The organism is Persicirhabdus sediminis (assembly GCF_016595495.1).
Lineage (GTDB): Bacteria > Verrucomicrobiota > Verrucomicrobiia > Verrucomicrobiales > Akkermansiaceae > Persicirhabdus > Persicirhabdus sediminis.
The window spans coordinates 1-57,671 of sequence record NZ_JAENIM010000037.1; the positions used below are offsets into that span (position 1 = coordinate 1).

The 57,671-nt window shown below is 49.7% G+C and carries 44 protein-coding genes (1 of these 44 running past the window's edge); 22 read left to right on the top strand and 22 right to left on the bottom strand.

Features of this window, described 5'->3' with window-relative positions; translation table 11 throughout:
* Window positions 1-828: 828 nt before the first annotated feature.
* A complete protein-coding gene (locus tag JIN82_RS07125; protein WP_200310947.1) occupies window positions 829-2,250 on the bottom strand; it encodes an AsmA family protein in 1,422 nt (473 codons plus the stop codon).
* A 74-nt stretch (window positions 2,251-2,324) separates the two neighbouring features.
* On the opposite strand from JIN82_RS07125, the gene JIN82_RS07130 reads away from it, so the two are divergent.
* Window positions 2,325-2,678 carry a hypothetical protein gene (locus JIN82_RS07130; RefSeq protein WP_200310948.1) on the top strand — a complete coding sequence of 118 codons (354 nt, stop codon included), beginning with the start codon at window positions 2,325-2,327 and terminating at the stop codon, window positions 2,676-2,678.
* Between the two features lie 79 nt (window positions 2,679-2,757).
* Here the strand turns inward: JIN82_RS07130 and JIN82_RS07135 are convergent, their stop codons facing one another.
* Window positions 2,758-3,141 carry a hypothetical protein gene (locus JIN82_RS07135; protein ID WP_234041846.1) on the bottom strand — a complete coding sequence of 128 codons (384 nt, stop codon included), beginning with the start codon at window positions 3,139-3,141 and terminating at the stop codon, window positions 2,758-2,760.
* Window positions 3,142-3,274: 133 nt separating this feature from the next.
* On the opposite strand from JIN82_RS07135, the gene mutS reads away from it, so the two are divergent.
* From mutS to JIN82_RS07150, 3 genes are all read left to right on the top strand, one after another.
* Window positions 3,275-5,773: a DNA mismatch repair protein MutS gene (gene mutS / locus JIN82_RS07140; RefSeq protein WP_234041847.1), complete on the top strand. Its 2,499-nt coding sequence runs from the start codon at window positions 3,275-3,277 to the stop codon at window positions 5,771-5,773.
* Window positions 5,774-5,975: 202 nt separating this feature from the next.
* Window positions 5,976-6,218, top strand: a complete 243-nt coding sequence (locus JIN82_RS07145) for a type II toxin-antitoxin system Phd/YefM family antitoxin (protein ID WP_200310950.1) — start codon at window positions 5,976-5,978, stop codon at window positions 6,216-6,218.
* Window positions 6,215-6,478: a Txe/YoeB family addiction module toxin gene (locus tag JIN82_RS07150; protein ID WP_200310951.1), complete on the top strand. Its 264-nt coding sequence runs from the start codon at window positions 6,215-6,217 to the stop codon at window positions 6,476-6,478. Before JIN82_RS07145 ends, JIN82_RS07150 begins: the two co-directional genes overlap by 4 nt.
* A gap of 103 nt (window positions 6,479-6,581) precedes the next feature.
* Here JIN82_RS07150 and JIN82_RS07155 read toward each other — a convergent pair whose 3' ends face one another.
* The 6 genes from JIN82_RS07155 to JIN82_RS07180 all read right to left on the bottom strand — a co-directional run bounded on the left by JIN82_RS07155 (window position 6,582) and on the right by JIN82_RS07180 (window position 17,273).
* Window positions 6,582-7,541: a TolB family protein gene (locus tag JIN82_RS07155; RefSeq protein ID WP_200310952.1), complete on the bottom strand. Its 960-nt coding sequence runs from the start codon at window positions 7,539-7,541 to the stop codon at window positions 6,582-6,584.
* Between the two features lie 59 nt (window positions 7,542-7,600).
* Window positions 7,601-8,461, bottom strand: coding sequence for a CbiX/SirB N-terminal domain-containing protein (locus tag JIN82_RS07160; RefSeq protein WP_200310953.1), 861 nt, complete (start codon window positions 8,459-8,461; stop codon window positions 7,601-7,603).
* Between the two features lie 1,006 nt (window positions 8,462-9,467).
* Window positions 9,468-11,159, bottom strand: a complete 1,692-nt coding sequence (locus JIN82_RS07165; RefSeq protein WP_200310954.1) for a 30S ribosomal protein S1 — start codon at window positions 11,157-11,159, stop codon at window positions 9,468-9,470.
* Between the two features lie 421 nt (window positions 11,160-11,580).
* A complete protein-coding gene (locus JIN82_RS07170; RefSeq protein ID WP_200310955.1) occupies window positions 11,581-13,137 on the bottom strand; it encodes a family 20 glycosylhydrolase in 1,557 nt (518 codons plus the stop codon).
* A gap of 233 nt (window positions 13,138-13,370) precedes the next feature.
* A complete protein-coding gene (locus JIN82_RS07175; RefSeq protein WP_200310956.1) occupies window positions 13,371-15,275 on the bottom strand; it encodes a sulfatase-like hydrolase/transferase in 1,905 nt (634 codons plus the stop codon).
* 477 nt (window positions 15,276-15,752) lie between these two features.
* Window positions 15,753-17,273 carry a sulfatase family protein gene (locus JIN82_RS07180; RefSeq protein WP_200310957.1) on the bottom strand — a complete coding sequence of 507 codons (1,521 nt, stop codon included), beginning with the start codon at window positions 17,271-17,273 and terminating at the stop codon, window positions 15,753-15,755.
* 286 nt (window positions 17,274-17,559) lie between these two features.
* On the opposite strand from JIN82_RS07180, the gene JIN82_RS07185 reads away from it, so the two are divergent.
* Complete coding sequence (locus JIN82_RS07185) at window positions 17,560-18,984, top strand: sulfatase-like hydrolase/transferase (protein WP_200310958.1); 1,425 nt, start codon at window positions 17,560-17,562, stop codon at window positions 18,982-18,984.
* 122 nt (window positions 18,985-19,106) lie between these two features.
* Here the strand turns inward: JIN82_RS07185 and JIN82_RS07190 are convergent, their stop codons facing one another.
* From JIN82_RS07190 to JIN82_RS07225, 8 genes are all read right to left on the bottom strand, one after another.
* Window positions 19,107-20,687 (bottom strand): family 20 glycosylhydrolase, encoded by a 1,581-nt coding sequence (locus JIN82_RS07190; protein WP_234041849.1) that lies wholly within the window; start codon window positions 20,685-20,687, stop codon window positions 19,107-19,109.
* A gap of 100 nt (window positions 20,688-20,787) precedes the next feature.
* Window positions 20,788-25,701 carry a M56 family metallopeptidase gene (locus JIN82_RS07195; RefSeq protein WP_200310960.1) on the bottom strand — a complete coding sequence of 1,638 codons (4,914 nt, stop codon included), beginning with the start codon at window positions 25,699-25,701 and terminating at the stop codon, window positions 20,788-20,790.
* A 2-nt stretch (window positions 25,702-25,703) separates the two neighbouring features.
* On the bottom strand, window positions 25,704-26,081 hold the full coding sequence (locus JIN82_RS07200; protein WP_200310961.1) for a BlaI/MecI/CopY family transcriptional regulator: 378 nt from the start codon (window positions 26,079-26,081) through the stop codon (window positions 25,704-25,706).
* A 69-nt stretch (window positions 26,082-26,150) separates the two neighbouring features.
* Complete coding sequence (locus tag JIN82_RS07205) at window positions 26,151-28,502, bottom strand: sulfatase-like hydrolase/transferase (RefSeq protein WP_200310962.1); 2,352 nt, start codon at window positions 28,500-28,502, stop codon at window positions 26,151-26,153.
* Window positions 28,503-28,589: 87 nt separating this feature from the next.
* A complete protein-coding gene (gene def, locus JIN82_RS07210; RefSeq protein WP_200310963.1) occupies window positions 28,590-29,153 on the bottom strand; it encodes a peptide deformylase in 564 nt (187 codons plus the stop codon).
* A 25-nt stretch (window positions 29,154-29,178) separates the two neighbouring features.
* Entirely contained in the window at window positions 29,179-29,604 is a 426-nt protein-coding gene (locus JIN82_RS07215) for an ExbD/TolR family protein (RefSeq protein ID WP_200310964.1), read from the bottom strand.
* A 14-nt stretch (window positions 29,605-29,618) separates the two neighbouring features.
* On the bottom strand, window positions 29,619-30,338 hold the full coding sequence (locus JIN82_RS07220; protein WP_200310965.1) for a MotA/TolQ/ExbB proton channel family protein: 720 nt from the start codon (window positions 30,336-30,338) through the stop codon (window positions 29,619-29,621).
* Window positions 30,339-30,350: 12 nt separating this feature from the next.
* Entirely contained in the window at window positions 30,351-31,538 is a 1,188-nt protein-coding gene (locus tag JIN82_RS07225) for a hypothetical protein (RefSeq protein ID WP_200310966.1), read from the bottom strand.
* Window positions 31,539-31,751: 213 nt separating this feature from the next.
* Here JIN82_RS07225 and JIN82_RS07230 point away from each other — a divergent pair, with 213 nt between their 5' ends.
* From JIN82_RS07230 to JIN82_RS17480, 5 genes are all read left to right on the top strand, one after another.
* Window positions 31,752-33,752 (top strand): purple acid phosphatase family protein, encoded by a 2,001-nt coding sequence (locus JIN82_RS07230; protein WP_200310967.1) that lies wholly within the window; start codon window positions 31,752-31,754, stop codon window positions 33,750-33,752.
* A 24-nt stretch (window positions 33,753-33,776) separates the two neighbouring features.
* Window positions 33,777-34,694 (top strand): RluA family pseudouridine synthase, encoded by a 918-nt coding sequence (locus tag JIN82_RS07235; protein ID WP_200310968.1) that lies wholly within the window; start codon window positions 33,777-33,779, stop codon window positions 34,692-34,694.
* A gap of 391 nt (window positions 34,695-35,085) precedes the next feature.
* On the top strand, window positions 35,086-35,718 hold the full coding sequence (locus JIN82_RS07240; protein ID WP_200311014.1) for a discoidin domain-containing protein: 633 nt from the start codon (window positions 35,086-35,088) through the stop codon (window positions 35,716-35,718).
* Between the two features lie 105 nt (window positions 35,719-35,823).
* Complete coding sequence (locus JIN82_RS07245) at window positions 35,824-36,081, top strand: hypothetical protein (RefSeq protein WP_200310969.1); 258 nt, start codon at window positions 35,824-35,826, stop codon at window positions 36,079-36,081.
* 41 nt (window positions 36,082-36,122) lie between these two features.
* Complete coding sequence (locus JIN82_RS17480; protein ID WP_200310970.1) at window positions 36,123-37,235, top strand: MGDG synthase family glycosyltransferase; 1,113 nt, start codon at window positions 36,123-36,125, stop codon at window positions 37,233-37,235.
* Between the two features lie 2 nt (window positions 37,236-37,237).
* On the opposite strand, the gene JIN82_RS07255 is transcribed toward JIN82_RS17480, so the two are convergent.
* A complete protein-coding gene (locus JIN82_RS07255) occupies window positions 37,238-38,047 on the bottom strand; it encodes a hypothetical protein (RefSeq protein WP_200310971.1) in 810 nt (269 codons plus the stop codon).
* 259 nt (window positions 38,048-38,306) lie between these two features.
* On the opposite strand from JIN82_RS07255, the gene JIN82_RS07260 reads away from it, so the two are divergent.
* From JIN82_RS07260 to JIN82_RS07280, 5 genes are all read left to right on the top strand, one after another.
* On the top strand, window positions 38,307-39,089 hold the full coding sequence (locus JIN82_RS07260; RefSeq protein ID WP_234041850.1) for a PEP-CTERM sorting domain-containing protein: 783 nt from the start codon (window positions 38,307-38,309) through the stop codon (window positions 39,087-39,089).
* A gap of 160 nt (window positions 39,090-39,249) precedes the next feature.
* Window positions 39,250-40,179, top strand: a complete 930-nt coding sequence (trxB, locus tag JIN82_RS07265) for a thioredoxin-disulfide reductase (RefSeq protein WP_200310973.1) — start codon at window positions 39,250-39,252, stop codon at window positions 40,177-40,179.
* A 281-nt stretch (window positions 40,180-40,460) separates the two neighbouring features.
* A complete protein-coding gene (locus JIN82_RS07270; RefSeq protein WP_200310974.1) occupies window positions 40,461-41,216 on the top strand; it encodes a YdjY domain-containing protein in 756 nt (251 codons plus the stop codon).
* A gap of 12 nt (window positions 41,217-41,228) precedes the next feature.
* Window positions 41,229-42,389, top strand: a complete 1,161-nt coding sequence (locus JIN82_RS07275; protein ID WP_200310975.1) for a prenyltransferase/squalene oxidase repeat-containing protein — start codon at window positions 41,229-41,231, stop codon at window positions 42,387-42,389.
* A gap of 65 nt (window positions 42,390-42,454) precedes the next feature.
* A complete protein-coding gene (locus JIN82_RS07280; protein WP_200310976.1) occupies window positions 42,455-43,252 on the top strand; it encodes a histidinol-phosphatase in 798 nt (265 codons plus the stop codon).
* 244 nt (window positions 43,253-43,496) lie between these two features.
* Here JIN82_RS07280 and rpmB read toward each other — a convergent pair whose 3' ends face one another.
* The 4 genes from rpmB to JIN82_RS07300 form a co-directional block, all read right to left on the bottom strand.
* Window positions 43,497-43,760 carry a 50S ribosomal protein L28 gene (gene rpmB / locus JIN82_RS07285; RefSeq protein WP_200310977.1) on the bottom strand — a complete coding sequence of 88 codons (264 nt, stop codon included), beginning with the start codon at window positions 43,758-43,760 and terminating at the stop codon, window positions 43,497-43,499.
* A 53-nt stretch (window positions 43,761-43,813) separates the two neighbouring features.
* A complete protein-coding gene (locus tag JIN82_RS07290) occupies window positions 43,814-44,239 on the bottom strand; it encodes a VanZ family protein (RefSeq protein ID WP_200310978.1) in 426 nt (141 codons plus the stop codon).
* A gap of 62 nt (window positions 44,240-44,301) precedes the next feature.
* A complete protein-coding gene (gene trxA / locus JIN82_RS07295) occupies window positions 44,302-44,622 on the bottom strand; it encodes a thioredoxin (protein WP_200310979.1) in 321 nt (106 codons plus the stop codon).
* A gap of 93 nt (window positions 44,623-44,715) precedes the next feature.
* Entirely contained in the window at window positions 44,716-45,519 is an 804-nt protein-coding gene (locus JIN82_RS07300; RefSeq protein WP_200310980.1) for a hypothetical protein, read from the bottom strand.
* 378 nt (window positions 45,520-45,897) lie between these two features.
* On the opposite strand from JIN82_RS07300, the gene JIN82_RS07305 reads away from it, so the two are divergent.
* The 6 genes from JIN82_RS07305 to JIN82_RS07330 all read left to right on the top strand — a co-directional run bounded on the left by JIN82_RS07305 (window position 45,898) and on the right by JIN82_RS07330 (window position 55,576).
* On the top strand, window positions 45,898-48,411 hold the full coding sequence (locus JIN82_RS07305) for an Amuc_1098 family type IV pilus outer membrane protein (protein ID WP_200310981.1): 2,514 nt from the start codon (window positions 45,898-45,900) through the stop codon (window positions 48,409-48,411).
* Between the two features lie 50 nt (window positions 48,412-48,461).
* Window positions 48,462-49,982 carry a hypothetical protein gene (locus JIN82_RS07310; protein WP_200310982.1) on the top strand — a complete coding sequence of 507 codons (1,521 nt, stop codon included), beginning with the start codon at window positions 48,462-48,464 and terminating at the stop codon, window positions 49,980-49,982.
* 85 nt (window positions 49,983-50,067) lie between these two features.
* On the top strand, window positions 50,068-51,144 hold the full coding sequence (locus tag JIN82_RS07315; RefSeq protein ID WP_200310983.1) for a M42 family metallopeptidase: 1,077 nt from the start codon (window positions 50,068-50,070) through the stop codon (window positions 51,142-51,144).
* Window positions 51,145-51,222: 78 nt separating this feature from the next.
* On the top strand, window positions 51,223-53,157 hold the full coding sequence (locus tag JIN82_RS07320; protein WP_200310984.1) for a hypothetical protein: 1,935 nt from the start codon (window positions 51,223-51,225) through the stop codon (window positions 53,155-53,157).
* 84 nt (window positions 53,158-53,241) lie between these two features.
* Window positions 53,242-54,186 carry an AAA family ATPase gene (locus JIN82_RS07325; protein WP_200310985.1) on the top strand — a complete coding sequence of 315 codons (945 nt, stop codon included), beginning with the start codon at window positions 53,242-53,244 and terminating at the stop codon, window positions 54,184-54,186.
* 4 nt (window positions 54,187-54,190) lie between these two features.
* On the top strand, window positions 54,191-55,576 hold the full coding sequence (locus JIN82_RS07330; protein WP_200310986.1) for a DUF58 domain-containing protein: 1,386 nt from the start codon (window positions 54,191-54,193) through the stop codon (window positions 55,574-55,576).
* Window positions 55,577-55,699: 123 nt separating this feature from the next.
* Here the strand turns inward: JIN82_RS07330 and JIN82_RS07335 are convergent, their stop codons facing one another.
* Entirely contained in the window at window positions 55,700-56,401 is a 702-nt protein-coding gene (locus JIN82_RS07335) for a TorF family putative porin (RefSeq protein WP_200310987.1), read from the bottom strand.
* 993 nt (window positions 56,402-57,394) lie between these two features.
* On the opposite strand from JIN82_RS07335, the gene JIN82_RS07340 reads away from it, so the two are divergent.
* On the top strand, window positions 57,395-57,671 hold the start of the coding sequence (locus JIN82_RS07340; RefSeq protein WP_234041852.1) for an ammonium transporter. 1,238 nt of this gene lie beyond the right edge of the window; the window shows 277 of its 1,515 coding nt (coding positions 1-277); its start codon is at window positions 57,395-57,397; its stop codon lies beyond the right edge, outside the window.

Consider the following 57,671-nt stretch of genomic DNA (forward strand, 5'->3'; position numbering starts at 1 on the left):
ATAAAACTACACCGAAAGTGACAAAAAATTCACCCACCACCCGCAAAGCCCACAAAATCAACCCTTAGCGATTTCCACAAAAATCCACCACCTCACCAATCCACCCGCATCACAGCTGGCCAAAATACAATTTTGCCAAATCAACATGCACCACATCCCCAGCAAAATCGCCTAACCGCCAGCCAATTCAGCAAAAAATCCAGCCTGAAACCCGCCACACCACAAGCATCCCGCCTCACTCAATGTGAATAAGTGGTGAATAACCCTAGCTGGCTGATCATCAGCTGAAATCAACTGCGCACAAAATCTCTCCTCCAGCAAATTTCAGCCAGCTGAGGAACTACAGGCAAAAGATCTGTTTCGCTCTTTCAGAGCTTATTTCTTTGGGGCACCTTCTCCTTGGGTTGCGTTGCCCCTTCGGGGCTGCCTTACCCAAGGCTAGGCTATTTCACGCCTTCGGCGTAGGCATGCTATATTTCGCGAGTTAGGTGTAGATCAAATCTGCCAGCCAGCATTGAAACCAGCCAGCATTGAAACCAGCCAGCATTGAAACCAGCCAGCATTGAAACCAGCTAGCAATGAAACCAGCTAGCAATGAAACCAGCTAGCAATGAAACCAGCTAGCAATGAAACCAGCTAGCAATGAAACCAGCTAGCAATGAAACCAGCTAGCAATGAAACCAGCTAGAATCAAACCCAGCTAGAATCAAACCCAGCTAGAATCAAACCCAGCTAGAATGAAACCCAGCTAGCAATTGAACCAGCTAGATGATAATTACGCCAGCTGGCTGAGCCTTCATGGCTTAGTTCTGATCTATCAATGACCTTCTAGCGCCCGAGTAATCCTTCGAGCAACTTACCGCCTTTTTTCTTCAGCTGATCTTTGACGGCATCTTCCACGGCGCCTTGAATATCCGGCTTCTTATTCAGCAGATCGACATCTGGCTTGGAGAGGTCACCTTTAGAATGCAGCTGAGCGACCAAGCGCTCACCACGGTACCAGTTATCAGTAATCTCCTTGATCACCTTCTCTTTGCCATCATTGGGAACGTATTCAGCTAGCTTAGTTGCTTCTTTGAGCGTTTTCTGGCTGAGCCTTTCCGCGGCTAAAATTTCCAGCATTGCGTCGTGGTTATAATTTCCCGTTTGCAGCCAAGCATTTCCCAGCAGAGCCACTTCCCAATCACCATACCAGATAGAGATCGGTTTTTTAATCGTCACCTTGCCTAGATGATAGGCCACGGAGAGTGATTTACTTCTACCAAATGACGCGCGCTCAGGAAGTGAGCCAAATGAAACGCCCCAGTCCTTGAGGAAATCCAGCTTTGCCCACGCCTGATTAACCACTGGCACATCGGCATTGATGAAGGATTCGTCCGCAATTGCGAAGTCAATATCCACCTTGGGTTCCAGCGCGCCGGTTTTTGGGTTAAATAATGCTACCACACCTGGGCCGTCGAGGCCGATGTGGGTATAATGAATGCCTTTGACGGAATACATGTCCACCATGCCCGCCATGCTGAGTTTTGCTTCATTAGAGGTGATCAAATCCGCCGGGTCAATTTTCAGGTCATGCAATCGCAGGTTGAGCTCACTGACATTCACTTTGAGGTCAGACTTTTCGTAAATGATCTCCAACTGCGCATCCTTGAGGCTCATGGAATTCAGCGCGGCGATAAATCTCTCGTGTTGTTGAGCATCAAAAACTTCATCATCAGCCACACTAACTGTGGGCTCAGCTGGTTTTTCAGCCACTTTTTCAGCCGCCGGCGTCTGATCAGCTAACTGGCTGGAATCGTCAGCGGTGGGAGATTTCAACAATGGCTCGAGCGAATGACCGCCATTTTCATAAATCGTCATCTTCGCTTTCAGGCCAACGATATCAAATTGATGCACCTCCAGCCGGCGTTGGAAAATTTCAGCCAAACCAAGCGCCACTTTCACCCGCGCCATTTCCAGCTCTGGGTTTGTCACGGGTTCTCTATCATCATGCGCTATCGCATGCAGTTCCGCTGGACCTCGTTTGGCAATTTTCAAGCCACGCAAATCCATTGACGGTGGGGCGATTGAGAAATCGATGCTAGCGATCTCCACACGAGCATTCAGGTTTTTCTCCAGCTGGGCGACAATTTCATTTCTGCTAAATAACGAACTGATAAACCAATTTCCCGCGACCACGATAGCCACTACGGTTATCAGAAAAATAATGCCAATACGTAAAATCCACTTTGATTTTCCAGACTTCCTCATACATAGAACTAAGCACGTCGCAGAGCTCAGGACAACTCCATGTTTGCGATCTAGCAATTTCGTCACCTCAGCCCATGAAATTAACCGTACTTACCGCCATTTCCCTCATCATCCTCGGCATCGTTAGCACTGCGAGCTGGAAGACTCTCGGGCTGGAAGAACCCGACCAAACCATGCTGATGTCCATCTTCTTTGGCGGCGCACTCATCATCTCGCTGTTATTCAAGAAGATGTCCGAATCCATCGGCGAGCTCGGCACCGCCGTCGTCTCAGGCCTCGGCATCGTCTCCATGTTCATGACATTGTGGGACAACCACGACTTCAGCCATCCTACGCCAAAACTCGTCACCACCATGGGAGCCATCTGCTGTTTGCACTTCTTTGCGATGGTCAAGCGCATCCGCAGCGCACCGCGTGGTCACGATTGATTTTTCAGTAAAAAAAATAACCCGCAGCTAGATCTCTCCAGCTGCGGGTTAGATAAAAAATATCTATCTAGTCAGAAGATTAATCTTCTTCATATTTGGTGTGACCATCTTTTTTCAGCGCCTTGATCTTATCCATGGCAGCTTTGATAGCGGCGTCGTCCGCCTTGATCACAGCAATCTCCAGCTCACAAAGAGCCGCGTAGCTCTCAGCCATCAGCTTGCGGTAATCCGCCAGCGCTAAGTCGAGCTCTTGGCCAGAGGTGCCAGCACTCTTAAACATCACAGGCACTTCGCTGATACCAGCTAGAATCGCCGCTTGTGCATTTCTCACCGCCTGTACTTTTTCCTCTTCAGTCTTCACTGTGCGCAGGCTCTTCAGAGCTCTGCTTGCGTCATCCATTTGTTGACCAAGCTTGGTATCATCGGCTTGAGCTACGGAAACAGACGCTCCCACTAGTACCATTGCTAATAGGGCTGAAAATTTTTTTGCTTTAATAATCATAGCGGCTCTACAAATAAAGCGCTCGCATGGCTTGTCAATCACCGTGAATCAACACTTGAAAGATTCCCAGCTCAATGGCTAAGTTTGCCGCCACATGGCCGCCAAAAAAGGAGAAAAGAAACTCACCCCGATGATGTCGCAATATCTGACGATGCGACGCTCACTGCCCGATGATGTTTTGCTGCTATTTAGCCTCGGTGATTTCTACGAAATGTTTTTCGAAGACGCCCAGCGCGCTGCTGAAATTCTCAACTGCGCGCTCACCAAACGCCATGAAACGCCCATGTGTGGGTTCCCCCATCACGCGGCTGAAGGATACATCGCCAAACTCATCAAAGCGGGCAAACGTGTCGCACTCGGCGAGCAAACATCCATCCCGCAGGCGGGTAAGTTAGTAGAACGTGAAATCACTCAGATCATCTCAGCTGGAACCGTGAGCGACCTCAACCTGCTAGATGATAACAAACACAACTACATCGCCTCGTGTTACATCATCAAAGAACAATACGGACTCGCCTGCGCTGACCATACCACCGGCGAATTCACTCTAGCGGAATTCAACTCGCTAGACGCGCTGAAAGACGAACTCAACCGCCTCTCACCTACCGAGCTCATCATCGCTGACGATCAGGTCGACGAGCTCAGCTCGCTAGCTCAAGCACTGCCATACGATGCCTTCGCCTACATTCCAGATCAGGCGCGTCACACGCTGCTAGAGCATTTCAAAGTTCAATCATTGATCGGCTTTGGCTGTGAGGAAATGACCGCAGCCTGCTCAGCAGCTGGCGCCACCTTGCACTACCTGAGCTATCAGATGCGCCGGTCCTGTGACCATTTGCGAAAAATCAGCGTGCGCAATACCACCGAGCACGTATTGATAGACACCTCGTCGCAGCGCAACCTCGACTTGGTAGAAAGCCGCTCTGGCCGCAAACATACATTACTAGGCGCGCTGGATAGAACATCCACACCAATGGGCGCACGCAAACTGCGCGACTGGATTCTCCACCCACTGTGTGATCTTGAGCCTCTAACTCAGCGGCAAGATCTCATTGCCTGTTTCCTCGATCAGCCATTCTTGTTAGCCAAATGCCGCGACGCCCTCAAAGGCATCCGCGACATCGAGCGCACCAGCTCACGCTTATCACAAAACCACGGCAACGCGCGCGACCTGCAAGCGCTGACATGCTCGTTAGAAAAAATCCCCGAGCTGAAAGAAGACCTTAAAGCCGTCATCCACGCCGCACCTAACCAGCTGGCCGACCAGCTAGCGGAAAAAATCCACACCTTCCCCGAGCTCACCGAGCTGATGAACCGCGCGCTGGCTGACGAACCACCATCGACACTCAAAGACGGCGGCATGATTCGCGACGGCTACCTCGCCGAGCTCGACGAACTGCGCAATGCCTCGCGCGATGGCAAAAAATGGATCGCCAGCCTACAAGAAAGCGAGCGCAAGCGCACAGGAATCGATTCTCTAAAAATCAAATATAACAACGTGTTTGGTTACTTCCTCGAGGTCACCAAAGCCAATGCCGGCAAAGTGCCCGATGACTATCAGCGCAAGCAAACAATGGCTAACGCTGAACGCTTCATCACTCCAGAGCTGAAGGAAATGGAAGGCAAAATCCTCGGCGCCGACGAGAGATCGCGCCAGCTGGAATTTGATGCCTTTGTCGACCTGCGCCTGCAAGTTTGCGAGCACATCGACGAGCTGCAAGAAACCGCTAACGGGCTAGCTACACTCGACGTCTTACTTGGCCTCAGCGAAACCGCCCAGCTCTATCAGCACACTCGCCCAGTGCTCGACGAATCCTTCCAGCTGAAAATCACCGAAGGGCGCCATCCAGTGCTAGAGCAGACACTGGTGGAAGAAAAGTTTGTACCTAACTGCACCAACATCGATCCAAAATCCAGCCAGCTAATTTTACTCACCGGCCCTAACATGGCAGGTAAATCTACCTACATTCGTCAGGTCGCGCTGATCACACTGATGGCGCAGATTGGTGCTTACGTTCCAGCTGAAAGCGCCCACATCGGCCTCGTTGATAGAATTTTCTGCCGAGTTGGCGCCTCAGACGATCTCGCTCTCGGCCAGTCCACCTTCATGGTAGAGATGAACGAAACCTCGCTCATCATCAACAATGCCACCGAGAAAAGTTTGGTCATTCTCGATGAAATTGGTCGCGGCACCGCAACCTTCGATGGTCTATCTATCGCTTGGTCAGTCGCCGAACACCTGCACGACGACATTAAAGCGCGCACACTTTTTGCCACCCACTACCACGAGCTCACCGATCTAGCGAGAACGCGACCAGCTGTAGCTAACTACAACGTGGCCGTTAGGGAGTGGAATGACGACATCATCTTCCTGCGCAAAATCGTCGAAGGCACAGCTGATAAGTCGTACGGTATTCAGGTCGCCCGCCTAGCAGGACTACCTAGCAGCATTATTGATCGAGCCAAAGACATCCTCAGTCACCTCGAAGGCAATGCGGTAAAACCTGAGACAAATAACAAAACAAAGGCAAAGAGCAGCCCTAAGCGGACAATGCCTAAGGCCAACCCAGCCCAGCTGGACATGTTTGACTAAGCGGCCACATTTGAGATTCCCCATAGCTGGCTAGATACCAGCATTCATAGAATAATTAGAATCAAAGCTAGCTGGATCACTCCAGCTAGCTTTCTCGTACTTACAAGCTAACGAAGAACTTTAAGCCCGATACTTTCGAGCCTGCTCGCAGGGCGCTAAAAAACAATTTGCCAAAGCGAACGTTATAGCGCACGTTTCGACTATGAAAACGATCACCGCAACCTCTGCACGCTCAGATCTATACCGGCTGATTGATGCCGCACAGAGCACGCATGAACCTGTGCAAATTACAGGCAAGCGAAACAATGCGGTCTTAGTCTCTGAAGACGACTGGCGGGCAATTCAAGAAACTCTCTATTTGCTCGGCGTTCCAGGCATGAGAGAATCCATAGTCGAAGGCATGGCCGAAAATATTGATGATTGCGCCGAGGAGATAGACCTGTGAACTATCAACTCATCTATACGCGTCAGGCCCAGAAGGACGCCAAGAAACTCAAAGGCACCAATCTAGCAAAAAAAGCTAAGGAACTTCTACAGCTGATTGCAGAGGATCCATTAGCCTCACCGCCTCCCTACGAAGCCTTGGTCGGAGATCTCAGAGGCGCCTATTCTAGACGCATCAACATTCAACACCGCTTGGTTTATTCCATCGATGAAGAGCACACTGTGATTAAAGTGCTGCGACTCTGGACTCATTACGAATAAACATGAAGTGGCTAGGGCCGGCTGAAAATAGAGCTTTGATTGGAACTAGCCTGCTAGGGTCCTACTCAAGCTAACTAGCTAGACTTTGGTCTCACTCGGCATTTTATTGGTCTGGTTTTTTACGGTATTTCACAAAAGCAAATGCGCTGCCGTCGGCTTTCCAACATGGTGAGTTCATGGTGCCATTGCCGCCGAATAATTCTAACTCAACACTTGGCTGCCCTCCAGCTAATGGCATGCTGTGAATCTGCACAGGCAAGTTAGGCGGGTGACCTTCGGTACCAGCTGGATAGCTCAGGTAGATGAATTTTTCCCCCGCTGGCTGTGGGTGCGGGAACCAATTGACTCGTGAATCCTGGGTGAGCCGCTCAACTTCGCCGCCAGCTGTGGCGATGCGATAGATCTGCGCGTTGCCCGTCTGGTCGGAGTTAAAATACACCCATTTACCGTCAGCTGAGAAATTGGGTCCATCTTCGTGACCGTCGCTAGCGTAGAGAAGTTTTTCACTTCCTCCAGCTGAGTCCATCAGCCAGATATCACCTTTTTTCTTCTCCGGATCAACGCCACAAAAAACCAAAGTTTTACCGTCTGGTGAAATACCATGCAACCAAGCTGAGGACGAAAGCCCAGTGCGCAGAGAAAGAGTGATTTGCTCGGGCGTACCACCAGCAAATGGCAGTCGATAGATATGGGGAAACTTGCTGTAATAAATCCACTGCCCGTCTGGTGAGATGAGGTGGTCGTTGCTGATGTTAGTATGTGAACCAGCTGGAATTTCTGCTGGCTCAGCACTGCCGTCCGCTGGGATTTTGTACAGCTTGCCAGCTGAGTTATAAACCAGCCACTTGCCGTCAGGCGACCAGTTAGGCGCTTGTATCACTTCAGCTGATTGGTACACCACACGGTGGGAAAATTCACCAGCCAGCTGGCCGATACAGAGTTCGCTAACCATTTCCTGTGGTTCTGAGTTGTTCATTTGCTTATTTTGTTCCGCCGCCACAACGGCTATGGTGGCCACGCTGAGCACAGCAGCTAGCACAGGTTTCCAAATATTCGCCTTCATGCTAGAAGCTAAACACCTGTTTCCGCGCTGTGGCAAGCATTGCTTTTCCAGCCAGCTGATTACCAGCGGACCAGCTCGGCTAACAAGACATCCAACATTTCTGGCTGAGTACCCACCGCGGAAGCCAGATAGACGGTCTGATCATCCAGCTGGTGTTTTCTACCAATTACTGGCTGGCTGATATCAATGCCCATGTCTTCGGGGATATCCCAGCCGCCGTGTTGGCCGTTAGCTATGAGAAATGCGACGACAACCAGCTGGCTGGCGGTGATGCTCTGGCGCCAGTCTTTGACAAATACTGGCTCTTCTAGATAGACGTCTTCTACCTGCTGGAACAAGCCCAGCTGGCGGATTTCATCGCGGTGCCATTTCAGTGTGGCTGTTGAGGTTTTGCTTTTCGTTGAGCCGTGACCAACTAACAACATCGCAGTTTCAGCCAGCTGGCTATTTCCAGCTAGATCGAATTTTTGCAGTAATGCGCTGGCGGTTTGCACAAGCAGTTCCTGCATCCTCGGGTTGACGCCAAGCGGCTGGCAGAGGTGGATGGTTTTGCCCGCTAGATAGTTGGTGCCTTGTTCGAGTCCGAGCATCTGAGGGATGACACGCTTGGTGAAATAGCCTTCCGCTAGAAAGACCGGCACCACGAAGATTTCATCCGCTGTGCATCTAGCTAACGCGCCCTCGACGCTGGGTTGTTCTTTGAGAAAACCTAACTCGACTTGAGCAAACAGGCCCAGAGCGCGCAGCCTTACCGCCAGCTGGCGGCAGCTGAGTGATGAATCTGGGTGTTTGGAGGAACCGTGCCCCAGGATCAATACGCTGGCCTGGGCAAAGCGCTGGCGCTGCTGCAGGCATTGACTCCATACGGGATCTGCTGTGGCTAGGGGTGATGTGGGCTGGGCTGATGAGTGAGCGCTCATTGTCTAGCTGTTTACCATTCCTCTGCGGGAATGCAAATGTGATGTGGTAAAGATCCGTCTAGCGAGATGATGTGAGCTACATGATAGATGGCTTCATTAGAATTTGGGGAGGCTATGTTTGTTGGGCTGTTGCGCTCTTTCAGAGCTTCCCCTTACATCTACATCAGGTCCTATGGTTGCGTTAGGCCTACGGCCTTGCCTTACCATAGGCTAGGCTGTTTTTCGCCTTCGGCGATTTTCTTTGGCTCTGCTTGGTGAGATTGTTGCGCTCTTTCAGAGCTTCAGCTTACATCGTCATCAGGTCCTATGGTTGCGTTAGGCCTACGGCCTTGCCTTACCATAGGCTAGGCTGTTTTTCGCCTTCGGCGATTTTCTTTGGCTCTGCTTGGTGAGATTGTTGCGCTCTTTCAGAGCTTCACCATACATCGTCATCAGGTCCTATGGTTGCGTTAGGCCTGCGGCATTGCCTTACCATAGGCTAGGCTGTTGCACGCCTTCGGCGATTTTCTTTGGCTCTGCTCGGTGGGATTCCAGCTGGATGGTCTACGCCTCCAGCTAGATGGTTCCATTTCCAGCTAGATGATCCTTTTCCAGCTAGATGATTCCTTTTCCAGCTAGATGATTCCTTTTCCAGCTAGATGATTCCATTTCCAGCTAGATGATTCCATTTCCAGCTAGATGATTCCATTTCCAGCTAGATGATCCTTTTCCAGCTAGATGATCCTTTTCCAGCTAGATGATCCTTTTCCAGCTAGATGATTCCTTTTCCAGCTAGATGATTCCATTTCCAGCTAGATGATTCCATTTCCAGCTAGATGATCCATTTCCAGCTAGATGATTCCTTTTCCAGCTGGCTGATTCCATTTCCAGCTAGTTGCTTAGTTCTTGAGCTGAGCTGCTTTTCTGACGAGTTGACGGGTTATTTTTCGATAAAAAAAAAGGCCGCTGGAATATCCAGCGACCTTTGAGAATTTTATTACCTGATGTTGGTCAGGCGGCGAGACGATTAGTCTTCTGATGGGCTCCACTCTTCGGTAGAACCAGCAGCCAGGTTGAATGCCTGCTCGAGTCCAACGAGGTCTCCGCTTGGGCGAAGTGTCTCGAAGCTTTGTGACTCTTTCTTGAGTTCGTCTTCTGAGTAAGCAACTGCCTTGATTGAAAGGCCGATACGACGCTCAACGCGGTCAACTTTGATGACGCGAGCTTCGATTTCATCACCCACTTTGATGACGTCTTTGACGCGCTCAACGTGACCTTCACTGAGTTGTGAGATGTGGATGAGACCGTCGATGTCGTCTTCGAGGTTAACGAATGCACCAAAGCTTGCGATCTTAGCAACTGATCCCTTAACGAGATCACCAACCTTGAACTTAGCTTCGATTTCGCTCCATGGATCAGACTCAAGCTGCTTGACGCCGAGAGATACACGCTGGTTCTCTTTGTCGATGCTGAGCACGATAGCTTCCACTTCGTCGCCCTTCTTGATGACTTCACTTGGGTGGTTGATCTTACGTGTCCAAGACAGGTCGGATACGTGGATCATGCCGTCGATGCCTTCTTCCATAGCGATGAATGCACCGTATGCAGTGAGGTTACGAACTTCACCCTTAACGACTGTGCCGATTGGGTAACGCTCTTCGAGAACACTCCATGGGTTCTCCTCAAGCTGACGCACGCCGAGAGAGATCTTCTGCTCTTCGATGCTGATGCCGAGAACAACTGCTTCGATTTCTTGGTCGAGCTCAAGCACGTCGCTAGGACGAGTGATACGCTTAACCCAAGAGAGTTCAGAAACGTGAACGAGGCCTTCAACGCCTTTTTCGATTTCGATGAATGCACCGTAAGGGAGGAGCTTAGTCACGCTACCCTTAACTTGGGTACCGATTGGGAACTTAGCTTCGATGTCTGCCCATGGGTTATCAGTCATCTGCTTGAGACCGAGTGAAACACGCTCCTTCTCACGATCAACATCAAGGATGAGAACGTCGATTGGCTGGCCAATGTGAAGAAGTGCTGATGGGTGGCTGATGCGACCCCAGCTCATGTCAGTTACGTGAAGCAGTCCGTCCATGCCCTGAAGATCGATGAATGCACCGAAGTCAGTGATGTTCTTAACGAAGCCTTGAACCTTGTCTCCAACCTTAACAGTCTGGAGGAAGTTCTGGCGCTGCTCAGCGCGCTCAGCTTCGATAACTTCACGGCGAGAAAGAACGATGTTCTTGCGCTCGTCGTTAACTTTAACAATCTTAAATTCAAATACTTTACCGAGATACTCGTTAAGGTCTTTAGGTGGGATGATGTCCACTTGTGAGCCTGGAAGGAATGCTTCCACGCCAACGTTAACCATGAGGCCGCCTTTAACAACGCTCTTGATCTTACCTTTAACAAGGCCACCATCGTGGTATACACCAACGATTTTTTCCCAGTTCTTGCGATGAGCTGCCTTCTCTTTAGAGAGAACAACCATGCCTTCATCGTTTTCGAGTTTCATGAGAAGTACTTCTACTTCGTCACCGATCTCGATTTCGTCATCTTCAAACTCAGAGAAAGGAATAGCTCCTTCTGATTTGTAGCCAATGTCGACTAATACGACCTGTGGCTTTTTGATGTCAATGATAGTGCCGTTAACTACTGCACCTTCTTCAAATTCACGGAATTTAGAATCAATTAAATCCGAGAGTTCTGTTGTTGTACTCATTATATTTAGGTTAAGGTTAGGTTCCTTGGTTTACTTTCCTCCTGCATTTGCCCCAGGATGTCCGACGGGTAACGGGGCGCCTACAACACCCGCCGGGAAGAAAGATTTTGGGACGCGCAAACTAGCTCAATCGCCCTACATAGCAAGGAGAATGTGGCCAAATCTGTAGATTTTTTCCAGCTGGCTGAAAAATGCCACGCGCCGCAGCAAAAATGCGCCTCACCCGCTGTTATTCAGCTAGTTAAACACATCCGCAATACAAACAAGCGATGATATCACCACAATCCGCAGCCAGTAATCTCCAGCTGGGTGATTTCTCATCCTCAGCGTGTCATTTTTCAATCATCAGCTAGCTCACTAGTTGAGCGAGTTTGCCTAGCTGGCGCGGTCCGTAGCACCATCACCAGCTAGAAAATTCCAGCTAGCGCCAAATTTGCGCTCTCTGCTGCTTAGTCACTTCCTCAAACTTCTTAAACCCGTCGTGGCTAGGTCCACCCCAAACACGATCAGCCATGACCGCCAACGGCATCTGGTAGAACTTATTAAACCAGTCGTCTTCATTTTCCTCAGCACCATCAGCCCACAGGCACATCTTGTAGCCTAAGACCTGCTCGTGTTTCAGCGGCTTCCAGTTATCATAGAGCCATTCGTAGCGCACGTATCCGTAGTCGCCCGGCTTGCCCTCACCTTTACCAGGGGTCACATAAAGACCTTCTTTTCCTGACTCTGGCGTCAAGATCACCTGATAGCCGGCATCTAAAATCGCCTTCTGACGTGGACGATTCCATACATTGATCACAATATCATCAGCTGGATGAATGCTCGTCTCGTTGCGTTTGGTTTTGTTCGGGCTGAAATTCCACCAGTTCCATATTTGTGTCGTTTTGCCGTGAGACTTAACCAGCTCATTCACCTCATTGATCCAATCCACAAAAATATCTCCCGGATGGCTAAAGCCCATCTCCATCGCCGCAGCTACCATTTCAGGCGCTGCATTCTTCTGCTCGTCGTACTGCCATTCATCACCACCGATGTGAAAATATTGACTGTCAAATAGCGGAATCCACTCGTTGAGCAGATTATTGATCCACTCACGGTTTTTCCTTTTGGATACGTCAATCACCCAGGCCTGATTCTTTTCGTTAGCTTCATCGCCCTGCCACTTCGCCTGACGCATACTCGCTGATTTAAAACCTAACTCAGGCGCGTAATTCGTAATCCAAGTAGCGTGCGCTGGCAGATCAATCTCTGGCACAATCTCAATGTGATACTTAGCCGCATAGTCCTGCAGGTGGCGGATGTCTTTTTTTGAATAAGCCTGCTCACTTGCCAGCCCTGGGTAAACCTCACTCTTCAGACGGAATCCATTCCACTCCGTGAAATGCAAGTGCAAGACATTCATCTTCAAGCGCGCCATCTGACGCATCAACTTCTCCAAATACTCGATCTCAAAATACCGGCGACCGCAGTCGACCATCATGGCCCGCTGCTTCACCTTTGGCTGGTCTACCACCATGCCTTTAGCCACTGCATCACCAGTGCCAGCTAGCTGGCTCAATGTCTGCAGTCCATAAAAGATACCTGTGTTTGTTGAAGCCGATAGCTTGATCTGATCACCCACTTCCAGCTGGTAGGCTTGTTCACCTAGCTTCTTGTTAGCGCCATCCAGCTCTATCACCAAATGCGCCGCCTGCTTATCCGTTAGCTTGATATCAGCCTTACTAATCTCAGCCCACTCAGATTTGAACACCGCAAATTCATTAGCCAATAGCTCAAGGTCGCTAGCCTCCACAAAAACACCTAGCTGAGTAGGCCACGCCAACTCACCACCAGTCAGAGACCACGGCTGCGTGGCTGGCACCGTCACCGGGCTCTGCTCTGCCCGCATCTCCGCACCTGAGAAACTAACCCAAACACCCACAGCTGCAGCCATTAGGCCAGAGCTATAACAACGACTCGTCTTCTTCAAATCATTCATTGATGCCTAAACTACGTAATCTCAACTATTTCTCTAGCACAAAGAAATAACAATATCATTACACCATTTGAGACTCTATGAAGAAAACCCAGCTTGCGGAGCCAGTCTTTTAGTTAGTTTGAAATCAAAACCACGCCAGTCAGCAGCTGGCTATAAACGGCTGCCAGCTACTTTATCAGCTACTTTGCTTGGCTAAAAAATGCCCAGCACCTCTGATCTCAAACTTCTATCAACTACTTATATTTATCACGTTCAGCTTCCCAGTCGTATAGCTTGAAGCCCATTTCATCTAGAGCTGGGTTTAGTGATATCATGTGGCGGAAATGCTTCAGATCTAGATTTTCTAGTCGTTCCTGATAATCCGCAAAGAGCTTCTTATCCATGGCCTCCACAGCACAGCGAGCGCGGAAAAATATAGATCTATCAACTGTCTCCATGGCATCGATGATATGATTAATGCCAAGCTCTTTTTCACCTAGGTGAGTTAGAGCCTCCGCAGCCACAATGCCAACATCAAGGCATGGATCATCCAGTGATTTCATCAATGCTCCCTTGGCTGGCTGAGCATTCGCGCCCAATGCTAGACAGCCATGAGCGGCCCAGAATCTCACAGACTCGTTGTCATCTGAAAGTCTCTTGATCAGCTCAGGTAATTGGCTCGCATTCTTAGTGTCTACCATTTCAGCGGTTTCAATGATTCTATCAATGGGGAATCCCTCTTCTCGTACATAATGGAATGGGGTTATCACCTTGCCATAAATAGACTCAGGTACAAACGCAGGGTCTTTGACATCACGAACACGCTTGTTATTAACATCGCGCAGCTTGACTAACACATCCTTGTATTTTGCATCATTCGCCAAATTATTCACCTCCCAAGGATCATTGACGACATCGTACAACCCCTCACGATCTTTTGCTTCGTAGAGAGCGCGTTGGATCGCATTGCCCTCGCCAGCCTGATAGAGCGACTTCGTTTCCATCACACTTGGAAAACACCTCTTCTGATAGTCGCAAAATAGCGACAAAGGACGATGAGGCATATAGTTGCGGATGTAATGGAAATTCTCCCAGCGCACCGCTCGTGTCGTATCATAAAGCGAATCCATCCTCTCGCGAGCAAAGTACAAATACTCGGACTCCTCAGTATCTTGTTCACCTAAAAATGGTTTCCCCTCCATGTACTCAGGCACCTGCACACCTGCTAGACTGAGTACCGTTGGCGCAAAATCAGAAAAACCAACTAATCTATCAACGACCTCGCCCGGCTGAGCTGGCGCTAGATGTTTGAACTTCTCAGGAAAATAAATCAACAGCGGTACACGCGTGCCAGTTTCATATAGATACCTTTTACTGCGTGGCAAAGTCCCGCCATGATCGCCAAAATAAAAGACGATGGTATCATCAGCTAGACCTTCACGCTCCAGCTGTCTGAGCACGCGCCCCACTTCGGTATCCATCTCATTGATAGAAAAATAATACTTCGCCCATTCCTTTCGCACAGAGTCTGTATCCATCTGATAGGGAGGCACCAGCATCCTCGCCTTATCCTCTTCTGATGGCTCATGATCTTTCAGTCGAAGCTGAGCTGACTCATGGCTCGTTAGGATATTCAGGTGACAGAAAAATGGTTTATCTGCCGGTCGATTTCCAACGATGCTTATCTTTGATGGCTTATCATGTTTCCAGAATCTATCATTAATTCTCTCATCAAAAAAAGTATCCAGCATTTCGAACCCTTTGCTGTAGTTATAGTCGTACTTGTCTCTAAAAACATTGTAATAACCAGCTCTGCGCAGCAGCAGTAAATAGGCTTCGAACTCATCAGGAATAGGGAAATTACTGCGCATATTCAGCGTGCCCATGCGCTGAGCTGTATTGCCCATGAGTAGGGTAAATCGTGCCGGAGCACACACAGGAGCATTTGCATATGCCCACTCGTAACGCACACCTTCAGCCGCGAGTTTATCTAGCTGCGGCGTATCAGCAAGTGTATCGCCATAACAAGCTAATGTTGGGCTATTGTCCTCACTGCTGAGCCATAAAATATTAGGTAAAGGACTGCTTGCGGCACTTAGCGCCGATGCATGTGCTAGCCCGACTGCGACTAAGCCGAGTATATGTTTTTTTTCCACCATCTGGTTTAATAATCGTATCTGTTTTTGCTGGTTCTATCAATGATGACCTAACTCATCTCTGAGTGGACAAAAAAACTACCGACCAGCCAAAGTGTATGACCTATCACCATAGAGATCGTACAGAGCTAAGCGATGAATATTTCAATAATTAGCTAGATTCAGCTAAATACACACAGAGAGAATTGAAACTCACGCCCCGAGAACAACCGCAAGCAACTGACAAACAGACAGTTAAATAATAAACCACCAACTAAACACAATACCTCAAACCATCAAACAACTATGACTCAGCTGACTAGGAAAACGATAATCAACCCCTAGACAGATCACAAAAAACGACTAACTAACTTCAACACCCAGCCCTAACACTGCGTAGATTGGTGATCGCGTAGCCAGCCAGCTACACGACCACCTCGAGCATTCGAGCTAGAGAAAACTCCAGCTCGTCATGCCGACGATTTAACTGCTCAAATGGCCTTATTTCACGCCAATATACTCGCCAGTAAGCGGATTGTATCGCCCTCTAGCAGCATGCAAATCCTCAGGCCAAGGAATGCCATTGGGCAAATGATTTGGCGAACCAAAGAGAGGCGGAATATTATCTTTATTCCATTCTTCCCACTGTTTGCGCAGCTGCTGCATGCGCTCAGGCTCCTGCTGGCTCAGGTCAGTACTTTCGTACGGGTCATTATTTAAATTGAAGAGTTGTGGTGGATCGTCGCTAAAGGTGAAGAAATCCCTCGTTGCATGCACTAACTTCCAGCCACCTTTCTGGATCGCCCAGTTATCGCCCACGCGCCAGTAGATTGCATCGTGAGGCGCGCCTTTTTTCTTACCTTGGAGAAATGGAGTTAGATTAACACCATCGATAGCCTCTGGGATAGGCTGGCCAGCAGCAGCTAGAATAGTTGGCAGTACATCTATCTGCACCACAGGCTCACTGAAAACTTGCCCAGCTGGAATCTGTTTTGGCCAGCTGACGATGTAGGGCACGCGAATGCCACCTTCATAAATTTGTCCTTTCTGCCCACCAAATGGCACATTCCACGAACCGTTATCTTCAGGTTTGCCGCCGTTGTCTGAAATCGCAAACACGATCGTATTCTCACGCAAACCTAACTCTTCTAGCCGATCGAGAAATCGACCAATCTCAGTATCCATCTGCCACAGTTCTGCTAGCCCCTTGATGCGCTTCTCTCTTGGGGTATTAAACTGTCTATGGCCATCTGCATTTTTCGGCACCTCATAGCCATTTTTGTCGAAATACTCACGGATGCGTTCTTTGTAGTCACCAGTAGCCTCGTTAGGCCCGTGCATCGCCGTATAGGACATGTACATGAAAAATGGCTGTTCAGCCTCGTGCTGACGGTTCACAAAATCAATCGCCTTGTCGGTATAAACCTCACTCAGATACATTGACTTGTCATTAACCGTCACCGGTTCATCCCAAAACACAATGCCCTTTTCTACCTGAAATGAACGCAAGAAGTTTTGGTTCCCCGGCTCCACCAACCCCCAGTATTCGTCAAACCCACGCTTGTGAGGAAGCTGCTCAGCAGAACTGCCAAGGTGCCACTTACCAAAAGCAAAAGTACGATACCCCGCCTCCTTCATGTAGTCAGCCATCGTTGATTCGCTCAAGCGCAGCCCATCCAGAGTATTTTCATCTTGGCGGCGCGCGCCTTTGTGTTGCTCGTAGCCAGTACGCGCCTGATATTTACCAGTCACCAGCGATGCGCGAGATGGCCCACACATCGGCGAGGTCACGTAGCCATTCTCAAATCGTACCCCACTAGCTGCCAAAGCATCCATGCTAGGCGTCTGGGTATACACGCCTGCCTGATTCGCTCCAAGGTCGGCATACCCCATATCATCGATGTAGATGACAACTATGTTGGGTTTACTAACATCCTCCGCATTCACCGACTCAGCTGCAGCTATTGAGCTGGCTGATAGAAGAATACCTAGAGTTTTGATAACTTTCGTTTTGAAATTCATTACTTACAAAATACGTTCTAAAAACCTAACAATGGACAATTATTTACGTGATAATTTCCATGTAAACATAAATATGATTACGCTAAGAAAATTAGTGTCTTACACTAAATAAGCTCATACTACAGCCACCATTGCTCAGCCACCGCTGAGGCCACCCAGCTTTTTGGCAAATGAATGCCTATTCATAGAAAAAGACATCAAGGTTCATCAGTAGACGACGTATCTATGGGTAAGGCAATTGCCCCCAGCACCTCACCCTAGCTAGAATATTCTAATCAGAGCACTCATGAAAATGATCAAACACCTAATTTTAGGCGTCAGCCTAAGCCTAACAAGCCTGCTTTCCGCCGCAGAAAAACCCAACATACTCGTCATCCTGCTAGATGACATGTGCTACAATGCACTTGGCTACACTGGCAGTGAAGTCATCAAGACTCCTAACTTGGATAGCATTTGCAAGCAGGGAGTATTTTTCCCACAGGGCTACGTCACTCACGGCGTCTGCGCGCCATCTCGCGCTGGTCTCATGACTGGCCGCTACCAAGCTCGCTTTGGTTATGAAACACTCAGCGGCGGCATTGCCCACGCCACAGAGATCGAGCACGGCATGGATACTAACGAAATCACCATCGCCCAGTTGCTCAAGCCAGCTGGCTACAAATCAGCCGCCATCGGCAAATGGCACTTAGGTGAAGTGAAAAGATTCCTCCCTCTACAGCGCGGTTTCGACTATAACATGAAAGCTGTTGGCTACCCTACATTCAAAGACGCCAAAAAGAATTACCTGTTAATTAATGAAGAAAAGCAGCCGTGGCCAGAAGACGCCTACCGCACAGACCTTCACACGGATTACGCTATCAAGTGGCTGAAAGAAACCGCGCCCAAGAATCCATTCTTCCTCTACTATTCACTCAATGCCATGCATACGCCTATCGTCGCTCCGATAGGCAAGGAAAACTACGGCATCCATCCCTACGTTGGCATGATGGAAAATGTTGACCAAAACGTTGGTCGCCTACTCAGCACGCTCGACGAGTTAGGTGAAAGAGAAAATACTATCATCTTCTTCCTCAATGATAACGGAGGCATCACGCTACAAAAAGGAATCAAAGCAAAAGACCTGCCAAAAATTCAAGCCGCTATCAATAACGGTCCATACAAAGCTAACAAAGCAAGCCTCGAAGAAGGTGGCGTGCGCGTGCCATTTGCCATCCACTGGCCAGGAAAAATCGGCAGCAAAGAAGACTTCGCTGGCCCTATCATCAGCCTAGACATCTTCCCAACTATCGCGGCAGCCGCCGGTGTAGCTCTCCCAGCAGACCGTGAAATCGACGGCATCAACCTGCTGCCGTACCTAACTGGCAAAAAAGCACCACTTACCGATCGTCAATTTCTCTGGCGCTGGGGCCGCGGTCATGCCGTTCGCCAAGGTGACTGGAAACTTGTTTGGCCTGTAGACAAAAGTGTTTATGCAGCAGCGCTCAAACGTGAAGGCATCACACCAATCAAATCCAACAGACCAAACCCAGACCGCAGGTTTTACGCCGCTCCTCAGCTATACAATCTAGCAGACGACCCATCAGAAACCACTGATCTAGCTGCAAAATTCCCAGAGGTGCTAGAGCGCATGAAACAAGAGTCGGTTAAATTCGACGCCATCGCTAAACCATATACTGAGGGCGAAATGAGTACTTGGCCAAAGAAACCGTAAGCAAATAACTTTTCCATGTTAGTATAAAATTAAGGCGATCGCGCAGCTGCGCGATCGCCTTTTTTGTATTACTCTGCTCCAGCTAGAAAGTGCATACACTCACTAACCAGCTGGGAAGAAACTTATCTCCAAAGCTGTGCTCTCACAGCTTCTGTGTTTTTCTCGAAGGACTTGAATGAATCCACCTTAGCGCCGCCCCACATTCTATCAGCCATGACAGATAGAGGCAGTTGATAGTATTGCTCAAACCACTCATCAGCTTGATGCTCAGCCTTGTTGCACCACAGGCACACTTTGTAACCAAGCACCTGATCAGTAAGAATTGGCTTCCAATTTTCATACAAATAATCAGGACGCATGTAGCCATAATCGCCAGGTTTTCCATCGCCCGCCATCGGCGTTACGTAGAGTGAGTCTTTGCCTTCCTCTGGGGTAAGAATCACAGGATAACCTTCTGCTAGAATTGCATTCTGCCGCGGGCGGTTCCACACATTCACCACAATATCTTTGGCTGGATGAATGCTAGTTTCATTGCGTTTCTTTTTGTTCGGGCTGAAGTTCCACCAGTTCCAAATCTGTGTCGTTTTGCCGTGTGACTTTACCAGCTCGTTGACTTCATTGATCCAGTGAACAAAAATATCCCCCGGCATCTCGTAGCCCATAGCCTTCGCTGCGGCCACCATCTCTGGCGCTTGATTCTTCTCCGCATCATACTGCCACTCGTCACCACCAATGTGGAAATATTGACTGTCGAATAGCGGAATCCACTCGTTGAGCAGCTTGTTGATCCACTCACGGTTTTCCTCTTTAGAAACATCAATCACCCACGCGAGGTCTTTCTTGTTAGCTTCCTCACCCTGCCATTTTGCTTGGCGCATACTTGGGGATTTGAAGCCTAACTCAGGCGCATAATTAGTGATCCAGGTAGCGTGTGCCGGCAGATCAATTTCAGGTACGATCTCGATGTGATACTTAGCCGCGTAATCTTGCAGGTGGCGGATGTCTTTTTTCGAATACGCCTGCTCGCTAGCTAGCCCCGGATAAACATCACTCTCTAAGCGAAATCCATTCCACTCAGTGAAATGCAAATGCAGCACGTTCATCTTCAAACGAGCCATCTGACGCATCAGCTTCTCCAAAAACTCCACCTCAAAATAATGACGACCACAGTCTACCATGAAGGCGCGCTGCTTCACCTGAGGTTGATCTATCACTTTGCCTTTCATCACGCCATCAGCATTTCCAGCCAGCTGGCTCAATGTCTGCAAACCGTAAAAAATACCTGTGTTTGTTGATGCTGTTAGCTTGATCTGATCAGCCACTTCCAGCTGGTAGCCCTCAGCCCCCAGCTCATTGTTAGCTGCATCTAGCTGGATCAACAAATGTGCTGATTTAGCATCACCCTGCTTCACCGCAATCTTACTCACTTCGGACCACTCAGCTTTGAATATCTCCAACTCACCAGCTAGCTCCGCCTGCTGGCCACCTGCTACAAAAATACCTAACTCACTAGGCCACGCCAACACACCCTCTGCCTGCTGCCACTCCTGCGTCGCTGGTAAAGTTACTTGCTCATCACCAGCTTGCGCTACAGCCCCAGAAAAACTAACCCATACCCCCACAGCTGCTGCCATCAGGCCCGAGCTATAATAACGACTCCTCTGCATAAAACCATTCATCAACCAGATACTACGCATCCACATGCATTCATCTAGCATGAAGAAAGACCCGGTTTTTAACCTAAACGATTAAATCTAAACATTCTCAAACTCCTCTATCAAGGAGCGAAAACACAGCTCTCTATCAATCCACCAGCTGCTTCGCCTTGCGGATCGCTGCTTTTGCTCGGTCAGTTTGCATCACAATGATGCCATTTTCATCCACGACGAGGTGCGGAAGCCGAGCCGCTTTGAACACCGCTTGAATTGGCTGATCTGCTGCCTCTAGAGCAAAGCGAGTTTTGAAATCGGGGAATTGATTCGCTAACACCTCATCCACCTCCCGCTGCGGCCACGTCGTATGAATGATGAAAATATCCAGTTCCGGATTCTCTTTCACTAACTTCTCATGCAAAGGCAGTGTATTGCTAGACCACATCAGTGACCTGTCCATTGCCTGAAATAAGAATACCTTCACCTTGCCCTTAGCGTTCACATCCACTGGCTCGGCGTGATACCATTTCTCAATCTTCAGCTCCGGCATCGGCTGGCCAATCAAATCCACAGTGTTATACCTAGCGTCATGCCACTGGTAACTTGTTGGCTCAATGATTTGAATATTCTGGTCGCCAGTCTTAACCCGAGTTTTAGACCACTTGGTTCTGTCGGTGGGATCCCATTTCACGGTCAAGTCCAGCCAACCCGAAACCAAACCATCGATTTTGAATGAGCCATCTTTCAGACTAACATCTGTAAGCGCCGAACCATGTGAGTAAGCTAGCGATACAGGCTGCCTGTATCCATGAGCTTGTACGGTTTCCCCTTTCACGGGTTTACCGTGACGATCCAACAGAACTCCACTGACATGCTGATCAGCCTTAGGCAAAACAATATTTTCAACCCTTACTGATTCGCCAGCTATCACAACTATAGCATTGCTGTCACTTTCACCATAACCGCTATGAGCTACGGAGATGTTCAGCTCCACTCCAACTGGTGCCAGATTCTCAAAATGATAATGTCCATTCTTGTCAGTTAGTTGCTCTCGCCGCCACTCTTGTGGTAAACCTCCCCAGAGCATAACATTAGCGCCCATTATAGGAGCCCCCTCCTCATCTATAACTATCCCTGTAATCGCGGTGGATGGATCATTTTTCACCACGATCTTAGCTTCAGTTTCGCCTAACTTCCATTCCTGAAAAGTTGTGGAGTATAGCTCACCTTTTCTCACGAAGATCCTAACTAATTCGGTCTCAAGATTAGCCTCCTTACTGAAATCTTCCGAAGTGAATTCAAAAGCAAAACGACCTTCAGCGTCACTTAATTGATCCATTGGACCAAATTGTCTGTGCTGACTTTGGCTTCTAATAATGACCTCAGCCCCTTCTACAGCTAAGCCATTTACATCGACGACTTGTCCTTTGATCGAAGAAATAACTTCCTGGTTTAGAGCTGAAAATTCTATATCAACAGTCTTAGTCTCCCCTGCTCCGATTTCTAAAGAATAATATTCATTATTGTCAGCATAGCCCTCAGGGCGTAGCTGCTGATATTGAACTGTGCATTTTCCAGCTGGAACTCGGAGTTCATATCCACCAGCAAGTGATTCCCTTGTCTCACTATCAATCGGGCTCACCTTAACATAAGCCACCTTAGCTAAAGAAATAGCTGCAGCTTTGTTCTCACCTACACTCACTTTTTCAACGACCTTATCCCGAGGAGCTATAAATTCGTCAACTAAGGCAGGGGGGACATTCAGCAAAATTTCATAGGTTCCAGCTGGAAGCTGTTTAAAAGAATAGCGGCCCGTTTTATCAGTGAGCACGATGTCTCGATATAATTGGTCCCTGTTAAAAGCGTAAACCGCAACACCTTCGGCTTCACTGCCGTCGGGAAGAGAAACCTGACCGTCTAGATTACCTGCAGGCTTTAACTTAAAAGTACTAACACCATCAAGAGGAACGTAAGCCGAGGTAAAGAAAAGCGCTGTCTTGTTTGCAACGTTTGCGTAGGATTCCCAATCGTGGAGCAGATACGCCCTTGTAAACTCAGGAATGTTAGCAATGGTACAAAAACCTTGCTCATCAGTAACAGCTGAAAAAAGATCCTCTGCTAGCTCTCTTGGGATTCCTACGCCACCATAACCGAACCTACTCATTGGATGGTCACTAGGCAGCTGACGTAATAGCCTGCCAACCCTAACGTTCATTCCAGCAGCAGGAGTTCCATCAGCTTGGAAATACTGAGCTCTAGCTGATCTCACTTTTTCTAATCTCAAGGTAAACGTCTTCTCACCAGGTACGAGTTTTTTACTGTCATAATCACTAGCGATAAAAATTCCTTTGCCTGCTGCATAAGCTACAAAATCTACAGCATCACGACCAGACATGATGTCTCTTTCTTCTTTAGGGTAACTCGAGCTCGCATCAAATCGATACTCGCCAGACGCATCCGTCTTGCCCTTTGACAAGACATCATACGAGTTTGAATAGGCGGTAAACTTCCTCACATACACCGTAGCGTTAGAAGCTGGCTTACCAGCTGGATCGAGCACGGTGACGGTGACTATGTTATCTCCAGCTGGATCTAACTTCACGCCAGCTTGTGGTGCGGCAGGAGCCTTTTGCTGAGCCTCTTTTTCAAATTCAACTTCGAGTTCAATGGTTTCGCCAGGTTGCAACTCAATCTCGAACTCTTCTTTATTTGGCTGATATCCAACAGGTGCAGCACTCCCATTATAAAACTGAACCGTTTGCTTCCCCGTTCTAACTTTATGCCTAAACATTGCCATCATTCTAGGCTCATCCAATTCAATAGGCTTCTTTGTCAAAGCATCAAGCATCTTCCACTGGATAAAAGCCGCAGCCTCCATTTTGATAGGTTCCGTAGTGACTACCCCTCCTTCGAGAACAGACACTACTAGTTCCCCCTGCTTAGCAATATTTTGCTCTGACAGACTAGAGTAATTAAGTTCATATAAAGGTTTAGGTAAATGCCTAATAACAACACCATACGGTTTATCGGAATGAGGTAGCTGAGTTAGTTCAAACTTGCCCTCGTTGTCAGTGAAAGTTTCAGCATAGTAGTAATTATACATGCGACCATAGGCCCCTACTAGTACTCCATGAGCACCATTTCCATTCACGTCTAGCACCTGACCACGGATTGAAGACGCCGTCGCGAGGGTAAACACCTTTGATTCTCCGCCTAATAGATGGTTCTCCGTCAAAATTCCACTATTCTTACCGGTGAGGTTAGCGTATTCTTTGCCGTCATGCATTAAATAGACTCCTCCTGCATCTGGAATATAGGAAACATCGCACCATCCATCCAAATCTGTGACTCCAGTGAAGACCTGTGCTCCTAGCTCTCGGCCTAGGTCTACTGTACTAAGTGTTGGTCCAGGATCACCTAGTAAAACTGGCTTACTCAGTGCATAACTTTCAAAAAATACCGACAGTCCAACAGCTGGACTCTGATCAGGCTTCAAAAACCTTACCTTGGCGGAGGATGTCTTTTCTAACTTTATCTGCGCATTCCTCAATTCGCTGTCAATTTGAGAGCCAACACGTAACCAGGGATCAAAGTACACCCCTGACTTCTCCCCCTTTGCATGCAGGTGCAAATGGTTCAGCCCCTCATGTTCATGAAACAGCTCAGTCACATCAAAACGCATTATACCCAGAGCATCCGTCATTCCTGAATCAACGATGACATGTTCACCCCGCTCAGCTGAATACATCTGCACATACACCGTAGCGTTAGGCGCTGGCTGGCCAGCTGGATCGAGCACCTTGACGGTGACGATGTTCTCACCTATCAACTCTTCATTCTCGCTGGCTACTTCCTCTTGGATGACTTCCTCTTGGATGACTTCCTCTTGGATGACTTCCTCTTGGATGACTTCTTGTTGGAGGGTTTCCTCAGGGGCTTTGGTGAAGCCTGTGGAGGTGAAGATGCCGATGCAGGTGATGACAAATAGCGCTGAGAATAAACGTAATCCTTTGCGGTAGTTAGCGATGCCTAGCAAGCGATTTTTTAGATCAGCTGAACTTTCCAATACACTTACAGCGCCAACCATCGTTGGACTTTGGTGCATATTTTCTAGCAAGTTCAATAAGGCGTGACCGTAGCTGTCGCGGTGGTTTTCGCCAATTTTACTCAGCACCCAGCTATCGCAGGCGGCCTCAGCTTCGATGCGGATGCGCTTGCATGCTAGCCAGACCAGTGGGTTAAACCAATGCAGCACCTGCGCCACTAACATCAGCGCATTGAACCATAGGTCGCGGCGTTTCACATGACCTAACTCGTGCAGTAAAATCATTTCTAGATCAGCGCGTTCCAGCTCGCCTAGCAGCTGGCGAGGAAATAAAATCGTTGGCCGAAATAATCCGGTCACCGCAGGTGAGCCAACTTGATAGCTCAGTACCACTCGTGGCAGACGAGACATAACCGCCAGCTGGCCAGCCTGATTCAAAGCATCTATCAGCTCATCCGATTCTACTCTACGACCAGACCGGATCACCAACTGAAGATGGGTGATATTTACTAACAACATCACCGCAAATATAACGCAACCAGCAAGCCAAGCTCTCATCAGGTAGAGAGACCAGTCAATTTGGCTCACTTGATTTTCACTCAGTACTGGCTGCATTTCTGGCTGAGCAAACTCCTCCTGAATAGGCAAGACTGCCGACGGCGCCTCGGCTTCGCTGTACGAGAAGGACTCTGCATTTGGCTCAGCGGGTTCGACAAATTCCTGTGGCATTTCAGCTGGCGGACTCAGCTCAGCTAGCTGGTCCGTCGCAGCTGACTCAACTGACTCAACTGACTCATTTTGCTCAGCTGTCGCCACATCTCCCCTAGCAAACACAGTTTCCCACGATGTCTCAGCACTTGGCGGAGAAATTAAAAGCAACCTAACCACAACCAGCAAACTGAGCCCGTGGCGCCAGCTGGGAGCAATGCGTTTTCCTGCGATGAGCAAGAGTAGAAAAATGACCACAGCTAACACACTGGCTATCGCTGAGGCCTCGAGAACTTGTTCAAATAAGCCCATGATTACTTCTCCTCTTGTTTGGCTAGAAGTTCACGCAGCGCTTTAATTTCATCCTCATCCAGCTTGCGATTCGTCTGCAGGCTGTGAGCTAACAATGGCATCAACGAGTTTCTGCAGATGCGCCCGAGAAACGAACTCGTTTCCTGTTGGGTCGCCTGCTCTTTCTCTATCAGCGGGGAGTAAAAATAACGATTGCCTTCCGTTTTGTAGCTCAGCACCCCTTTTTTCACCAGGCGACCTAGCATGGTTTTCACCGTTTGTGGTTTCCACGCCTCTTCTTTACTCACCGCGCTAACAATCTGTTGCGCGCTCAGCGGGCTACTCGCCCACAGTACCTCCATCACCTTCCACTCGGATTCAGAAATCTTGCCATCACTCATAATGACTACATGTGTAATCAGATCGATTACACATGTAAACAACTTTCCCCAACAATCGTATTTTCACCTCTACTCAGCAGTGCTGAACAGGCGGTTTTTGACGTCTGGGAAGAGCTCGAATAGAGCTGACTGATAGTCTTCTGGTTTGGCGAGTTTGATAGGTTCGCCTTGGTCGCTGAGCGATTTTAATACCATCTGCTGAGGGACTTCAGCTTCCCACGGGCGAGCCCAAGTGAAGGTGGCTAACAAGTCACCGCGGCGCAATGCCATGCTCTCACCGCTACGGCCAGCGTAGGCGGTAGTCATGACTGCTGACACTTCACCATTTTCTTCTAGCAGCGACCTGCCCGCCATCAGCTGGCGCCACTCAGATGGATAACCTAACGCGTCTGCTAGTGACGGCATGACGTCGAGATGGCTGGCGGTGAGCTGGCTAGGTCCACGGCCCATAGAGGCGGGCCACTTGATGAGAATAGGTACGGCGGTTTGCTCTGGCTGGAGCGACGAGCAATGGAACCAGCTACCGTGTTCTTGAAATTCTTCGCCGTGGTCGCCGGTGATGATGATGATGCTGTCGTCGTAGCGACCTTCTTGCTTGAGAAAGTTAGTGAATTCCTCAATCTGGTGGTCGACCCACGCGGCGGCATTGAGGTAGCGGTTACGCACCCGCTGGACAGCTTGTTCATTTGGCCTCACTGGGAACCTAACGGTGGTGTCGTATTCTTTGTATGGTGGATCAAAATCGCGATGCCAGTAGTAATTGTAATGCGGCGAATCTAACCCGAGGAAATAAAACCCACCGCCAGCTGGACGCTCAGCGATGGATGATTGCATTTCTTCAAAGCACCACTGCTCGCGAGCTGGAATACCAATGCTAGAAAATTCATCAGCGCCGTCGACGTGGCGAAGGAAATCTACCAGCTGAGTGCCAGTGCCAAAGTTGAGCATGCCAAAATCTTTATAAGAGAGGTCACAAACGGCGCGCACTTCCATGTGGTAGCCAGAGTTTTTCAGCGCCTGCAACATGGGTGCGCCAAGGAATGTCTCACGGTCTTCGATAGATTCTAAAGTGGAGCGCCAGAAAACAGGCACTTGGCTGTGGAAAAAGCTGAACCAAGATAGATGCGTGGCGTTAGATGCGGCCCACGTGCGCTCTAGCTGTTGGGCTTCATTTTGTTTGAACTGGCTAAGGAATGGTGTGGTTTTCTCATCAATGGCATCAGCGCGCAAACTCTCCACCATGAGAATGATGATGTCTGGTTTCTTTTCTAGCTGGTGAGAAATGGCCTGTGGCTGCGGGGCGATAAACACAGGTGTCAGCTCGGTGAGTCCGTCGCGCGGGTTGACCAAGCTGAGGCCGAGGCCAAAAACTTCGCGCTCGGACTGCCAAGCCACCACATCTTTCCATAGCGCGCCTACTCCCTGCTCGACGATGACAAATAACCAGCAAGTAAAGCCGATGACAAAGGCGCGGCCGAGTGACATTTTCATGCTGAACTTTTTCGAGATCAGCCATGCTGCTAGAACGAGCAGACCGGCACCACCAACGACAGCTAACATGGACAGATAGACCGTCAGGTTGCTCACTTCAATGCCTCCAGCTGCGAGCTCAACGGCGAGGTCAAAATTCCCTGAAGCGGTGAGTCCGTTAAGCAGCTCGATGAGCGAGCGCCCCCACATCATGCCTAGCAGCTGGTCGGCAATGACGAGAAATGGCACCAGCCCAACAAATGCCCAAACGATCCAGCGCAGGTGGATGGGTGATGCGCGCAGCACCAGCTCCATGAGCACGTAGAAAAAACAAACGAATACTGCCTGGGTAAAACAACGCCCTAGCATGGCGCTAGCCACTTCGGTAGCGGTGCCCTGCAGCAGCCAGATAGAGAAAAAGTTATTGGTCAGCAAAGCTAACAAAAGGAGGGCAAAAAACATGCCATTCCAAGCGCGGCATTCGCGCAGCCAATCTTTGAAGTTAGTCCAGCTAGGCCAGCTGAGGTTTTGGCTACCTCGAGATTTTTTTCCCATCAATGCAGCAAGCACGGAGACGGCGACGAGACCAAACATGCTGAGCCAGAGAATCCCGCTAGAGGGGATTTTTTCTGCGTAACATAGCCAGATATATGGTGCCCAGACGGCCATGAATCCGGCGATGATTTTCCAGCCAGCTGAGCTCGCGCCAGCTAGCCAGCTTGTAAAACGCATCCAGTAGCCACCGATGATCATGCCGAGCACACAGAAGAGCGTGAGCGAAATCAGATTGTAGGCAAAATTCCCTGGCCCAAAGCGCAGCGGGATTTGATTAACGGTCCAGGCTTGGTGGTACGGCAGCGACATCGCGGCGGCGCCAAGCAGCCATGCCAGCGTGTGCAGTAGGTGGAATTGCCAGCTGCGATTCGTGCGGTTGTCTGCTTCAGTTTGCATAAAAAAAATCTCGCTCCCAAATAGATGAGAGCGAGTTCAGATATACTTAAAACCCAGCGGTTTCAAGTTTTTCAAAAAATTAGATTCTTAGCGACGGCGGCGTCCTTGGTTCGCCATGATGCGCTTGAGCTTGCGGCGCACGGACACTTTGGCCGCTGAGCTGAGGCGATCGATGAAGAGGATGCCGTCGAGGTGATCGGTCTCGTGCTGGAGCGCGCGAGCGAGCAGCCCGTCGGTTTCTAGCTCGATGACGGAGCCATCTAGCTGCGGCAGCTTGGCTTTCACCACGCTTGGGCGGTTGACATCAGCATTGATGTCTTGGATGCTCAGGCAGCCTTCGGTGGAGCGCTCTTTAGGGTCGAGCAATTCCAGCTCTGGGTTGATGAATACCAATGGCATGATGTCAGCCATTTTGGCATCTTCGCCATTCACTTTGAGAAAACTAACACATTCTGGATCATGTGATGTATCAATGACAGCCATGCGGATATCGCGGCCAATCTGCGGCGCAGCTAGACCAACACCCTCAGCATCATTCATGGTCTCAATCATATCTTGAGCCAATTTCTGAATTTCCTCATTCACCTGAGTGACAGGCGTGCACTTTTTGCGCAGCACTGGGTCGCCGTATTGTACAATATCCAAAACCATAATCTGTATTTTCTATGCAATAAATTTACCCCTTAGAACCAGGGACTTTCGCGTGATGATGAACGTCCTTAACTTGAAACCCAGCTTTGGTCAATGCATCCCATACGGTAACCATGCTCTGCCACGAGGCATTTTTGTCTGGTTTCACCTCGAGCTTGCGATCTGGGTTTTGTTTGCGGAATGTTTTCAGGAAGTCCAATAAAAACCCTTCAGGAATGCGCGTCGCCTCCAGCGACATCTCGCCGGTGGCTGAAATTGACAGCACGGCAGCTGGCTGGACGAGCTTTTGCGTCTGCATCTCCTGAGTCAGCGCGAGGTTCACGTCGAGCACATCGCGCTTCTTTTTAAACTGCGTGGAGACCACAAAATAGACCAGCAGGATCACCAAAATATCGATCAACGATACAATGGGAATGGCGGTCTGTTTGCGTTGTGGGCGGTAGAATTCCATCGTTCCAGCTGGGTTTATTTTCTAGCCTTTTTAGCTGGCTTGCTAGCTTTGCTCGGCTGAGCTGGCTGGCTTTCGCGAGCTGAGGAAATGGACAAGACCACCTTGCTCATGAGCACTTCCATGCGCGCGGTCATGGTCTCGATTTTGCGCGAAAAATGGCTCTGCGCAATGACGGTAGGCACGGCAACCACCAATCCAGCTACGGTGGTATTGAGCGCCATGGAAATCCCGTGAGCAATCTCAGCGTGATCTGCATCTGGGCCGATGCGGGCAAATACAAAAATCAATCCGCTCACTGTGCCCAGCAGGCCGAGCAGTGGCGCGATAGTGATGATGACATCAAAGATAGGCATGCCAGCATTCATCTTCACCACCTCTTCGCGGGCGGCTGACTGGATGGCTGTCTTCGCTTCATCTTGGCCACGCTTGGCATTGTGTGAGGCTACAAAACATAGTCTCGCCAGCGCCGTATCACCTTGCTGGAACTCTGCCATCAGCTGGGCTTCGTTCTCCATCTTGTCACCAGCGTGAACGCGGTCGATCTGATGCGCCAAATGCTTCGGCATGATCAACGAATGCCCTAGAGTGACAAATTTGAAAACTGTCGCCGCAATGGTGACCAACAGGCAGCAGATAATCGCCACCATAAACCAACCACCTTGGTCGATAAATTGTTCCACTTTGGCAAAAGCCGATAGCTCTGCTTCAGCTAGGATGAATGAATTTAGCATCATGTTTTTTCTGGGTTAAAAATAGAAATTGTAAATCAGTTCGAGTGGTTCGCCATTGAGTTCTTTGGCGACTTCTCCCGTCATTTTGGGTAACTTTGCTTTTTTGATCGCTGAGTAGGTAAAAGCCTGCTGGATAGCACTTGCCCCAACGAGCTCAACTTCTTTAATGCCAGAGACCTTGCCGCGAGTATCAACGAGAAACCGCACCGATACTACTCCTGGGGCGATGAGGTCACGGTATTTCAGAGCATTCACTCTCCATGCCTTTTCAACTTCCCGGCTGATGGCAGCTTGGTATTTACCCAGCGCGGTACTATCCACATTTTGTGCTGCCACTCCTTGATTAGAAATATTGCCAATGATACGGCTCTTCGTCTGCAACTCGCTAAACCCGTCACTTCCCGGTCTAGCTGGAACATTTGCGAAATTAGATTTAGCGATTGTTGGATCACCTTCCTTAACATTATTGTCATCGTCAGGCACCTCTTTGCGGCGATCTTGCTCATCCTCGGGCGCATTGATTTTATCTGGCACCTGCACCAGTGAGTCGGCCCGATTGAATTCTTCCCGTTCGCTTGGCTTCACCCTATCCACAGCTTCATTGCCTTCTTGTGGTTTCGGCTGCATCGTCTCGTCCGCTAATACGGCGTGATCAAAAAAGTGAGGTTTATCTTTTGGAGGTTCTGGTGAATCAAGCTCAGTATTCAGTGGGCGCGGTGGTAAAGGTGGCCCCTTTTCATTAGACGGTTCTTTGCTAGTCGAGCCTAGCTTGACGTCACTATCGTAGAATTGGTCAAATTTTGTATCTTCCGAACCATCCACGCTAGGAACTGCAGGTTTGTCCTCTTCGCTTGGAGCCTCGCTAGCGGCCACGGTTTCCAGTTCACCTATTAAATCAGCAGGCTCCTCAAGCTCACCAACCTGCGATTCATCAGTTCTGACATGCTGTTTTTCAACTTTTTCCGGCTCTATGACCTCATCCAATTCGATAGGTGCGGGGACAAACTCTTGCCATGAAATAACCACTTCCGATGCCTTATTGAGCTCATCAGAATCATCAGCCGGCAGTTCCTTTGTATGTTTATCGTAGAAATACTCCAATACATTCAGCTTAATGCACAATAAGACAGCACAAGCCAGCAGCACATACACCGCGGCGGTGATGAGGAATGCTTGTTGTACTTTTCTTTGGTATAGAGTCATATGCCAGCTGGCGGGTCTATTGACTGCAGCAATCTGAACAGGGTCAGACAGCTTGGCAACCGTGAATCAGGTAATCTTGCAAAATTTGCGATGCTAGGGATTTCCTTGAAATATTAGCGATGCTACACTGGTACTTTACCGATAAATCTGTATAGCCAATTTCACCCCGCCAGATATATCTCTGGCTATCTTGTCCAATTTTTATACAAACCTATGATGAAAACATCCCTTTGCGCCATCTACTCAGCGATCGCAGTGGTCCTCGCCGCCCCTACACTGTGCGCAGAAACACCCGCCATTTTTGTCGATAAATCGTCAGCTGGCTGGCACTACCTCCATATCACGGACGGTGGACCACCAGCTGGCAAAGATAACCGTAGATTCAACAATAATTGGTACGGGCAAACGGTGGCGAACTACCGCGGCAATAGCAATTACCCAGGGCCAAAATTCCAGCCAGATGGCAAAGCACCATTTCACTACGGCGGCGTGGATGGGCTAAAAGGCGGAACCAAGCTGGAAGTGCCACCATCAGGCAAGCGCTTCACCTCGTATTTTCTCAAACCATTCGACGGCGGCAAAGAAGGGTCCGAGCACATTGCCATCGACATGCTGTGTGACGACGGGGCATTTATTTACCTCAATGGCGAACTCATCGCCCGCCACAATGTGACCGGGCAAGATAACTACAAAACTCTCGCTACTAGGTTTGGCGACGAAAAAAACTTCGTGCCCATCGAGCTGATTGGTGAGCCAAAAGTGCAGCCAGGAAAAAACCTGCTCGCCATTTCCCTACACAATAACAAAGCCACCAGCTCAGACCTCGGGTTTGACATCGTGCTCAGCAACCGCGAGGGCGACCAAGTCATCACCCCAACCATCAACCGTGGCCCGTACCTGCAAGCTGGCTCGCCCACCAGCGCCACCGTGCGCTGGCGCACTAACTTTGCTGGCTCCAGCGTAGTGAAATATGGCACCGCACCAGACCAACTCGACCAGCTAGCTGAGATCAAAGAACCCACTCGCGAGCACATTGTCACCATCAATGGCCTGCAGCCAGCAGTGCGCTATTTTTACACCGTCGAGAGCCGAGGTGGAGAAAATTTCATCAGCTCAGAAGCAAGCGTAAATGCCTATTTCCAAACTCACCCGCAAGCAGGCAGCAAAGTGGATACCCGCATCTGGGTGATTGGCGACAGCGGCACCACCTCCAAGCAGAAGATGGATGTATACAAATCCTACCTTCAACGCAGCGCTGGCCAGCATACTGATGCCTGGCTGATGCTCGGTGACAATGCCTACAACAAAGGCACCGATCAGGAATTCCAGCGCGCGGTATTTAATGCCTACCCAGAACTTCTGCAAAATACCTTCCTGTGGTCGTGCATTGGCAACCACGAAACCTACTCAGACGGTGGTAAAACCTACCTCAACGTACACACATTCCCCACTAAAGGAGAAAGTGGCGGCGTCGCTTCTGGGTCCGAGCTGTATTTTTCATTCGACCACGGCAACATCCACTTCATCAGCATCGACTCGCAAAGCAAAGAAAACTGGCAAGACAAACCCGGCACCGGCGGCATGATCGACTGGCTAGAACAAGACCTGCAAGCTACCGATAAAGATTGGATCGTCGCCTTTTTCCACCACGGGCCGTATACCAAAGGATCACACGACTCAGACCGCGAGCCGCAGCACATTGCCATGCGCAACTACGTCACTCCGCTGCTAGAAAAATATGGCACCGACCTCGTGCTCTCAGGCCACAGCCATTGTTACGAGCGCTCCATGTTAGTCAATGGCCACCACAGCAAGATGGACCCGAGCATTGACTCCAAAAGCGCCACCTTCACCAAAGACATGCTCGTAGATGCTGGCAACGGCAGCACGCTGGGCGGAGTCGACGCCGAGGGGAATTTCCTCAACGATGCCAGCAAGGGCAATGGTGCCTACCAAAAAGAAAACAATGGCGGCGACAAGGAAGTCAAAGGAACCGTCTACAGCATCGTTGGCGCCTCGGGCAAACTCTCCCGCTGGACTGACCGCAGTGATGACATCGTCAACCCTAACCCGCACCCAGTGTTCATTGTAAACTTGCGTGTCATGGGCTCTATGATTATCGATGTCAAAAATAACCAACTGCATGCCCAATACATCGACGAGAAAAACCAAGTGCGAGATGATTTCACCATCGTCAAAAAAGGCCTCAAATAAGTTCACCTCCAGCCAGCCCAGCGCATGAAATCACTACTCGTTGAACATAGCGCAGGGCAACGGCTCGACGCCTACCTAGTTGGATTCCTCACCGAACTGTCGCGGGCAAAAATTCAGTCATTGATCAAATCTGGAGACATCCAGCTCAATGACGCCAAAACCAAACCCAAACAACTCATCACCCTCGGTGATCGCATTTCTATCAACATCCCCGAGGACAAACCGCGCCAGCTCGTCGCTCAAGACATCCCGCTAGACGTCCTCTACGAAGACGAACACATCATCGTCATCAACAAAGCCGCTGGCATGGTGGTGCATCCAGCTGCCGGCAACGACGACGGCACGCTAGTCAACGCGCTACTATTTCACTGCGGCAGCCAGCTAGCTGAAGGCCAAGAAGAAGGTCGTCCCGGCATCGTCCACCGGCTAGACAAAGATACCTCGGGCGTGATGGTTTGCGCCAAATCCCAGCTGGCGCTTACCTCGCTGCTCGCCCAGTTTGCCGATCGCACCACCGCCAAGCGCTACCTAACCGTCGTGCAAGGCCAGCCCAACAAACCTGAAGACACGGTATTCACAAATATCGGCCGCCACCCAGTCAATCGACAAAAAATGGCAGTGGTCGACCCCGGCAGCGGCAAATCAGCCATCACTGATTACCGCGTTCTCTACCACCACCCCAGCAATACCAGCTTGATCAAATGCGACCTGCATACCGGTCGCACCCACCAGATCCGCGTTCACATGTGCCACATCGGCACACCCATTCTCGGCGACCCCATCTACGCAAACATCAAACGCCAAGCAGTGAAAACCGGACGTCTCATGCTGCACGCATGGCAGCTGGAAATTGATCACCCAGAAACTAACATGCGCCTGCACTTTGAAGCCCCCGTGCCCGCCGAATACGATCGGTGGATCAAAGAAATCCAGCTGGACTAACAAATAATTTCAACCGAAAAAATACAATCCACTTCCATCTGGGAGTGGATTTTTTTTGGCTCAAGAGCCAGCGCTGACTAGCTGATAGGCTCAGTGAAATGGGGCAATATCAAACTTCATCTCTATATAAAATCACACTCATCCCCCCAAAAAACATGAGGCTAAGTACTTGATCACTAGACCAATCAAAAAGGTTAACTCTTAGTCGAAAGCTACTCTTTAGAATCATAGACAGACCAAGGTTAAACTGGTTCACTACTTCCACTTCTTAATATTTAAAGTTAAATTTCGCTCACAAAAACTCACCCAAATCCTTCAATCCATAAAGAACTAGAAGACTGTCCTTTTAAAAATTGAAGATCCAATAACACCCACTAAAAAATACAATATTATGAAAACAAAACTGCTAACATCCTTATTGTCACTAAGCTTTGCGATTTCAGCTAGCGCTGCGTGGACAACGATCGACAACTTACCTGGCGCCAGCGTTGATGGCACAAATGCCCAAACTAGTAGTTCTACAGACGTCGATACCAGCAACTTAATTGATGGTGGCACGGGCACCGGCGCTTCTGATAAATGGTACACCACAGCATTCGACTCAGCGGCACCTCCAGTGATCATCTTTGACCTCGGCGCAGATATCACCATGGATGCCTTTGCTGTATACGGCTACCACGGTAACCTAAATAATGGGGCGTCCAATAACACAATCAGCTCATTCACGCTCGAATTTGCTACCGCTGCTGAAGGCTCGACTACATTTGGCCAAAGCTACAGCAAGATTGACGAAACCATTGACGCGAAATTTAAAAATAGTGAGTTTTACACCTCCGACTACGGTCAGGATATCACAGCTCGCTACATCAAAGTCACCATTACCGGCAACTTCGGAGGCGATATCGTTGGCTCTACTGAAATGAACATTAATGTCGTGGATACCGATGTCGTCCCTGAGCCAAGTGCTCTGACACTACTTGGACTTGGTGGCCTCGGCCTCGTTCTGCGCCGCCGCCGCGCATAATCTGCTTTCTGAGTAAAAACATAAATCCACTTCCATCTGGGAGTGGATTTTTTTTGCTCAAGTTGCGGTTTCTTGCTACTGCTTCTGGGCATAGCCGCTACTACCATGTCAGAAGATCTCGTTAACTCACTTATTCCCGCCGTCGATCAGCAAATTGAATCAGCCGCCACGCCACACGTGGCCGCGACATTCAAGCGGCTCACGGGCGAAAACCAGCTAGCTGAGGACGATGCCAAGTTTCTCATCGCCGAATGTCTAGCAGACGAGAGCAACCGCATGTTTATCGAGAAGCGCGAGTTCAACATCGATCGCTACTACGAGCTGTTGGATGAATTACCACACAGTGACAGCCAGGCCCATTAGAGGCTGGCGCATCATTCCCGTGATTCTCCAATCCATTCCCCGTGGCTAATCAATCAGACATTCTCATACTAACGGCTGGCTTTGGCGAGGGGCATAACAGCGCCGCGCGCAATCTTGAATCCGCCTTTGAGGGGAAAAATAACCCACTTTACCTAGACCCGTGCGCAGCTGGCTCGCCGCGGCTCAACGACTTTTTACGCAAGTTCTACCGCTACATCACCACCCATCACCCGCGGCTGTGGTATAGCATTTACCAGTCTACAGAAAACCACGACTTCTCCAAAGAGCGCCTGCCCTTCATGCGCCCACCGGAACGCCGGCTCGATCTAGCCATTCGCCACTACCAGCCACGGGCAATCATCAGCACCTACCCGCTGTACCCGTACTTTGTTGATAGAAGTTTTCAAAAAGGTGCGCCGCGCTGCCCTGTTTTCACCGTCGTTACAGATTCTATCAATATCAATGCAGCGTGGAGAAACGCCCCAACAGATTATTTCCTTGTTACTGATGAGACCACCAAGGAATCGCTGATAGACCAAAAAATCCCAGCTGAGAAAATCATCATCACTGGGTTTCCGGTGAACCCAAAGTTTGCTCAACTTCCAGTTCTCCAGCCAGATTGCTCGACTGAGAAATTCAAAATTCTCTATTTTACTACTGCAAAAAAACCACAAGTTAGGCGCATTCTCAAGGCACTGCTAGAGAGGCACCCACATACTCAGGTCACCGTGGTTCTTGGCAAAAACGTACGCAAACTCTACTCGCGCGCACGCGAAGCCAAAGAGCAATTTCCTGGCCGCGTGAAAATCATCGGCTGGACCAAACGGGTCCCAGAGTTGATGAGTGAGCACCACCTTGTCGTCGGCAAAGCTGGTGGCGCCACCGTACACGAAGCGCTGGCGGCTGCCTGCCCGATGCTCATTCACCACCTCGTGCCCGGCCAAGAAGAAGGCAACCTCGAGCTGCTCAAGCTTCTCGGCGGCGGCGATCTAGCTGACACATCAGACAAACTCAGAGAGCTCATCCACCAGCTGCTAGAGAATGATGCCGCACTGTGGCGGAAGATGAAAAGCGAACTTTACGCGCGCCGCCACCCGCAAGCCGCTACCGACATCGTCGAGCTCGTCAACCAGTCCGTAGTAGCTGAGCAGTAGACTTACTCGTCTTCACCTGTTGGAGTGTTAGCCACAGGTTTCACCCCAGCCGCATCGGTAAGATGGCGATATTTCTCAGGGATAGCGTCAGCTAGATAGACTCGCTGATTCTCGCCATTATGCTCTTCGATTCGATAGCGATATGCGCCGTTGCCCTGGTCTTCGAAGCTGATGCGAATCGATCTATCAACCCCTTCGGCTCCGCGATCAAATAATTGCTCACCACCTTTCAGCGCAAATAACGCACGACCACGTGCTTCACCTAACGAAGCTTCTAGCTGGCTCAGAAATTTCTGCTGTGCCTTTTTCTCTAACTCAGGGCTGTCAGCCAGCTGGATGGTGAATGACCCATCAGCCTCGTCGCGAAACTCAGCCAGCTGGATGTCATCCGCTTCCATTGTCGTCTGCACTTGGCTCCAATGGGTTTCAATTGCCTGCTGCTGGTCAGCCTCCACCTCTAGCAAACTCACTACCGCGTCGTCGTGGCTGAAAAAATTCTTCCCTTTGGGCGGCTCCACCTTGACCTGAGCCATCGTCACCAAACGATCTAGCGAGATCGCAATGTGGTCATCACCACGCAGCTCCAGCTCATCTACCGACCTCTGTGCTAGCCCAGACCGCTTGCTAACACGGCTAGCATCAGCTGACGACGAAGATAAACTCGCAGCCCTATCAGCGCCCCTAGCAGAGCTAGCTGCCGAATTTCCCTCTACCGAAGTAGCTGGCTCTGGCCCAGAGAAGATCACCGCCGTGAGCAATGCTCCAGCCACCGCTCCGCCAGCTACCAAGATCACTTTTTCAAAATTCACCATCACTCACAGCAAAGCGCAATTTCCCCAGCGAGGCAATGGGCAAATCGCGCTGGCCAAGGAAGTAGAAACCTCTCCTTCTTTACCAGAAAATCGAAACGCTTGTACGACAACGGGAAACAAAAAGCGAAACAGTCACCCATATTACACACTCGTCTACGTGTCCTCTTTTGAGACTACTTTCTGAGTTCCCATGACTTAGGCCAAGTCAAGTTAGCAAGACACTACTCATAAAGCAGATATTTCACCCCAAACTAAAACAATGAATACGTATAAAAAAGAACTACTAATATTGTGCACAACAATGCTAGCTGCAGCCCAACTGAATGCAGCTTCGGTAATCACTAACCAACCTCTATCAGATCAGCCCGATTACCGAAATAATAGCCCTGACGCCTCACTGCCTACGACAAGCAGCCCTCAAGATATCTGGCGTTTCAATAACCGAGTTCAAATCATGACTGATCCTGATAATGCTAACATTATCGGCACTAAGTCTAGTTTCACCGATGTGGTCAACCTAACCTCACACACTGCCGTAACAAGCGACCCAGATTACAATATCACAACCACAACCCTGAATAGCATCACTCCAAATTTCGAAGTATCTGACTTCGCAACGGTTGCTATCGATGATGATAGGCTCGGGGCCAGTACCCGCATAGACGGCTACTACACGATCAACCTGACAACTACCTCAGGAACTTTCGTTGCCACAAGTGATATTGCCACATTACTCGACGGCAGCTTAGCTGGAAATAGCACAGCGATGCGTAACAACGTCGTAACAGCGTGGAATACCATCACTTGGGATGTAGATCCATTTGCCAGCGGAGGTATTATCTACAACGACATCAGCTCACTGGACATCACGTTTCATAGTGAGCTGCTCGGAGCTAATGATGGCACTGAAGGTAGATCTAGCTGGTTCAATTTCGATACCAATGGAATTGAATACACAGCTCAGACAATTCCTGAGCCAGCTAGCCTAGCTCTGCTTGGTTTAGGTGGCTTTGCGCTCGTTGCACGTAAACGTCGTTCATAAAATCATCTGCCCATATGGTTCAAATCGGCTGGCTCCATCGTGGAGCTGGCCGTTTCAGTTTACAACTAAGGCATAATTTGCGCATTTCAGTTGCACAACGACCGCCATCAGCTATTTTCGCGCGCATTCCCCTTTTACTTCATTTTTAGAGAATACAACCATGGAAAACGTCATCATCATAGGTACTGGCCCTGCTGGCTACACAGCGGCGATTTACACAGCGCGTGCGGACCTCGCACCACTCATCATTACTGGCACCCAGCCAGGTGGCCAACTTACCACCACAACAGATGTGGAGAACTTTCCGGGATTTCCCGACGGCATCATGGGCCCAGAGCTGATGGTCAAGATGCAGCAGCAAGCTGAGAAATTTGGCACTCGCGTGGAGTACGCCACTGTGGAAACCGTAGAAAAACAAGCGGACGGCACATTTTTGGTATCAGCTGGCTCCAAGAGCTGGCAGACCAAAGCGGTCATCATCAGCTCAGGCGCCTCTGCTCGCTACCTCGGTCTCGACGGCGAAGAAGAACTCGTTAAGGGCGGCCACGGGCTGACTGCTTGTGCCACCTGTGACGGCGCATTCTACCGCAACGTGCCAGTTTGTGTCATCGGCGGCGGCGACTCAGCATGTGAAGAAGCCACATTCCTGACCAAATTTGCGAGCAAAGTTTACCTCATCCACCGTCGCGACGAACTGCGCGCGTCTAAGATCATGGCACAGCGTGCGCTGGAGCATGAGAAAGTGGAGATGGTGTGGAATTCTACCATCAAAGAATACCTCACTGACGACAAAGGTAACATCCGCGCAGTATTGCTAGAAGACACCACTAACGGTGAAACTTCTGAGCTCGTGGTTGAAGGTGTATTCATGGCCATCGGCCACACACCAAACACAGCTTTCCTTAAGGACTTTGTCCAGCTGGACGAAGAAGGCTACGTCATCCAGACTGAAGGCACACGTACTTCTGTGGAAGGTGTATTTGCCGCTGGTGATGTTACTGACAAAATCTACCGTCAGGGAATCACCGCTGCTGGCCAAGGCTGCGCTGCTGCTATCGAGTGTGAGCGCTGGCTCGCCGAACAAGAGTAAGCTGCCCAAGCATCATTGCATAAAAATCAAAAAGCCAGTGGTCTCCACCACTGGCTTTTTTTATCACACACTACTTATCTATCAGCAAAAAATTTAGCCGTTCACGGCGCTACAAATACATGATCAGAACAATGATTACGGGCTAGATTGCGAGATGACAAGAAGAATAAACAGTCGATTGAAAAAACACTAACAGCACGAGCTCTATCCCTTGCAGGAAAACCTCCTGTCGACTATAGCTTGTAGTAAGAAAATACTGCATACCCCTCCAGCCAAGCATTATGATACGCCTCAACGCCACAACCTTTTTGCTCATCGCAGCCAGCCTAACTAGTCAACTATTTGCGCAGACGCCAGCTGACGCAAATCCTTCGCCAGCCGAGCCGGCGACCGCAGCCGCTGACGCCAAACCGGAGATCGAGCAGATTTCGGAAAACGAATATCGCATTGGCAAAGTGGTGATTAACAAAAAAACTCGCCAGCTGAAACTTCCAGCTGCCGTGCACATGGACAAGGACATCATCGAATACGTTCTCATCACCAATCTCGGTAAAGCCCACGAAGCGCTGCTCATCACCGACATCAAGCCGTCAAACCTCAACATCGGCTTCAAGCTGCTTAGCTACCCAGAGTCTAACGACCTATTCCGCCAGCCGAATCCCGATGGTTCACTGGGAACGGAATACTATCAGGTCGACGAGAAGATCAAACAACAAGCCCGCATTCAGCTAGCTATCGAGTGGGCAGATGCTGAAGGAAAAACTCAGTCAGCGCCACTATCCAGCTGGATAGCCAATACCGCGACCAAACAACGCATGCCAGAAACCCCGTGGGTCTACAATGGATCTGAGGTATTCCAAGGCAACTTCAGCGCTGACATCTACGGCGACATCCTATCTATCCAGCCAGACGTCAATTGCATCGCCAACTACACCGGCGACGACCGCGAAACCGCTGAATGGGAACCGCACAGCAAGGTGCCCAAACCCGGCACCGAAGTCACCGTGATCATTTCTCCTCTCAAGCTAACCAAATAAACTTTTACCAATATGAAAACGTTCCTCACCGCAAGCATCGCCGCAGCTATATGCACACTAGCTGTGGCCCCGAGCAGCCAAGCTCAGGGCAATATCAAACCGGCCAAACCTCTACGCAACGACTACATCTCCCTCAAGCTGGAAATGGAGCGCGCCATCACGCGTGGCAACCAGTTCCTCAAAAGCCAGCGCAATGCTGATGGCTACTGGAGCGATGGTGACATGCCCGCGATGACAGCCCTCGCTATGACATCAATTTTGCGCGACCCAGCACTGGACGGCAAATCAGAGATCAACGAGCTCGACCGCAAGAGCCTGGACTGGATCGTCGCTCAGCAAAAAGAAGACGGCGGCATCTACAACAAAGGACTCGGCAACTACAATACCGCCACCTCCATCGTTGCCCTCGTAGCGGCGCAAGATAAAGCCTACCACCCAGCTATTCTAAAAGCGCGTGCGTACGTGATTGGCGCGCAAGACGAAACTGACGACGAATACAATGGTGGTGTTGGTTACGGCGGCACATACAACCACAGCGACCTGTCCAATACCTACCTCGCTATCGAGGCGCTGAAAGTTTCCGAGCAAATCGCCAAAGACTCAGAGGCAGCTGGCAACGACCAGCCAGATCTCAACTGGGACGCCGCAATTCAGTTCATCTCACGCTGCCAGAATAACAAAGAAACCAACGACATGCCAAATGCTGGCAATGACGGCGGCATGATTTATTTCCCAGGAAATACCAAATCTGACGAAGAGAAAAATGCCGATGGCACCGTGTCACTGCGCTCGTATGGATCAATCTCTTACGCGGGTCTTCTTTCCCTGCTCTATGCCGATCTCGACAAGAGTGACGTGAGAGTAAAAGCCGTGCTCAACTGGGCTGGCAACAACTTCACCGTGGAAGAAAACCCAGGCCTCGGACCTCAAGGGCTGTATTATTATTACCACGCCATGTCCAAGGCGCTGTCCGCAGCTGGCATTGAAAACCTGCCGCTCAAAGGTGGCAAAGAAGCCGATTGGCGACGCGACCTCGCCATCAAAATCCTCACCACCCAACGCGAAGACGGTTCGTGGGTGAATACCAACTCACGCTGGTGGGAGTCAGACCCACAGCTAGTTACCAGCTACGCTACCATGACCTTGCAGCAGATTTACTACGCCATGCCATAACCCCCTTTGCAAAAATCTAAAACTTCCTCATTCCCCATGAGGAAGTTTTCTTTTTCAATCTCACTGTGCCAGCTGATTACCACACCCACACACCGCTCTGCATGCACGCAGAGGGCGAACCTGAGGAATTTGTAGCCGCCGCTATTGCCGCCGGTTTAGACGAGTACGGCATCGCCTGCCACGCTCCTGTAAAACCTGAACCATTTGACGACTGGCGCATGCTGGTGAGCCAGCTGCCTGATTATTTCAGCTGGATTGAGCGTGCACGCGCAGCCGCTGGCGATAAGCTAGCAATCCGCTGTGGGCTGGAATGCGACTGGCTAGCTGGCTGCGAAGACTGGATCAGCGAGCTACGCGCCAGCCACCCGTGGGATTATCTCATCGGCTCCGTGCACTACATCGGCGACCAGTGGGATTTTGATAATCCAAAATGGCTAGGACGCTGGGAGAAAACCGACGTCGACCAAGTGTGGCAACAATACTGGGCGACCTACATCCAAATGGTCGATAGTGGATTATTTGACATCCTCGGTCACGCCGACCTGATCAAAAAATTTGCCTACCAACCAGCTGGCGACCTCGACCATTATTACGAACCTGTGATCGACGCGATCGCCGCCAGTGGGTCGATATTAGAAATCAATACCGCTGGCTGGCACAAACCATGTGCCGAAGCCTATCCAAGCGCCGATTTCCTCACGCTAGCTGCAGATGCCGGTATTGATATCGTCATTTCATCAGACGCTCACGCTCCGGCTGAAATTGCTCGCGATTTTGCCAAAGCCCGCCAGCTAGCCAAATCCGCTGGTTTCAGCCAGACGGTGAAAATCAATCGCGGCCAGCGCAGCTACGAAGCTCTGTAAGCTCGCCAAATTTCCCCTGCTGGAATCCAGCTGAGTAAGCAAGCCACTAGCGCATAGGCCGCTAGCTAGCGATTCCAGCTGGCTCCACAGTGTATTCACCTCACTCACTAGCGAGCGACAGGTCAGGGCTGTCTGAAATCTACTGCCCCCACCAGATCAGCTGGCAATTTCAAAACAAAAAAAGAGCGGCCACCACAATGTGATGGTCCGCTCTATGATAAATCTATTGTTGCCCGAAGTTGACTTAGATTAAGCCAGCTTTCTTCAATACTGAGAAAGCACCATTCTTATTGATGGTCTTGATTGCTTTCGCAGAGAGCTTCAATTTAACGTAACGACCAAGCTCAGGAACGTAGATACGCTTAACGTGCAGGTTCGGAGAAACCGTACGCTTATTTACTTTGGTCACGTGGCGACCGATGCCGCCTTTTTTCTTCGCAAGACCTGAACGGTGAATTTTACCACCTACACGGACACGGGAACCTCTAATGCTGCAAACTCTAGACATAACTTTTGAAAATTTTTATATTCGGGGGCGGGAGAAATACACTCGCTGAGCTTTCAGTCAAGCGGATTCCTTAGAAAAGTTGCACGCATTTTTAGAATTTGTCCAGCTACCCATGCTCCGAACATGCCGCCGAGTGTGTCGGCAAGCCAATCCCACGGGCAGTTGCCAGTGCGCTCAGGCGTGAAACTCTGGTGATATTCGTCCAATGCCCCCAAGAGAGAAATCGTTAAGGCTGTGAGCACAAATACACGTATCATTGGCCAGCTGGGATTTGCCAGCCGCAACCACATGGCACAGCAGACGCCGCCAGCTGAGAAATAGGTAAAGTGCACCAGCTTGTCGAGATGGGGAATTTCAGGCGCATCCTTGGGCATGGGATTGCCCGACGACAAGATCCACAAAACGCCGTACCAAACCAACAAACCAAGCAAATACAGCCACGGCTGCATGGGCACTTTGAGAAACAAGGATTTCAGCATGATAAAAAAACCTCAAAGCTGAAGCAGCTTTGAGGTTAGCTTTAAATGGGTGAAATAGTCGACTAAGCAAGCTCCTTGAGCTTAGCAGCCAGCTGATCTTTAGTGATCGCAGCACCAACGATGGTATCTTTTACTTCGCCGTCCTTGAAGAAAAGCAGGCACGGGATTGAGCGCACACCAAACTTGCCAGCGAGATCTTGGTTGGAGTCAACGTCCACTTTACCTACTTTGGCTACGCCTTCGAGGTCAGTTGAGAGTTCGTCGATTACAGGTCCGATCATTTTGCATGGGCCACACCATTCGGCCCAAAAGTCTACGAGTACAGGTTTGTCCGAAGCGATTACTTCGGCATCAAAGTTGGATTCATTGAAAGTTAATGCCATGCCCCGACTATGACGCTTCTAGCTAATACGTCAAGAGCCGCTGACAGGATTTCCTGCAAGCGGCTCTCTATAAACTTATTAGGCTACGATAGACTATTCAAAGATCCTACTAATGGAGCCGTCAGTCCACAAATTACTGGTAACAACCTGAACACCTACAAAGATGAGGGAGGCAACCATAGCAGCAATTGAAAGGCCAATGCTGAGGCCGCTTTCACCTTGCTCAACTTCCTCGTCGGTAGTCAGAATGGTTGGTGACTGAGCTGTAGCTGGTGCAGTTGCATCCATTGGCTTAGTCGCTGCAAGCTGAACAGTAGCTTGTGGCAATGACTGAGTAGCTGGAGCTGCAGCGGCGGCTGGTGCTGGTGCGCCGCCACCAAGAGCTGGTGATGGTGCGCCTGGTGTAGCGAGTTTCACTGTACCTGGGCCAGTTGGTGCGCCTGGTGTAGCGAGACGAACTGTTGGAGCTGGTGCTGGTGCAGCAGCTGGTGCGCCTGGCGCAGTCATTGGTGCTGGTGGCGCAGCTGGTTTTGGCGCGCTAGCAGATTTGAGAGGAATTGTTGGAGCTGGTGCTGGTGGCGCACTAGGAGCACCTGCAGATGGAGGTGCCATTGGGCCAGTTGGATCAGCCTTGAGTGTAACACGTACGGTTTCTTTACGAAGAGGCACGGTAGATGTTTTCTCCAGAGGAGCTGTAGACTTAGTCTTCACAGCGTCTGATTTCATCGTCACACGCATGGTCTCTTTGCGAAGAGGAATTGGCGACGTTACCTCCAAAGCTGGATCAATCTTCTGTACTTTACCTGTTGCTGGATCGGCTTTCAACTTCACTCGCATGGTTTCCTTACGCAGAGGAGTACCAGACTCACTTGAATTGTTTTTGCTTTCGTCGCTCATAATTTTCTATTGAGAAGTGTGTGTATAAATTGAATTCAACGTTATTAAATAAGTTAAATTCTGACATTACTCTAGCCATTAATCATAGCCGGGACGGCCATGTCAAACTCTCAGATCTTTTTTTTTTAGAACTCATTGAAGAAGTTAGAACCACCTCTCACACAGCAAGACAACAAAACAAAGAACTGCATTACCTTATTAGCCAAATGTTGTGCATGTATGTTTAGAGACTAGCTAAGCACGTCATGCACCGAAGATGAACCCATTTCATGACCACCACACGGTCAACTAAATCCAACAATTTCAAACTTTTTGTATTTTTTTTAATTTTACGCTTACCAGTGCGATCCCAGCTAGCTATAAGCACTTCACTTATTTATGGAAAAATACGTATCCAGCACACATCGCACTCTCAAAAAAGTTAGCCTACTCTGCCTAACTAGCCTTTGCGTTGGCACGATTTCGCTGCCGAGCCAAGCTGGAGAATCTACCTCCTCGACTTCTCAATCTGAGCTGCAAAGACGCATTGATAACTACAAACAAGGTTATCAGAAAATTCAGGAGGGTGACCAAGCGTACAACGCTGGTGATTACGAATCTGCGGTTGCCGCCTATTCATCAGCCTACAGCCTACTGCCAAATGGCACGAAGTCAGCGCAACTCAAGAGAGACGCAGCTGACCGCTACGCCACCGCGGCTACTGAGCTGGCTAGACAAGTTTCCGGCACTGGCGACTACGCCCAAGCCAAACAACTACTAAATGCCGTTCTCGATCCAAGTGTGGCGCCATCACACATTGGCGCGGCTAAGCTGCTAGCCCAGCTGGACGATCCAATTCGCTACAACCCATCGCTCACCCCTGAGCACAGCCGCAATGTCGACAATGTTGGCAAACTGCTGCGTAAAGGTGAGGGATTTTATAACCTCGGCAATTACGACGCCGCCAATAAGACTTTTGAAGAAGTCTTACGCATCGACCCATACAACAGCGCATCTAGACGCTGGATGGAGAGAATTGATAATGCCAAAGCTGATTATTATCGCTCAGCCTTCGACCATACACGAGCCAATGCTCTGATGGAAGTTGACCGAGAATGGGAGACTAAGGTCAACCCAGATAATAGCGTATTCATGTCGACCATGCCATCTGCTGATCTGTTTGGCAACAATGTCGTCGACGTCCGCCAAAAGCTCAGCCAGATCCATGTCGACATCATTGACCTCGATCAAGCATCACTGACGGAGGCGATTGATTTTGTCCGCATCAAAGCCAACGAGCACGGCATCAACGTTGTCATCAATACTGGCGATACGACCACTGATACTTTCCAGAAAATCGACTCTACTAGATTTACCCTGCAACTACGCAATATTCCTCTAGATGCTGTTTTAGATTACATCACCCAGAACACCCACACCAAGTGGGTTACCGACGCATTCTCTGTAGAAATCGTCCCATCAGGATCGTCCGATGAGCGCCTCATCACTCGCTCATTTAATGTGCCGCCAAACTTCCTGAAAACCAATAATGCTCAGCAAGATGTCAATGATGACCCATTTGCCGAAACATCAGGCACCTCAGGCGGCATCTTACCTCAGCGCATTACCATCGAGGAATACCTCAAACAAAGTGGTGTCGTCCTCGGTGATGGAGCTTTTGCCAATTACCTGCCAGCGAACAACACCTTAACCATTCGTAGTAACCGCGCAGACATCGACCTCGTCGCTCAGCTCGTTGAGCTCTCCAGCCGAGAAGAACCTGTAGCTATCAAAATTGAAACCACAATCATGCGGGTTTCTCAACACGATGCTGAAGCCCTTGGCTTTGACTGGCTCATTTCACCTGGCTACCTGAAAAATGGCGTCTACTTCGGCGGTGGCTCAGTTGGCAATCAAGCGCCACTAGACGATATCCCAAACCCTCTCAGCGGTGCAATCGCTGGCACTCTTGGAGCCCTAGCCCCCGTTACAGCAGGCAATCGCTCGGGTGACGCAGCTCTCCAACGCAGCTCTCTCGACAGCCTACTCGCAGCTGGCTCAACTGGCTACACACCATCTAACGATAGAGCTCCAGGTATCCTGACTTTAACCGGAACCTTCAATGGCATGCAGGTGCAAATGATGATGCGCGGCCTCGACCAACACAAAGCTGTTGATATCATCACCAAACCATCGGTATTCTCACGCAGTGGCGAGAAGGCGTCGGTAGAAGTCATTCGTGAGTTCATATACCCAACTGAATACGAACCACCAGAACTGCCGAGCAGCGTAGGCAGCGGCACTACTGGTCTTGTTATCGATGGAACGACTGGAGGAGTCATCGAATCAGCTCAGGAGTCATCATTGACTCCAATCACGCCAGCCCACCCGACAGCCTTTGAAACACGCAATACAGGCGTCACTATGGAGGTTGAGGCCATGGTTGGCCCCAACAAACACTTTATCGACCTGTCGATCAGACCTGAGCTTGTCGAATTCGAAGGATTTGTAGACTACGGGTCACCAATTACAGGGGCTTACAGTAGCTTTGAGTTCAATTTAACAGGGGAAGGTGGGTCATATTTCAACCGTTCAGGCGCCAGTGGCGTGCTGACAGAAAACCACATCCTCATGCCCGTTTTCAAGAAAATCGGCATGCCGTCCGCCGCTGTCACAATTGCAGACAATACCACCATCGTACTCGGTGGCATGATCTCATCAAAGCGCGTCAATGTAGAAGACAAAACACCTATCTTAGGAGACATCCCCTACGTCGGGCGCCTCTTCAGATCTGAGTCATCATCAGAGCTGAAAGAACACATCATGATCGCCGTTCACGTAGAACTCATGGATGCCAGTGGCCGTCCGTGGCGTGAAATGCACCAAGAAGAAACAACCGCCAGCATCAAATAGCCGCTCAGGCACAGCTGCCTATTATAAACATTTCCCCATCTTCATTCTTAATGTCCTCAGAGAAACCTTTTGAGCCGAAAAATAACACGGCTGACGACAACATCAGCCAGCTGAAAAAAGAGCTAAATCAAACCCATGGGGTTCCAGATGGCGAGCTTATCACTCGCCCAGATGGCACTCAGGTAATCAAAGCTCGCAAAAGAAAAAGACGCTCAAAACAACCTCATAAAGAGGAGGCAAAAAAACGCCTTAAAAAAATCATCATTGGCGCCTCGTTTCTTGCGTTGATGGGCATAGCTCTGGTTGTTGGCATCTTCATAATCTTAGCCAAATACAATAGCGATAGCTTTAAGAAACAATCTGAGTCTGACATTGCTGCATTTACTGACGCAGCTCAGGTCAAAGTCCACCGCATGACGGTGACACCAGCATCAGCTAAAATCTCCGCCATTGAAGCCAGCTGGCCAGCCAACTCCACCATCCAGAAAGCCGAATTCAAACAAATTGCCACTCGCTTTAAGCTAAGTACATTTTTTGGCAAATACTGGAAAAGTGCTGAGCTCAGCGCCGCCACTGGCTCACTCCACCTGCAGCTACCAACAGGACCAGCAGCAGCGGAAGAAAGTAAATCTTCACCATTTGCATTTGATTTTTACCGCAGCTTCTCCACCGACATTTTCTTTGGACCAAGTACCAAGGGGGTAGCCTTACGCAAAGCGCAATGCACCTTCGACGAGCTCTACGGCGTCCCACAGTCAATGATTCAAGACGCCACATTGCAGCATCCATTCTGGCCAAATTTACAGGTTAAGAATGTGCTCCTCAAGCACAATACGGCGGATAATACCGAGCTCACAGGCGTCATCATGCCAACGGCCAACAGCGGTAGCGGGCTAATCAACGTAACTGGCAAAATCAATATCTATGCTGATGAAACCAACGAGCTTGAGCTAAAAATCACAGATTTCCCTATCCAGCAATTGGTCGGTGACGGCAGAAAGCTGAGGCTAGATCGCTTCCTCGATGGTGCTATTGATGCGCCTTTGGCATCACTAGACATCAACCCACGAAATCCGGACACCCTCAAAATCGAAGCTGCCTTTGAATCTCGCCGACTCAACCTACAAGGTCTGACATTCCTACGCACTCTGCGCCGCGAGCTCGGTCAGTCATGGTACGACAAACCTGTTTTTGACGAAAGCAATGGCACACTGATCATCGAAAACGGTGGCGATGTCACCATCGACAATTTATCATTCACCGCCCGCGATAAACTGCAACTCCGCGGTAGCATCACTTGCTCAAAAACAAATGAACTCTCAGGCACGCTAGAAGTTGGCCTACCTGCCATTGAGAACTCAAGCAGACCTGATGGATTCTCTGCTTCATCGAATGGCTACTACTGGGCTGAAGTCACCTTAAGCGGCACAGTGACCCGCCCTAAAGATGACCTGTTCGACATCATGGGCGCCAAGGAAACACCTAGCGGCTCGCAAAAGAAAATCCCAACAGAAGAGCAGCTACTCAACCCTGCTAACTCAGGTTTCAGCTTCGACGAGCTAACGGACTAACCCCACCTCTCAGCTCAAAGATTTTTTTGCGTTTCTCGCACATGCGTGATTGCATCTAGCGGAAACGCAAGTCATCATCCTCAACATGATGCAAAACCGTAAGGATTTCCTTTTTGAGCTACTCGAAACGCCTAGCCCAACAGGCTTTGAAATGCCTGGCCAGCGCGTGTGGGCCAGCCACCTCAAACCCATCGCCGACGAAGTCGACTGCGATGCCTACGGCTCGACATGGGCGCGGCTCAAGGGAGCGGGTTCGGCAACCATCATGCTAGAAGCGCACGCCGATGAGATTGGCTTCATGGTCAAGCACATCACCAAAGACGGTTTTTTGCGCATCGACCGCATAGGCGGCAGCGACGCAGCCACTGGTCGCGGTAGAAGAATTCAAATCCTTGGCGATAAAGGTGCCGTCACAGGTATTATTGGCAACACCGCCATCCACCTCAGACGCGATAGCCTTGGTACAGAAAAAGCACCAAAAGTTCACGAACTCTGGGTTGATCTCGGCGCCACGAGCGAGAGCGAAGTCGCCGAGCTAGGCATCCGCGTGGGCCACCCAGCTGTCTACACTGATGGGCCGATGGAATTGGCCAACAACCGCATCGTCAGCCGTGCGCTCGACAACCGTATTGGCAGCTACATCATCGCCGAAGTGATGCAAAAAATTGCCGCAGAGGAGAACAAACCTAACCACAACCTGCTTTGCCTAAATGCAGTACAAGAAGAGATTGGCGGCGCTGGTGCTCGCATGGCTAGCTACCGCCACCAGCCAGACTTGTGCATCTGCCTTGATGTCACCCACGCCACAGATACCCCTGGGCTAGACAGCGCCGAGCACGGAGCCGTCAAACTCGGTGGCGGCCCGACACTCACCCACGGCACCGCCAACCACCCACTCATCACCGAGCGGCTAAAATCAATCGCGGAAAAATATAACATCCCCATCCAGCATGAAGCGTCTAGCAGGTTCACCGGAACCGATACCGATAAAATTTACGACGTGCGCTCAGGCATCCCATCCGCGCTAGTTTCACTGCCGCTGCGCTGCATGCATTCAGTAGTGGAAACTGCTGACTGGTCTGACATTAACCACACGATTGAGCTTCTCAGCCAATTTGTGCTATCTTTGCAAGATTCAGACACATTTAGCCACAAACTCTAAATGAAACATCCAGCGCTCACAATTCTAGCCCTGATCACTTGCCTCTGCCAGCTGATCAGCGCCAGTGAGCCTGCGAATATGAACAACTCGCCAGCTAAACTCGCTGCCGACGCCTTCATCACCAAACTCAACCAAACTAAGCCGCTGCAGATAGATTTGGCGACAGAAACCGCCATTTCTCCCTACATCCCTGCTTACAAGAAAAAGCGCATCTATGGGCGACTCAAAAGGCAGGTGAACAGCTACTTCATGGATGGCGACACCATCACCTTTGACTGGCTTGTTGATACCGAGAACTACGCCGCTGTCAGTTACCAAGTAAGGAACCCACTCAACCCACAACACCTGCACATCATCACCGTGGCGATGTGCAAAACCACAAAGGGCTGGCTACCAGCCCCGCAGCTTGGGTCATTTCAAAACATCTACAATGGCTACAGCGAGCAGCTCAGTGATGAACTCGACCAGCTCAGCAAGTCACTGCAGAAAAACACTAACAAACGTCAGCCCAGCCTGCGTGAAGATGCCAGCAAACAATTCCAAAGATCAGTTGCTGAATACCGCCAGCAACTCGCTGAAACCCCGCCCAAAGAGCTAGCCAAACAATTTCTCAACTACTGCCGAAATCAGCAGCTAGCTGGAGCTCTCGCCTGCCTCAACCCGATGGGCACTAGCCGGCTCAATCAAAATGCTTGGCGAGAAATTCACCGCGCCACCGCTTCCGCCATCGCAGGCTCCCACAAGATCAACAAATGGGAAATCATTACCTCCCCGCCAGCTGGATCCGTCCAGGTCGTCGACTTCTCAGAAACACAGAGCCAAGTCACACTCTATCACTGGAACCCTCTACTCGCATCTAGCCCACCGGAGGTTTTGAACTTCTCGGTAGATCAAATGCAGCCACCCTATTTCCTAGAGCTTCCCGTGCCGCTCATGCACGAGGGCTACGAATATGCTGACGACCACTCGGCTGAAGAACATCAATCGGCTAACTTCTATCAGCTCTTAAATAAACAAAGTCAGTACCAACCATTAGACTCACTGGATGACGCCATCGACAAACTGCAGAACGCCATCAAAACTAATGACTTTAAAAGCTACCTCCAGCTGGTTGCCCCAGAGCTTCGCCTAGAGCAGAAAAACAAACAAATCCTCATCAACACACTTAAAGTTTCGTGGCGCAATGCAATTGGCCAATCAAGCCTTCCCATCGACAGCACCCACTCGCCACTACCAGCAAAGACCTGCCTCACCCGCAATGCCGCCATTGCATACACAGCCCCTGCTATCATCGATCTGGCTAACAGCAAAAATATTCACACCAGCTATTGGCTACAAATCGACGGTCATTGGTCGCTCGTTCCATCCAGCCAGCGCTTTACCAGAGAAATCAACAAATCCTTAGATGAAGATGAACTCAGCAAGTTCAATGTGCTAGCCAGTACAAGCAAATCCGAGTTTAAAAAACAGCTGAACAAATACCAACTGCTCAACATCCAGCAGGTTGACTGGCAGGAAACTGCCACAGCGCCTAGCAATCAAGAGGCCAAAGATCACACCAACAAATACCTAAAACTACTTAGTGAAGCCAATACTAACGAAATCTTGCAAAACTCGCTACTCATTTGCCCTGAAGATGACAGCGCACCGCTAACACAAATAAAATACGCCATTCAAGGTAGCCAACTCACTAAGAAAATTGGCATTCCAGATGAAATTCTAGCCACTTCTAGCAACGGCCGCTGGCATGCAGTTAGTCTGAAAACACACACCACAGCTGAGCAAGCTGATTACCCGATGATGCTCATCACTACTCATCATGGGAAAACAAAAACGGTCATCGATTTCAAAGTCAAATACATCACCCATCTAGGCATTCAGCTCAGGAACAATTCAAACTGGAAAAAATTAGAAGAAAACATCCCAGCTGAAGAGCTAGAGCGAATTCGTGAACTATTTGACAAACATATCAAGCTAGCTGAAAGCGACTACAAAGCAAACCAAGATGACTAAGCGCAAGGGTCACAATCAACTTGCCTCAAACTAACTGCCCAGCCATCATCATTTTCTATCTACACCCAGCTGCCTCTACCTCATATGGACTTTTCTAAAGCATGTCACACCGCCGCCGCACTCGAAAAATCAGTGCAAAGCATCATCGAAGGCCAAGCAGCTAACATCCGCCAAATACTTGCCTGCATGGCTTGCGGCGGACACGTCTTGCTAGAAGATAATCCAGGAACCGGCAAAACTACTCTAGCTAAAGCCATCGCAGGCAGCGTTAGAAACGCAGATTTCAAGCGTCTGCAATTCACCCCAGACCTGCTACCGTCCGACATTCTCGGCGTCTCCATTCTCAACCCAAAATCTGGCAGTTTCAGTTTTCACCCTGGTCCGGTGTTTACCGACATCTTACTAGCAGACGAAATCAACCGCGCCTCACCGCGCACCCAGAGCGCCCTGCTAGAATCCATGGCTGAGCGCCAAGCGACCATCGAAGGTGTCTGCCACGACCTCAACGGACTCTTCTTTGTCATCGCCACGCAGAACCCAGTAGAATTTCGCGGTACCTATCCGCTGCCAGAAGCGCAGATGGACCGCTTCACCATCCGCAGCTCGCTCGGCTACGTCGGACCAGCTGAAGAAGCTGCCATCCTATCAGCTCAACAAACTAGCCACCCGCTAGAATCGCTAGAGGCAACAGTTTCGCTAGACGACTTCCTCCAGCTACAGAACCAAATCAAACAGATCCGCATCAGTGAAGAGCTAAACCACTACATCGTGGCGCTGTGCTCAGCTACCCGCCATCACAGCGAGATCCTACTTCCAGCCAGCCCACGCGCCTCACTCGCGCTGATGAAAATGGCCAAATCTATGGCGCTGTTTGAAGGCATGGAATTTGTCACCCCACAGCTGATTCAAGATCTAGCGATCTCGGTAATTGCCCACCGACTCGTGCTAACGGCTGATGCTAAATTCAGCGGCCGCACCGCAGAAAACATCATCACCGAGATCATCGAAAAAACCGCCGTTCCTAGCTAAGGCCATGCGCACACCCGCCCAAACCAATAAAGTGCGTCGCTTCATCCACCGAGCCTACTGGCGGTCTGGCTCGCTCAACTTTTACGTTTCCAAACGCGTGCGACCAGCTGGTGTAGCCGTCATGTCGCTTGCCCCCTTAGCATTTATTCTCATGCCGCGGATCTCGCAGACACCAGTATTCCAGCTGCGTGGCATGATCCTAGGCGCACTCGCATGCTCATTCGCTTGGTCTCTAACCAGACGCTGTAAAATCTCAGCCAAACGCATTCTTCCAGCAGCAGCCAGTGCGGGCGAGCCACTTATCTATTATGTGGAAATCACCAATCTATCGAAACATAAAGTTAGACAGGTTCTAATCAACGAGACTGAACATGACGATAGGCCCACACTCGACCAATTCTCGCTAGGCCGTGAGCCAGGTGAGGAAAGCCGCAATGCCTTTGATCAATATTTTGCCTATTACCGTTGGCTTTGGCTGCGCAGAAAAAATCAAAAATACACACCAGCCGCCAACCACCAAAAAATCCAGCTAGCTGGACATGAAACCAAAAAATTTCCACTCTCTATCACCCCGCTGAAACGCGGTGTCATCCAGCTGGATAAAATCGACCTCTGCCTACCAGATCCACTTGGCTTGTTTCAAAAATGTCGCCGGATAAAAACGGAACCGCAGAAAGTCATCATCCTACCAAAGCGCTATCGCATTCCCGCGCTCAAGCTCCCCGGCTCCGCGCGCTACCAACTTGGCGGCGAAAGCGCCTCATTCAACAGTGGTGAGTCGGGAGATTTTACTAGCGTTAGAGACTATCGCCCCGGTGACCCGCCACGTCATATCCACTGGAAAAGCTGGGCAAAAACTGGAAAAGCGATCGTCAAAGAATACGAAGAAATCTTTTTCCCACACTACGGATTGATTCTCGATACCTGTGCGCCGCCAAACTTGCTAGATAGCTTTGAAGAAGCAGTCTCGGTAGCAGCATCCTTTGCCGTTAGCCTAGACAGCAATCAATCGTTGCTAGATCTGATGTTCATCAAAGATCAGGCACATCGCTTCACCACTGGCCGCAACGAAGCTAAGGTGGACCACATTCTAGAAATCCTAGCAGAAGTAGAACCGCAAGCGATCATCGACTACCAAGTGATGGAGAAATTGCTCCACAAACATCTAGCTGACCTGAGCTCGTGCATTGTCGTTTTTGTCGGCTGGGACCAACAAAAAGCCGACTTCCTACGCAACCTCCACCAAGCGAATGCTAACCTGCTCGTGATGGCCATTTTTCCCGACCAGCAACAAGCTCAGCAGCAACTCGCCAGCGTGCCCGCAGCCACCTCTATTCATCCGGTGCTCGCCGATGAGACGGAAAAGTCACTAGCTAACATATTCAGCTAATTCACCTTTTTAAATTCCCTCTAGCGGGCTCTCTGCGGCTCAAACAAAAAAAAGAGCCACCCGGAACTAACCGAGTGGCTCAAAATCTATATTTTCAATTCAGTTCTAATGAACTGACTAGAATTAGAATGATACAGCGAGAGAAACACCGCCGATGAACTCTTCTTCAGCTGCGTTTTTGATTTCGCTATCAGCATCAACATACTTAACGTAAGGAGTGATAGTAACTGTCTCACGTACTTCCCAAGGAGCTGAAACGCCAACAAACCAGTGGTTGAAGCCGTCGTACTGAGTATCGTCAATCTGTGCGTTGTAGCCGAAGCTCCAAGCAGCACCAGCAACAGTGTCGATGCTAACACACTCGTTAACTGCAAATGACTTGCCTACAGTTGCTTCGAGGTAACCACCGCCATCGTTGTCACCTTCTGAATCGATAACGTATGCGTAAAGAAGTTCCCAATCGAGACCGAGTTGAGTAGTAGCAGCACTTGCGTACAGCTCGTGGTAGTTGTCACCACTTTGACCTGGGTAGCTGTACCATACATAACCACCTGCAAGAGTAACTGCACCGAACTCTTTGCTTACTTCAGCAAACAGATCAACTTCTTTAAAGTCAGCTGCGTCTTGTGTAGTAGCAAACCATGCACCACCGCTAAGTGTTACACCGTTATCGAACTCATTGCTGAGGCCGAGAGTTGCGTCGAAGAGGTCATCACCGAGGTCTACACCACGGAATTCGTATTTAGTTGCGTAGTCGAGGGCAACTTCACCTTCAACTTCAGCAAAAGACTGAGAAGCAGCAAAAAGGCTTCCCCCGATAATCATAGCGCTTGTCCATTTGTTCATAGCGGAAGCAAAAACAGCAGATCTCGTGCCAAAATCAACCCTTAAAATAGATAAATTTAAGAACATTTGAAAAACCATTCTTGGTGATCATTTTGTCACACAGCGCAAAAACACCCTTTAACCAACTACAAATAACCAACTTACGAAAACCTCACTAACACAACAAAGGTTCATTTTCGCAAAAATACAGCATGCTAGACGAGCAGTATAAAGCAATTGATTGAAAACCACCCATAAACATAAATCGCCAAAAAATACCATTTTCTTCCCCTCAACTGATTTCCTCCCTCTCCTGTTTTTCAAACCAAACAAGCTGAATGACTCTGACCGAAACGGACTTTCTCAATCTATCATAATTAGAAGAACTCCCAAAAAATGGTCCATGCTGTCGCGACACCACAGCTCTGAGTCTAGCGGAACTGAAACATTCAATGCTGCCAGCAATGACCAAACAGAGGAAGGATCACTCCAAAGGTGACAATTAGCCCTTATGTAAAAAAGCAGCCGGTAATGGATTAATGTTCAGCTGCGATTTGTAATGTTTCTATAAGATAGAAAACAAACTGCTTACTTCCTAGAAAAGCGCCCCCATCTCCTAACTAACGCCCAACTCACATTCTAGCTGGCACATTCTAGCTGGCACATTCTAGCTGGCACATTCTAGCTGGCACATTCTAGCTGGCACATTCTAGCTGGCACATTCTAGCTGGCACATTCTAGCTGGCACATTCTAGCTGGCACATTCTAGCTGGCACATTCTAGCTGGCACATTCTAGCTGGCACATTCTAGCTGGCACATTCTAGCTGGCACATTCTAGCTGGCACTTTCTAGCAACGCACATCTATCACACGTTCTCAGCGAGACCTTCAGGCTGAGTGACAAAATGACCTCGATGACAAAAATAACCAGCCCTTCAAAAAACTTGGCACGCCATCTGCTAACCCATCGATTGACAACACAACCAACACAATATGCGCTATATAATACCAAATAAAACGCTACTAGGTCTGATACTGACCGCCATGCTCTCGCTCTTTGCGATCGCCACAAGTTCAGCCGAAGGATTCGATCCTAAAGCTGAGGAATTCCAAGTCACTGTAGAAATGCTAGACACCGAACACGATGACTACAGCGACGGAGACGTCGACATCATCGGTAAGGCAGTCTACAAACACATTCAGTTTAACGGTACTGAAGGTCTCACTGAGAACCAACTAGCCGCCGCTGAAAGCTACTATGACAACTACC

What these genes read in the sequence shown, in the direction of transcription:
- JIN82_RS07155 (WP_200310952.1), bottom strand. Translation starts at nt 7,541, where the DNA reads ATGAAGGCGAATATTTGGAAACCTGTGCTAGCTGCTGTGCTCAGCGTG.
- JIN82_RS07135 (WP_234041846.1), bottom strand. Translation starts at nt 3,141, where the DNA reads ATGGTACTAGTGGGAGCGTCTGTTTCCGTAGCTCAAGCCGATGATACC.
- JIN82_RS07170 (WP_200310955.1), bottom strand. Translation starts at nt 13,137, where the DNA reads ATGAATGATTTGAAGAAGACGAGTCGTTGTTATAGCTCTGGCCTAATG.
- JIN82_RS07195 (WP_200310960.1), bottom strand. Translation starts at nt 25,701, where the DNA reads ATGGGCTTATTTGAACAAGTTCTCGAGGCCTCAGCGATAGCCAGTGTG.
- JIN82_RS07180 (WP_200310957.1), bottom strand. Translation starts at nt 17,273, where the DNA reads ATGAATTTCAAAACGAAAGTTATCAAAACTCTAGGTATTCTTCTATCA.
- JIN82_RS07300 (WP_200310980.1), bottom strand. Translation starts at nt 45,519, where the DNA reads ATGAGCGACGAAAGCAAAAACAATTCAAGTGAGTCTGGTACTCCTCTG.
- JIN82_RS07220 (WP_200310965.1), bottom strand. Translation starts at nt 30,338, where the DNA reads ATGATGCTAAATTCATTCATCCTAGCTGAAGCAGAGCTATCGGCTTTT.
- JIN82_RS07160 (WP_200310953.1), bottom strand. Translation starts at nt 8,461, where the DNA reads ATGAGCGCTCACTCATCAGCCCAGCCCACATCACCCCTAGCCACAGCA.
- JIN82_RS07235 (WP_200310968.1), top strand. Translation starts at nt 33,777, where the DNA reads ATGAAATCACTACTCGTTGAACATAGCGCAGGGCAACGGCTCGACGCC.
- JIN82_RS07270 (WP_200310974.1), top strand. Translation starts at nt 40,461, where the DNA reads ATGATACGCCTCAACGCCACAACCTTTTTGCTCATCGCAGCCAGCCTA.
- JIN82_RS07260 (WP_234041850.1), top strand. Translation starts at nt 38,307, where the DNA reads ATGAATACGTATAAAAAAGAACTACTAATATTGTGCACAACAATGCTA.
- JIN82_RS07255 (WP_200310971.1), bottom strand. Translation starts at nt 38,047, where the DNA reads ATGGTGAATTTTGAAAAAGTGATCTTGGTAGCTGGCGGAGCGGTGGCT.
- JIN82_RS07320 (WP_200310984.1), top strand. Translation starts at nt 51,223, where the DNA reads ATGAACAACTCGCCAGCTAAACTCGCTGCCGACGCCTTCATCACCAAA.
- trxB (WP_200310973.1), top strand. Translation starts at nt 39,250, where the DNA reads ATGGAAAACGTCATCATCATAGGTACTGGCCCTGCTGGCTACACAGCG.
- JIN82_RS07325 (WP_200310985.1), top strand. Translation starts at nt 53,242, where the DNA reads ATGGACTTTTCTAAAGCATGTCACACCGCCGCCGCACTCGAAAAATCA.
- JIN82_RS07185 (WP_200310958.1), top strand. Translation starts at nt 17,560, where the DNA reads ATGAAAATGATCAAACACCTAATTTTAGGCGTCAGCCTAAGCCTAACA.
- JIN82_RS07305 (WP_200310981.1), top strand. Translation starts at nt 45,898, where the DNA reads ATGGAAAAATACGTATCCAGCACACATCGCACTCTCAAAAAAGTTAGC.
- JIN82_RS07310 (WP_200310982.1), top strand. Translation starts at nt 48,462, where the DNA reads ATGTCCTCAGAGAAACCTTTTGAGCCGAAAAATAACACGGCTGACGAC.
- JIN82_RS07200 (WP_200310961.1), bottom strand. Translation starts at nt 26,081, where the DNA reads ATGAGTGATGGCAAGATTTCTGAATCCGAGTGGAAGGTGATGGAGGTA.
- JIN82_RS07245 (WP_200310969.1), top strand. Translation starts at nt 35,824, where the DNA reads ATGTCAGAAGATCTCGTTAACTCACTTATTCCCGCCGTCGATCAGCAA.
- trxA (WP_200310979.1), bottom strand. Translation starts at nt 44,622, where the DNA reads ATGGCATTAACTTTCAATGAATCCAACTTTGATGCCGAAGTAATCGCT.
- JIN82_RS07130 (WP_200310948.1), top strand. Translation starts at nt 2,325, where the DNA reads ATGAAATTAACCGTACTTACCGCCATTTCCCTCATCATCCTCGGCATC.
- JIN82_RS07175 (WP_200310956.1), bottom strand. Translation starts at nt 15,275, where the DNA reads ATGGTGGAAAAAAAACATATACTCGGCTTAGTCGCAGTCGGGCTAGCA.
- JIN82_RS07145 (WP_200310950.1), top strand. Translation starts at nt 5,976, where the DNA reads ATGAAAACGATCACCGCAACCTCTGCACGCTCAGATCTATACCGGCTG.
- JIN82_RS07315 (WP_200310983.1), top strand. Translation starts at nt 50,068, where the DNA reads ATGATGCAAAACCGTAAGGATTTCCTTTTTGAGCTACTCGAAACGCCT.
- rpmB (WP_200310977.1), bottom strand. Translation starts at nt 43,760, where the DNA reads ATGTCTAGAGTTTGCAGCATTAGAGGTTCCCGTGTCCGTGTAGGTGGT.
- JIN82_RS07330 (WP_200310986.1), top strand. Translation starts at nt 54,191, where the DNA reads ATGCGCACACCCGCCCAAACCAATAAAGTGCGTCGCTTCATCCACCGA.
- JIN82_RS07240 (WP_200311014.1), top strand. Translation starts at nt 35,086, where the DNA reads ATGAAAACAAAACTGCTAACATCCTTATTGTCACTAAGCTTTGCGATT.
- JIN82_RS07230 (WP_200310967.1), top strand. Translation starts at nt 31,752, where the DNA reads ATGATGAAAACATCCCTTTGCGCCATCTACTCAGCGATCGCAGTGGTC.
- JIN82_RS07335 (WP_200310987.1), bottom strand. Translation starts at nt 56,401, where the DNA reads ATGATTATCGGGGGAAGCCTTTTTGCTGCTTCTCAGTCTTTTGCTGAA.
- JIN82_RS07125 (WP_200310947.1), bottom strand. Translation starts at nt 2,250, where the DNA reads ATGAGGAAGTCTGGAAAATCAAAGTGGATTTTACGTATTGGCATTATT.
- JIN82_RS07275 (WP_200310975.1), top strand. Translation starts at nt 41,229, where the DNA reads ATGAAAACGTTCCTCACCGCAAGCATCGCCGCAGCTATATGCACACTA.
- JIN82_RS07215 (WP_200310964.1), bottom strand. Translation starts at nt 29,604, where the DNA reads ATGGAATTCTACCGCCCACAACGCAAACAGACCGCCATTCCCATTGTA.
- JIN82_RS07205 (WP_200310962.1), bottom strand. Translation starts at nt 28,502, where the DNA reads ATGCAAACTGAAGCAGACAACCGCACGAATCGCAGCTGGCAATTCCAC.
- mutS (WP_234041847.1), top strand. Translation starts at nt 3,275, where the DNA reads ATGGCCGCCAAAAAAGGAGAAAAGAAACTCACCCCGATGATGTCGCAA.
- JIN82_RS07190 (WP_234041849.1), bottom strand. Translation starts at nt 20,687, where the DNA reads ATGTGGATGCGTAGTATCTGGTTGATGAATGGTTTTATGCAGAGGAGT.
- JIN82_RS07290 (WP_200310978.1), bottom strand. Translation starts at nt 44,239, where the DNA reads ATGCTGAAATCCTTGTTTCTCAAAGTGCCCATGCAGCCGTGGCTGTAT.
- JIN82_RS07165 (WP_200310954.1), bottom strand. Translation starts at nt 11,159, where the DNA reads ATGAGTACAACAACAGAACTCTCGGATTTAATTGATTCTAAATTCCGT.
- def (WP_200310963.1), bottom strand. Translation starts at nt 29,153, where the DNA reads ATGGTTTTGGATATTGTACAATACGGCGACCCAGTGCTGCGCAAAAAG.
- JIN82_RS07225 (WP_200310966.1), bottom strand. Translation starts at nt 31,538, where the DNA reads ATGACTCTATACCAAAGAAAAGTACAACAAGCATTCCTCATCACCGCC.